This is a genomic window from Myxococcus sp. AS-1-15 (assembly GCF_020037055.1).
In the GTDB taxonomy this organism is placed as follows: domain Bacteria; phylum Myxococcota; class Myxococcia; order Myxococcales; family Myxococcaceae; genus Myxococcus; species Myxococcus fulvus.
Genome location: NZ_JAIQDF010000001.1, coordinates 686,421 through 742,505, shown reverse-complemented (window position 1 = coordinate 742,505; position 56,085 = coordinate 686,421). Strand labels below are relative to the sequence as shown.

Annotated in this window: 50 protein-coding genes and 1 other RNA gene (2 of these 51 running past the window's edge); 22 read left to right on the top strand and 29 right to left on the bottom strand. The window is 70.8% G+C overall.

The features are described from left to right. Both K8625_RS03075 and K8625_RS03070 read left to right on the top strand, forming a co-directional pair. Nucleotides 1–450 carry the 3' portion of an ABC transporter permease gene (locus tag K8625_RS03075; RefSeq protein ID WP_046715597.1) on the top strand. It extends 480 nt beyond the left edge of the window, so only the last 450 of its 930 coding nucleotides appear in the window; its start codon lies beyond the left edge, outside the window; its stop codon occupies nt 448–450. A 348-nt stretch (nt 451–798) separates the two neighbouring features. After that, entirely contained in the window at nt 799–1,953 is a 1,155-nt protein-coding gene (locus tag K8625_RS03070; RefSeq protein WP_141328122.1) for a sensor histidine kinase, read from the top strand. 6 nt (nt 1,954–1,959) lie between these two features. Here K8625_RS03070 and K8625_RS03065 read toward each other — a convergent pair whose 3' ends face one another. From K8625_RS03065 to deoC, 4 genes are all read right to left on the bottom strand, one after another. Further along, a complete protein-coding gene (locus K8625_RS03065; protein ID WP_223748177.1) occupies nt 1,960–2,598 on the bottom strand; it encodes a hypothetical protein in 639 nt (212 codons plus the stop codon). Nucleotides 2,599–2,671: 73 nt separating this feature from the next. Beyond that, the gene (locus K8625_RS03060) at nt 2,672–4,399 is read right to left on the bottom strand and encodes a phospho-sugar mutase (RefSeq protein WP_223781780.1); all 1,728 of its coding nucleotides are present in this window, start codon (nt 4,397–4,399) and stop codon (nt 2,672–2,674) included. A 67-nt stretch (nt 4,400–4,466) separates the two neighbouring features. Next, nucleotides 4,467–4,859 (bottom strand): TraR/DksA family transcriptional regulator, encoded by a 393-nt coding sequence (locus tag K8625_RS03055; protein WP_046715601.1) that lies wholly within the window; start codon nt 4,857–4,859, stop codon nt 4,467–4,469. A 15-nt stretch (nt 4,860–4,874) separates the two neighbouring features. Then, nucleotides 4,875–5,705 carry a deoxyribose-phosphate aldolase gene (gene deoC / locus K8625_RS03050; RefSeq protein ID WP_223781779.1) on the bottom strand — a complete coding sequence of 277 codons (831 nt, stop codon included), beginning with the start codon at nt 5,703–5,705 and terminating at the stop codon, nt 4,875–4,877. Nucleotides 5,706–5,819: 114 nt separating this feature from the next. Between deoC and K8625_RS03045 the strand changes: the two genes are divergently transcribed. Genes K8625_RS03045 through K8625_RS03035 form a run of 3 tightly spaced genes read left to right on the top strand, consistent with a single transcriptional unit; the run spans nt 5,820 to nt 8,550 of the window. Next, a complete protein-coding gene (locus tag K8625_RS03045; RefSeq protein ID WP_223748290.1) occupies nt 5,820–7,031 on the top strand; it encodes a ComEC/Rec2 family competence protein in 1,212 nt (403 codons plus the stop codon). Beyond that, entirely contained in the window at nt 7,028–8,296 is a 1,269-nt protein-coding gene (locus K8625_RS03040) for a ComEC/Rec2 family competence protein (protein ID WP_223781778.1), read from the top strand. The genes K8625_RS03045 and K8625_RS03040 overlap by 4 nt, the downstream gene beginning before the upstream one ends. Further along, a complete protein-coding gene (locus tag K8625_RS03035) occupies nt 8,293–8,550 on the top strand; it encodes a DUF3006 domain-containing protein (RefSeq protein ID WP_223748173.1) in 258 nt (85 codons plus the stop codon). The genes K8625_RS03040 and K8625_RS03035 overlap by 4 nt, the downstream gene beginning before the upstream one ends. A gap of 185 nt (nt 8,551–8,735) precedes the next feature. On the opposite strand, the gene K8625_RS03030 is transcribed toward K8625_RS03035, so the two are convergent. Then, nucleotides 8,736–9,482 (bottom strand): transglutaminase-like domain-containing protein, encoded by a 747-nt coding sequence (locus tag K8625_RS03030; protein ID WP_223781777.1) that lies wholly within the window; start codon nt 9,480–9,482, stop codon nt 8,736–8,738. Nucleotides 9,483–9,805: 323 nt separating this feature from the next. Next, nucleotides 9,806–11,533, bottom strand: coding sequence for an AgmX/PglI C-terminal domain-containing protein (locus K8625_RS03025; protein WP_223748171.1), 1,728 nt, complete (start codon nt 11,531–11,533; stop codon nt 9,806–9,808). 152 nt (nt 11,534–11,685) lie between these two features. Here K8625_RS03025 and K8625_RS03020 point away from each other — a divergent pair, with 152 nt between their 5' ends. Then, nucleotides 11,686–11,976, top strand: coding sequence for an FYDLN acid domain-containing protein (locus tag K8625_RS03020; RefSeq protein WP_141333389.1), 291 nt, complete (start codon nt 11,686–11,688; stop codon nt 11,974–11,976). A 138-nt stretch (nt 11,977–12,114) separates the two neighbouring features. Here K8625_RS03020 and K8625_RS03015 read toward each other — a convergent pair whose 3' ends face one another. Both K8625_RS03015 and K8625_RS03010 read right to left on the bottom strand, forming a co-directional pair. Further along, nucleotides 12,115–12,279 carry a hypothetical protein gene (locus tag K8625_RS03015; protein WP_170300416.1) on the bottom strand — a complete coding sequence of 55 codons (165 nt, stop codon included), beginning with the start codon at nt 12,277–12,279 and terminating at the stop codon, nt 12,115–12,117. A gap of 153 nt (nt 12,280–12,432) precedes the next feature. Next, nucleotides 12,433–13,221: a hypothetical protein gene (locus tag K8625_RS03010; protein WP_223748170.1), complete on the bottom strand. Its 789-nt coding sequence runs from the start codon at nt 13,219–13,221 to the stop codon at nt 12,433–12,435. Between the two features lie 163 nt (nt 13,222–13,384). Here K8625_RS03010 and K8625_RS03005 point away from each other — a divergent pair, with 163 nt between their 5' ends. The 4 genes from K8625_RS03005 to rnpB all read left to right on the top strand — a co-directional run bounded on the left by K8625_RS03005 (nt 13,385) and on the right by rnpB (nt 15,682). Beyond that, a complete protein-coding gene (locus K8625_RS03005) occupies nt 13,385–14,116 on the top strand; it encodes a zinc ribbon domain-containing protein (protein WP_223748169.1) in 732 nt (243 codons plus the stop codon). Nucleotides 14,117–14,125: 9 nt separating this feature from the next. Next, complete coding sequence (locus tag K8625_RS03000; protein ID WP_223748168.1) at nt 14,126–14,743, top strand: ribonuclease HI family protein; 618 nt, start codon at nt 14,126–14,128, stop codon at nt 14,741–14,743. A 9-nt stretch (nt 14,744–14,752) separates the two neighbouring features. Continuing rightward, on the top strand, nt 14,753–15,232 hold the full coding sequence (locus K8625_RS02995) for a hypothetical protein (protein WP_223748167.1): 480 nt from the start codon (nt 14,753–14,755) through the stop codon (nt 15,230–15,232). Nucleotides 15,233–15,287: 55 nt separating this feature from the next. After that, nucleotides 15,288–15,682: RNase P RNA component class A (gene rnpB / locus K8625_RS02990), an RNA gene on the top strand. A gap of 8 nt (nt 15,683–15,690) precedes the next feature. On the opposite strand, the gene K8625_RS02985 is transcribed toward rnpB, so the two are convergent. Continuing rightward, entirely contained in the window at nt 15,691–16,248 is a 558-nt protein-coding gene (locus K8625_RS02985) for a hypothetical protein (protein WP_046715611.1), read from the bottom strand. A gap of 69 nt (nt 16,249–16,317) precedes the next feature. Here K8625_RS02985 and ftsY point away from each other — a divergent pair, with 69 nt between their 5' ends. Beyond that, a complete protein-coding gene (ftsY, locus tag K8625_RS02980; protein ID WP_223781776.1) occupies nt 16,318–17,883 on the top strand; it encodes a signal recognition particle-docking protein FtsY in 1,566 nt (521 codons plus the stop codon). A 12-nt stretch (nt 17,884–17,895) separates the two neighbouring features. Here ftsY and K8625_RS02975 read toward each other — a convergent pair whose 3' ends face one another. Continuing rightward, nucleotides 17,896–19,677: a M1 family aminopeptidase gene (locus tag K8625_RS02975; RefSeq protein ID WP_223781775.1), complete on the bottom strand. Its 1,782-nt coding sequence runs from the start codon at nt 19,675–19,677 to the stop codon at nt 17,896–17,898. A 53-nt stretch (nt 19,678–19,730) separates the two neighbouring features. On the opposite strand from K8625_RS02975, the gene K8625_RS02970 reads away from it, so the two are divergent. Then, on the top strand, nt 19,731–20,321 hold the full coding sequence (locus K8625_RS02970; RefSeq protein WP_141323768.1) for a hypothetical protein: 591 nt from the start codon (nt 19,731–19,733) through the stop codon (nt 20,319–20,321). Nucleotides 20,322–20,376: 55 nt separating this feature from the next. Here K8625_RS02970 and K8625_RS02965 read toward each other — a convergent pair whose 3' ends face one another. Then, a complete protein-coding gene (locus tag K8625_RS02965) occupies nt 20,377–21,465 on the bottom strand; it encodes a PEGA domain-containing protein (RefSeq protein WP_223781774.1) in 1,089 nt (362 codons plus the stop codon). An 83-nt stretch (nt 21,466–21,548) separates the two neighbouring features. Here K8625_RS02965 and K8625_RS02960 point away from each other — a divergent pair, with 83 nt between their 5' ends. After that, entirely contained in the window at nt 21,549–22,079 is a 531-nt protein-coding gene (locus K8625_RS02960) for a hypothetical protein (protein ID WP_223748162.1), read from the top strand. Between the two features lie 65 nt (nt 22,080–22,144). Here K8625_RS02960 and K8625_RS02955 read toward each other — a convergent pair whose 3' ends face one another. The 9 genes from K8625_RS02955 to ftsE form a co-directional block, all read right to left on the bottom strand. Next, complete coding sequence (locus K8625_RS02955; RefSeq protein ID WP_223748161.1) at nt 22,145–23,668, bottom strand: cellulose synthase family protein; 1,524 nt, start codon at nt 23,666–23,668, stop codon at nt 22,145–22,147. Between the two features lie 327 nt (nt 23,669–23,995). Beyond that, the gene (locus K8625_RS02950) at nt 23,996–24,976 is read right to left on the bottom strand and encodes a D-alanine--D-alanine ligase (protein ID WP_223781773.1); all 981 of its coding nucleotides are present in this window, start codon (nt 24,974–24,976) and stop codon (nt 23,996–23,998) included. Between the two features lie 218 nt (nt 24,977–25,194). Then, on the bottom strand, nt 25,195–25,503 hold the full coding sequence (locus K8625_RS02945; protein ID WP_223748159.1) for a hypothetical protein: 309 nt from the start codon (nt 25,501–25,503) through the stop codon (nt 25,195–25,197). A 2-nt stretch (nt 25,504–25,505) separates the two neighbouring features. After that, complete coding sequence (locus tag K8625_RS02940) at nt 25,506–27,365, bottom strand: PEGA domain-containing protein (protein ID WP_370641870.1); 1,860 nt, start codon at nt 27,363–27,365, stop codon at nt 25,506–25,508. A gap of 94 nt (nt 27,366–27,459) precedes the next feature. Next, on the bottom strand, nt 27,460–28,833 hold the full coding sequence (locus K8625_RS02935) for a S41 family peptidase (RefSeq protein WP_255665473.1): 1,374 nt from the start codon (nt 28,831–28,833) through the stop codon (nt 27,460–27,462). Between the two features lie 61 nt (nt 28,834–28,894). Then, nucleotides 28,895–29,755, bottom strand: a complete 861-nt coding sequence (locus K8625_RS02930; protein ID WP_223781770.1) for an alpha/beta fold hydrolase — start codon at nt 29,753–29,755, stop codon at nt 28,895–28,897. 75 nt (nt 29,756–29,830) lie between these two features. Beyond that, on the bottom strand, nt 29,831–30,955 hold the full coding sequence (locus K8625_RS02925) for a murein hydrolase activator EnvC (RefSeq protein ID WP_223748155.1): 1,125 nt from the start codon (nt 30,953–30,955) through the stop codon (nt 29,831–29,833). Beyond that, the gene (locus K8625_RS02920; RefSeq protein WP_223748154.1) at nt 30,952–31,854 is read right to left on the bottom strand and encodes an ABC transporter permease; all 903 of its coding nucleotides are present in this window, start codon (nt 31,852–31,854) and stop codon (nt 30,952–30,954) included. The genes K8625_RS02925 and K8625_RS02920 overlap by 4 nt, the downstream gene beginning before the upstream one ends. Continuing rightward, nucleotides 31,851–32,543, bottom strand: coding sequence for a cell division ATP-binding protein FtsE (gene ftsE, locus K8625_RS02915; protein WP_223748153.1), 693 nt, complete (start codon nt 32,541–32,543; stop codon nt 31,851–31,853). The genes K8625_RS02920 and ftsE overlap by 4 nt, the downstream gene beginning before the upstream one ends. A 122-nt stretch (nt 32,544–32,665) precedes the next feature. Between ftsE and K8625_RS02910 the strand changes: the two genes are divergently transcribed. After that, nucleotides 32,666–34,138, top strand: a complete 1,473-nt coding sequence (locus K8625_RS02910) for a DASS family sodium-coupled anion symporter (protein WP_223781769.1) — start codon at nt 32,666–32,668, stop codon at nt 34,136–34,138. A gap of 81 nt (nt 34,139–34,219) precedes the next feature. On the opposite strand, the gene K8625_RS02905 is transcribed toward K8625_RS02910, so the two are convergent. Next, nucleotides 34,220–34,777, bottom strand: a complete 558-nt coding sequence (locus K8625_RS02905) for a hypothetical protein (protein WP_046715624.1) — start codon at nt 34,775–34,777, stop codon at nt 34,220–34,222. 246 nt (nt 34,778–35,023) lie between these two features. On the opposite strand from K8625_RS02905, the gene carF reads away from it, so the two are divergent. Continuing rightward, complete coding sequence (carF, locus tag K8625_RS02900; protein WP_141323756.1) at nt 35,024–35,890, top strand: plasmanylethanolamine desaturase; 867 nt, start codon at nt 35,024–35,026, stop codon at nt 35,888–35,890. Between the two features lie 31 nt (nt 35,891–35,921). Here carF and murI read toward each other — a convergent pair whose 3' ends face one another. Next, on the bottom strand, nt 35,922–36,740 hold the full coding sequence (gene murI, locus K8625_RS02895) for a glutamate racemase (protein ID WP_223748151.1): 819 nt from the start codon (nt 36,738–36,740) through the stop codon (nt 35,922–35,924). Nucleotides 36,741–36,854: 114 nt separating this feature from the next. Next, the gene (locus K8625_RS02890) at nt 36,855–38,135 is read right to left on the bottom strand and encodes a hypothetical protein (protein ID WP_223748150.1); all 1,281 of its coding nucleotides are present in this window, start codon (nt 38,133–38,135) and stop codon (nt 36,855–36,857) included. Between the two features lie 163 nt (nt 38,136–38,298). Between K8625_RS02890 and K8625_RS02885 the strand changes: the two genes are divergently transcribed. From K8625_RS02885 to K8625_RS02855, 7 genes are read left to right on the top strand one after another with little or no spacing between them, the layout of a single operon-like run. Then, nucleotides 38,299–39,009, top strand: a complete 711-nt coding sequence (locus tag K8625_RS02885; RefSeq protein WP_046715628.1) for a MotA/TolQ/ExbB proton channel family protein — start codon at nt 38,299–38,301, stop codon at nt 39,007–39,009. 13 nt (nt 39,010–39,022) lie between these two features. After that, nucleotides 39,023–39,496 carry a protein TolR gene (gene tolR, locus K8625_RS02880; RefSeq protein WP_141323753.1) on the top strand — a complete coding sequence of 158 codons (474 nt, stop codon included), beginning with the start codon at nt 39,023–39,025 and terminating at the stop codon, nt 39,494–39,496. Between the two features lie 3 nt (nt 39,497–39,499). Further along, nucleotides 39,500–40,282 carry a TonB family protein gene (locus K8625_RS02875; RefSeq protein ID WP_141323752.1) on the top strand — a complete coding sequence of 261 codons (783 nt, stop codon included), beginning with the start codon at nt 39,500–39,502 and terminating at the stop codon, nt 40,280–40,282. After that, a complete protein-coding gene (locus K8625_RS02870) occupies nt 40,279–41,574 on the top strand; it encodes an LpqB family beta-propeller domain-containing protein (protein ID WP_223748148.1) in 1,296 nt (431 codons plus the stop codon). The genes K8625_RS02875 and K8625_RS02870 overlap by 4 nt, the downstream gene beginning before the upstream one ends. A 50-nt stretch (nt 41,575–41,624) precedes the next feature. Then, nucleotides 41,625–42,809 carry an aminotransferase class V-fold PLP-dependent enzyme gene (locus tag K8625_RS02865; protein WP_223781768.1) on the top strand — a complete coding sequence of 395 codons (1,185 nt, stop codon included), beginning with the start codon at nt 41,625–41,627 and terminating at the stop codon, nt 42,807–42,809. Nucleotides 42,810–42,826: 17 nt separating this feature from the next. Beyond that, the gene (locus tag K8625_RS02860) at nt 42,827–43,762 is read left to right on the top strand and encodes a Ppx/GppA phosphatase family protein (RefSeq protein WP_223781767.1); all 936 of its coding nucleotides are present in this window, start codon (nt 42,827–42,829) and stop codon (nt 43,760–43,762) included. Then, nucleotides 43,759–45,063 carry an MFS transporter gene (locus tag K8625_RS02855; RefSeq protein ID WP_223781766.1) on the top strand — a complete coding sequence of 435 codons (1,305 nt, stop codon included), beginning with the start codon at nt 43,759–43,761 and terminating at the stop codon, nt 45,061–45,063. The genes K8625_RS02860 and K8625_RS02855 overlap by 4 nt, the downstream gene beginning before the upstream one ends. On the opposite strand, the gene K8625_RS02850 is transcribed toward K8625_RS02855, so the two are convergent. The 6 genes in view from K8625_RS02850 to K8625_RS02825 are tightly spaced (at most 35 nt apart) and all read right to left on the bottom strand, a layout consistent with a single transcriptional unit that may run on beyond the window. Further along, nucleotides 45,053–46,372, bottom strand: coding sequence for a lysophospholipid acyltransferase family protein (locus K8625_RS02850; protein WP_223781765.1), 1,320 nt, complete (start codon nt 46,370–46,372; stop codon nt 45,053–45,055). The genes K8625_RS02855 and K8625_RS02850 overlap by 11 nt on opposite strands. A gap of 35 nt (nt 46,373–46,407) precedes the next feature. Continuing rightward, nucleotides 46,408–46,929, bottom strand: a complete 522-nt coding sequence (locus K8625_RS02845; RefSeq protein ID WP_223781764.1) for a hypothetical protein — start codon at nt 46,927–46,929, stop codon at nt 46,408–46,410. Then, nucleotides 46,929–50,009 carry a POTRA domain-containing protein gene (locus K8625_RS02840; protein WP_223782054.1) on the bottom strand — a complete coding sequence of 1,027 codons (3,081 nt, stop codon included), beginning with the start codon at nt 50,007–50,009 and terminating at the stop codon, nt 46,929–46,931. The genes K8625_RS02845 and K8625_RS02840 overlap by 1 nt, the downstream gene beginning before the upstream one ends. A 17-nt stretch (nt 50,010–50,026) precedes the next feature. Then, nucleotides 50,027–53,959 (bottom strand): translocation/assembly module TamB domain-containing protein, encoded by a 3,933-nt coding sequence (locus tag K8625_RS02835; protein WP_223781763.1) that lies wholly within the window; start codon nt 53,957–53,959, stop codon nt 50,027–50,029. A 5-nt stretch (nt 53,960–53,964) separates the two neighbouring features. Beyond that, nucleotides 53,965–54,909, bottom strand: a complete 945-nt coding sequence (locus K8625_RS02830; RefSeq protein WP_223748141.1) for an ExeA family protein — start codon at nt 54,907–54,909, stop codon at nt 53,965–53,967. A 24-nt stretch (nt 54,910–54,933) separates the two neighbouring features. Next, on the bottom strand, nt 54,934–56,085 hold the final stretch of the coding sequence (locus tag K8625_RS02825; RefSeq protein WP_223781762.1) for a tetratricopeptide repeat protein. It continues 2,022 nt past the right edge of the window; only the last 1,152 of its 3,174 coding nucleotides appear in the window; its start codon lies off the right edge, out of view; its stop codon occupies nt 54,934–54,936.

The window sequence follows — 56,085 nt, the reverse complement described above, 5'->3', positions numbered from 1 at the left end:
ACACGCACGCCGCTGGGCCTGCGCCTGCGCGCCGTGGGCGACAAGCCCCACGCGGTCGCCACGCTGGGCCTGTCCGTCCCCGCGCTCAGGTGGGGCGCGGTGCTGGGCGGCGGACTGCTCGCAGGCCTGGGCGGCGCGGTGCTCTCCACCACCGTGTTGGACCGCTTCGAGCAGCACACCCCCGCGGGCCTGGGCTTCATGGCCCTGGCCGCCATGGTCTTCGGACGCTGGACGCCGCTGGGCGCCTTCCTCGCCGCCGCCTTCTTCGCTTTCGGCAACGCGCTCCGGATCGGCCTCGCCTCCAGCGCCCCGGGCCTCCTGGACGTCGTGCCCCAGGGCGTCCTGCTCGCCCTGCCCTACGTCCTCACCCTCGTGGTCCTCACGCTCCAGGGACAGCGAAACAGCACCCCCGCCGCACTCGGCGTCCCATACGAGCAGGAGTCCCGCTGAGCCTCGAATACCCAGGCGGTGTCCTTCTGCACCCGGGTATGAAATGATTCTTGGTCATGGGTGACACCCAGGTGTCGGGTGGCTGACGTCGGCTCCTTCGGGCAATGGAGGAAGCCGACACTCCAACCCCCTGCCGTTACTGGGGTGATCTCCGGGTTTCTCCGGGATTGAGACACAGAGCGTCGACGCACGGTCCGGCACGCGACTGGCATGTAGCCCAGGTGTCGGGCCGCGCCGGGATGGAGGAGGCCACCGGGGGGAGGTTTCATCCATTCAGACGCAAGGTTCGTAGGGACTCCTTGTGAACCCCGGGCCCGGTCGGCCCGGTCAACACGGCGGGGGTGGGTGATGCTGGAGACGACGGGAACGACCGAGACGTATCGCCCCCGCGTGTTGGCGGTGGACGTGGAGTCAGAGGGCATGGAGCGGCTGTGCTCCATCCTGGCCCCGGCGGGCTATGACGTGCTGCCGGCGGGCGGGGCACAGGCCCATCAGCCCGCGGACCTGGTGCTCCTGGACGTGGAGCGGCCGGGGACGGACGGGCTCGCGGCCTATCGCCGGCTCCAGGCGGAGCTGGGCGGGCCGCCGGTGCCGGTGCTGATGCTGACGCGGCGGGCGGACCGCCAGACGCGGCGTCAGGTGCTGGAGGCCGGGGTGGATGATCTGCTCACCACCGAGCCGCTGGACCCGCTGGAGCTGAAGGTCCGCGTGCACACGCTCCTGGAGCTCAAGGCGCACCGCGAGCGCGGTGGCCAGCGGGCCGAGGAGCTGCTGGACCCGCGCACCCGCTGGGTGGAGATGGAGCGACTGGCGCGCGTGGGCACGCTGGCGGCGGACGTGGCGCAGAACCTGGGCCACATCGGCGAGGGCCTGCAGCGGGCGCTGGGGCACGTGCGCGAGCGCGCGGTGCAGGGCCTGCCGCCGGACGCCGAGGAGCTCAAGAAGCTGGGCGTGGCGGGCGAGCAGATGCGGCTGTACGGCCAGCACCTGCTGTCGCTGGGCCCCACCAACCCCAAGGACATCCAGCGCTTCGACCTGCGGGAGCTGGTCCCCGCGGTGGTGGAGCGCCTGCGGGACAACGGCCGGCTGCTCACCGCCGAGGTGACGGTGGTGCTGCCCGAGGACCCCATCGCGGTGGTGTTCAACCGCCGTCAGCTGGAGCAGGTGCTGGTGGAGCTGCTCGCCAACGCGGCCGAGGCGGTGGAGTGCGTGATGGACCGCCCGCGCCGCATCCACGTGGGCGTGGAGATGCCGGACATGTTCGGCGACTTCGGCCCGCGCCTCTTCGTGAAGGACACGGGCATCGGCATCTTCGAGGACGAGCTGCAGGCCGTCTTCGAGCCCTACTACACGACGAAGCCGCCGGAGAAGGGCGCCGGCCTGGGCCTCACCGTGGCGCGCGCCCTGGTGGAGTCCATGGGCGGCAAGCTCACGGTGCAGAGCCGGGTCAACTTGGGCAGCACCTTCACGGTGGAGCTGCCCGAGCAGACGTCCTCCTGGTAGCCGCGCCTAGAAGCGGTAGGCGATGCCGAAGAGGGCCTCCATGGCGAACTCGCTCTCGTCCCAGTCGGGGATGAGGGCGGGCCCCATGCGCAGGTTGAAGGACACGGCCAGCTTGCTGTCGATGAAGTACTCCAGGCCGCCGCCCACCAGGATGGGGATGACGGGGCCGATGCTCCGGCCGAAGTACACGTGGAAGGGCATGTCCAGGCCCACGTTCACCATCAGCGCGCTGCTGACGGGGATGCCCACCACGAAGGCCACCGGCAGCGCCAGGCCCACGTCCGTGTCGCCGTCATCGAAGTAGAACAGCGGCCCGGGCTGGAAGGTGAGCGCGAAGGAGACGTTGTTCGCCTTCGCCAGCTCCACGCGCAGCCAGCCCTGCAGCTTGATGCCGGGAGAGGTGTGGCGCACCCAGCCCTCACGGCCCCAGTTGAAGCTGAACTTGCCGCCGATATCGACCTTCTCCGACGTGCCGTGGAGCACGCCCAGGGTGAGGCCCGGCCAGCCAATCTGCCCCGAGAAGGCCGTGTTGCCCCGCCCCAGGGTGTCGGCGGCGAGGATGGACCAGCCCTGCCCACGCGCCAGCGCGGTGCCGGGGAGGGCCAGGAGACAAGCGAGGAGGAGTCCAGGGACGAGGCGCTTCACACGATGCCTTTCGGTGAGGGGCCGCGGCGACTGCGCGCGGCCAGGGGTGTGGAGTTGAGGAGTGATTCAGGACTCAGGTGGGTTGGCCCCGCTCACGGGCCAGGGCCACGAAGGCGTCGATGAAGGCGGTCAGCCGGGACTCGGCGCGCGCGCGGGCCTGGGCCAGGGGCTCGCCCGCGGCGGGCGTCTCCTTGCGCTCGAAGTAGTATTTGATTTTGGGCTCGGTGCCGGACGGACGCAGGGTGACGCGGCCGCCGCCCTCCAGCTCCAGCGCGAGCACATTGGACGGAGGCAGGCCGTTGACGCCGCGCTGGTAGTCGAGCACCGCGCGCACCGCCTCGCCACCGATGTGCGAGGGAGGCCGGGCCCGGAACGCGTCCATGATGCCGCGGATGGCCTGCGCGCCGGCAGCGCCCGGCAGCGTGACGTTGCGCTGGGCGCCGACGTAGAGGCCGTGCTTGCGCTGAATCTCCTCCAGGTACCCGAGCACCGTGGTGCCCCGGGCCTCGCACCACGCGGCCAGGTCCGCCATGACGAGCGCCGCGCCGACACCGTCCTTGTCGCGCGTCACGGTGCCGGCGGTGTAGCCGAGCGCCTCCTCGTAGCCGAAGACGAACTGCGTGCCCTCCGCATGCTCGCGCTCCAGGGCGCGGTTGGCGATCCACTTGAAGCCCGTGAGCACCTCGTCATAGGCCGCGTCCAGCGAGCGGGCGATGTCGCCCAGCTGCGTGGAGGAGACGATGGTGGTGACGACATGCGGCCGGGCGCGCTTGGTCCCCTGGGTCAGGAGATAATGCCCCAGCAGCACGCCCACCTCGTTGCCGGTGAGCATCCGCAGGCCGCCCGTGGACTCGCGCGCCATGACGGCCAGCCGGTCCGCGTCCGGGTCATTGGCGAGCACCAAGTCCGCCTTCACGCGCTCGGCGGTGGCGCGCGACAGGTCCATGGCGCCGGGCTCCTCCGGGTTGGGGAAGCGCACCGTGGGGAAGCGCCCGTCCGGCTGCTGCTGCTCGGCCACCGGGGTGAAGCGCGGGAAGCCCGCGTCGCGAAGGGCCCGCTCCGCCCAGACGCCGCCCACGCCGTGCATCGCCGTGTAGACGATGGACAGCGTCGACGAGCCCTTCTTGTGCACGCGCAGGCCCAGGATGGCACGCAGGTACTCATCCCCCATCGAGTCCGGCAGGTCGCGCCACAGGCCCTGCTTGCGCGCGGCGTCCGGCGCGAGCAGCGGCACCCGGTTGGCGGGCTCCACCTTCGCGATGGCCACGGCGATGCCCGTGTCGTGCGGGGGGATGATTTGAGCGCCGTTGCCCCAGTACACCTTGTAACCGTTGTACTCGGGTGGATTGTGGCTGGCCGTCACCATGATGGCGGCCGCGGCGTTGAGGTTCAGGCACGCGTACGCGGTGAGCGGCGTGGGCACGGGCTCGGGGAAGACGTGCGCGGGGATGCCCTCGGCGGCGAGCACGGAGGCGGTGTCCTCGGCCAGCTCCGCGCTCAGCCGGCGCGCGTCCCGTCCCACCACCACGCCCCGGGTGGCGACGTCCGGCACCTGCGCCTTGAGGTAGCGCGCCAAGCCCGCGGTGGTGCGGCGCACCACGGCGCGGTTCATCCGGTTGGGACCGGCGCCCAGCACGCCGCGCAGGCCCGCGGTGCCGAACTCCAGGTCCCCCACGAAGCGGTCCGCCAGCTCCGCCTCGTCATTGGCGGCGAGCAGCCGCGCCAGCTCCTCGGCGGTGGTGGGGTCCGGGTCCGCCAGGCGCCACGCCTCTGCCCGCTCTCTCAATCCGCTGTCGCTCATGGAGCCTCGTTGCCTCGTGTCTCGAAAGAGGGCGCACGCGACGTCGTGCCCGGGCGCCTGTGGGGTTTCAGGAGTAGTCGGTGAGCTTGCGGCGGGTGGCGCGGCCCTTGGGGCCGTCCTTGCCGCCCTGGCACGTGACGCACAGCTCGGCGTAGGGCATGGCCCTGAGGCGACCGAGCGGAATCTCGTCGCCGCACTCCTCGCAGTCCCCGAAGGAGTCCGGCTCGTCGCGCAGCTTGCCCAGCGCCTTGAGCACGCGGGCCAGCACGCCGTCCATGTTCCGGTTCCGGTTGGAGGCGATGGCCTGCATCATCTCGTTGAGGGGCTGCTCGTCCTCGTCGCCGCCGATGCGCGCATCGTCGGTGCGGTTGGGCTCTATCTTCGCCGGCACCTTCTCCGTCAGCTCGGAGTGCAGCGCCAGCAGCAGGGCCTTGAGTTCGTCTCGCTGTTTCGCGTTCATCGAGGGCCCGCCGGTTCAGTACTTCGCGGTGGAGACCTGCCCGTTGACGATGGCCACCGACGCGGACGCGCCCAGTCGGTTGGCGCCCGCGCGCAGCATCTTCAGCGCGTCCTCGGAGGAGCGGATGCCGCCGGAGGCCTTCACGCCGACGCCCTCGCCCACCGTCAGTCGCATCAGCGCCACGTCCTCCACCGTCGCCCCGCCCGAGCCGAAGCCGGTGGAGGTCTTCACGAAGGCGGCGCCCGCGGACTTCGACAGCAGGCAGCCGAAGACCTTCTCCTCGTCCGTGAGCAGCGACGTCTCGAGGATGACCTTCACCGGCACCGGACGGCACGCGTCCACCACCGCGCGGATGTCCTGGAACACGAGCGCGTGCTCGCGCGCCTTGAGCGCGCCGACGTTGAGCACCATGTCGATTTCACGCGCGCCGGCGCGGATGGCCTCGCGCGCCTCGAAGGCCTTGGCCGAGGAGAGGCTGGCGCCCAGAGGGAAGCCCACCACGGCGATGGGCACCGTCCTGGAGCCGGCGAGCACCTTCGCCGCGGTGGCCACCTGCGCGCTGTTCACGCACACCGTGGCGAAGCCGTGCTCACGCGCCTCGCGGGCCACCTTCGCCACGTCCTCGGCGCGGGCCTCGGGCTTGAGCAGCGTGTGGTCGATGTACGGCGCCAGGTCCGCGGCCGAGCGGATGGAGGCCGGGTCCACGGGGGCCGTGGCGGGCGGAGCGAGGTCGACAGGGAACTCGCCGGGCGAGTCCTCCCGGGTGGCCGTCCACTCGGACACGTGGCGGCGGACCTGGTCGGCGAGCTCCTCGACGAACTTGGAGAGGTCCTTGGAGTCGGACATGGCGGCCCCTTAGCCCACTTCGCGGTCCTCGGGAAGCGCTCGGGAGAGTCGTTCGTTTCCCGCGCACACCTGACGTGCCGAGGGTGGGAGCGTGGCGGTAGAGTCCCCTTCGTGATGTCCCGTCTCCGCTGGTTCCGTCTCCTCGCCCTCCTGCTCGCCGCGCTGCCAGGTCTCGCCGCGGGCCTGCCCTCCCCCTTCACCGCGACGTCCGACAAGCCGCTGACGGTCCACTTCCTCGACGTGGGCCAGGGCGACGCGGCCCTCGTCATCTCGCCCACGGGCAAGACGGTGCTCATCGACGGCGGCCCGCCCGAGGCGCGCGAGCGGCTCAACAAGCGCCTGCGCGAGCTGGTGAACGGGCCGCTGGACCTGGTCATCCTCACGCACCCGCACCTGGACCACCTGGGTGGGCTCGCGCAGACCTTGCGCACGATTGGGGCCCGGCGGTTCATGGACCCCGGCTTCGACCACCCCAGCGAGGCGTACCGCGACCTGCTGGAGGTCGTCGGGGACACGGTGGGCCAGGTGATGAACCCGGAGCCGGGCCCCTCGTCCCCCAACGGGCTGCTCACCATCGGCCTGGGCGAGGGCGTCTCGCTCACCGTGCTCTGGCCTCGCGCGCCGAAGGAGCCCTTCCTCGTCGGGACGCGTTCGGATGCGAACTCCAACTCCATCGTCGCGAAGCTGACGTATGGGAAGACGGCGTTCCTGCTCGTCGGCGACGCGGAGCCGGACACGGAGGGGATGCTGCTCAAGAAGGGGCTGGACCTGAGCACCACCGTGCTGAAGGTGGCGCACCACGGAGGCCGTCACTCCTCCACCGCCGCGTTCCTCGCCGCCGCGAAGCCCCAGGCCGCCGTCATCTCCTGCGGGGCGAAGAACGACTATGGCCACCCAGCATCGGAGACGCTGGAGCGCCTGGGCGCGGTGGGCGCGCACGTGCTGCGCACGGACCGGGACGGCGAGGTGGTGGCGGCCAGCGACGGCAACACCGTCACGCTGCGCACCCACGGAGGCGACGGCGCCATGGTGGTGGTGTCCGGCGGCCAGGGGCTCGCTCCCTCCGTCCCCGTCCTGGTGCCGCCCCCGGCGCCCGAGACGAAACGTCCGGGGGCCGGTGCGCGACAATCCCGCGACGACACAGGTGGAGCCTCGCCCCGAGGCGGCTCCGAGGGCCAGGAGCGCTACATCGGCCTCAAGGGCAGCAAGGTATTCCACCGCGAGACGTGCTCCACCCTGAAGCGTTCCAAGTCGGAGCGCACCGTGTACCCGAACCGCGAAGCCGCCCTGCGCGAGCGTCGCCCCTCCGAGGATTGCCATCCATGAGTTCGCGCCTACTCGCCCTGCTGGGCACCCTGCTCGTCCTGGGGGCCTGCAAGGAGCCCGCGCCGGACCCCGCCGCCCGAGCCCCGGAGGCCCGGCGCTACTTCGGCGCGGCCCCGGACGGGAAGCTGCGCGTCTACTTCTTCGACGTGGGCCAGGGGGACGCGGCGCTCATCGTGGCGCCCAACGGCACCACGGTGCTGGTGGACTCGGGTCCTGAGAGCGCCTCCCGGCACCTGGTGAACCGCCTGCCGGAGCTGCTCACCAAGCCCCTGGACCTGGTGGTCCTCACGCATCCCCACGTGGACCACCACGGCGCGCTGGACGCGGTGCTGCGCCGGGTGGGGGCCCGCCAGTTGATGGAGCCGCAGCTGCCCACCGCGCCGCCGGACTACGACGCGCTGCTCACGAAGCTCGGTGAGCGCCGGGTGCAGGTCGTCTCCCCCGCGCCGCCCACGTCCACGCCCAACGCGCCCCAGCGCATCAACCTGGGGGACGGCGTGTCGCTGACCATCCTGTGGCCGCGCGCGCCCAGCGAGCCGCTGCTGGACGCGCCCTCGGCCGCGCTGGAGGTCAACTCCATCGTCATGCGCCTGTCGTACGGCGAGACGTCGGTGCTGTTCACCGGTGACGCGCTCGCGCAGACGGAGGAGTATCTGCTCGCGCGCGAGGTGCCAGTGCAGTCCACGCTGCTCAAGGTGGGGGCGCACGGGCTCGACACCGCCACCACGGCGGCGTTCCTCACGCGCGTGGGGGCTCGCGCCGCCGTCATCTCCGTGGGCGCGGGCAATGCGTTCAAGGCGCCGGCGCCCGCGACGTTGGAGCGCCTCAAGGCCGCGCACCTGGAGGTGTTCCGCACCGACGAGCACGGCGAGGTGCAGGTGGTCAGCGACGGCAAGTCGTTGGTCATCTCTCCGCAGCGGCTCAAGCAGGGCACGCCCAGCGACATGCGCTACACGCTGGTGGGCCAGGGCCCCACGCCGCTCCCGGACTTCTGGGCCGGCAAGCCCCTGTTCGAGAAGAAGCCCGTCGTCGAAGCGGCGCCCGTCGAGCCGGTGAAGGCGACCGAGGCTCCAGCGGCTCCGCCCAAGGAGGAGCGCAACAACAAGAAGTACAAGGGGCCGTACCACGCGAGCCGCAAGCGCGACAAATTCCACATCCCCGACTGCGACGGCGCGCGGAAGATCCACGCCGAGAACCTCATCATCTACAAGACGCGCGAGGAGGCCATTCGTGAGCGGCGGCCCGCGCAGGACTGCAACCCGTGAAGAAGAAACCCACCCAGTCGCGGGCCACCCTGGACCGCATCGAAGATGAGGTCGCAGTGCTCATCGTGGACGGGCAAGAGGTGACCAGGCCCCTCGCCTCGCTCCCCGAGGGCGCGCGTGAAGGCGACGTCATCCACCTGGAGACAATGACGGTGGACCCGGAGGCCACCGAGGCGCTGCGCGAGGAGGTGCGCGCGGCGCGCGAGCGGGCGAAGAAGGGCAAGACGCCGCCACCGGGCGACTTCGACCTCTGAGCGGGGCGTGGCGCGCCTCAGCGCCCGCGGCGCGCTGGGCCTCGGCATCACCGAGGTCCACCCTCCAGCGAGCGCCTGAGCCTCGCACGCGGGGCGACGCGAGGCTCGCAGGTGGACTCCCCCGCGCCGCCGCCGAGCACCCCTCTCCAGGGTCGCTTTGGAGGGCGACGGGCCCGGCGGAGACCTCAGGTGACGGCTTCGTGCCGCTCGGTGACCCCCTGGTACTGATAGGCGCCGCCGTCATACGGAGTGACGGCGTCGTCGGCCTTCTTGGTGCAAGCCGCGGCGGTGGGGTCGAAGGCCTGGTACTGCCCCTTGTCGTCCTTGAACTCCACCCACGCATGGTCGCCCTGGGCCGTCTTGCCGAAGACGACGCGCGCATCCACGCCGGCCTTCTCGAAGCGCTGCTCGGCCTCGATGGCCATGTCCACGCAGACCCCGGACTTGCTCGCGTCGAAGTTGCTGGCGTTCTTCATGGCGGCGTCCCACGTCTTGCCACCCGAGTAGTCGTACTTCCAGGACGTGGCCTCCTTCGCGATGTCCTGGGCCACCGCGTCCGCGCTCTTGCCCGAGGATGGACGCTTCGCGTCCTGAGCCTGCACGGGAGCCGGAGCCGGCGCGGGCTGGGGCGGCCTGGCCTTGGCCGGCTCGAAGCTGTCGCGGCTCCAGTTCTGCTGGAAGCTCCGCGACTCGGTGGGCTTCGGGCACGAGCCCTTCCCACCGTCGCCCTTCAGCAGGGACTCCTTCGTCAGGCCCAGCTTCTTCAGCAGCGCGGCGAACTCCTGGGGTTGCTTCGCGGAGTCCACCGTCTTCACCGCCGAGCCATCCGGGTTGACGACCTTCACCACGACACTTTGCGGAGCCTGAGCGGCCTCGGGCAGGCGCTTCGCACAGGAGGGGGAGGTCGGACGCGACAGGGAGGAGATCGCCATGGGACAGGGCCTCTCGGAGCCAAGGGGATGCCCGTCCCCTAAGCACCGCGTGTGCCAGTCCCCGTGCGACCTGGTATGGGCGCCAAGCTCCCGTACTTCCTGGGCCCATGGACAGGCCTTCGGTCCGTGGAGGCCCGCGTTGCTGGTGACAGCCGTTGGCGGGGTGATGTCCGGAGGCATCACCCCGCGCGCTCGTCACCGGCCTTGGCCAGGAGTGCGCGCACCCAAGGGGCGAGGACGCCCGTGCTCCCGTTCGACGACTGCGGCTCGAAGCCCGTGGCCTCCTCCGACACGAGGAGGCCACCCAGGCCGAGCCGGACGCGCTACCGACCGGAGAGGACCAGCGGAATCTCCAGCTCGATGTCCTCGCCGGAGAAGCTGGAGAACGTCATGCGCCGGGCGCGCTCACGGATGCACGAGCCCACCGCGTTCGCGTTGGCGTTGAGCTCCTTGCGGTCGAACTTCGCCTCCTTCACCGCGCCGGACGTGCCCACCGTGGCGGTGAGCGTCGCCTTGCCGCCCTTGTAGGACGGGTTGCGCTTGAGCTCCTGCTCCACGCAGTCGCGGAACGAGGTCTGCGCCTGCTCCACAACGCGCTCCACCTCTTCGTCCGACGGCCCACCGACGTCCTCCGAGTCCGCCGCCGCGACCTCCGCCCCCTCGCGAACCTCCGGGGCGACGTCCTTCTTCTCCGCGTCGTTGTAGACGGCCTGCACCTGCTCCTGCGTCGGAGCCGCAGCCGCTCCTTCCGCGCCCGGCGTGGGCTCGGCGGCCTTCGGCTCCGCCGCCTTGGGCTCGGTGGGGACCGGCGCGGCCTGAGGCGGCGCCTTCGGAATCGGAGCGACCGGAGGCGGCGTGTTGCCCAGGAGCTTGTCGCGCAGCGCGCCCACACCCGCGCCGGTGAAGACGGACTGCTCCACCGCCTGCCCCTGCGCATCCACCGTGGTGACCTTCAGCGGCATCACCCCGAGCGCCTCCGACAACACGTAGGCGACGACCAGCGGCAGCAGGAGCACCAGCAGCACGACGGCGACGTACTTCATCGGCGAGTTGCGCCGCGTCACCCCTGCCTTCTTGGCCACCTGGCGCGTGTTCTCGCGAGGATCACGCTTCGCGGGCGCCTGGGTCTCCTCACCGCCTTCCTCGCCCTGCGAGTCGTCGTACGGATTGCCGCCCTGCGCCTCGTCCTGCTCTCCACCCTTCTCGGGCAGATCCAGGTCGGAGAACAGCTCGTTGAGCGGCGCGGCGGTCGCGGCTGGCGCGGCGCCCTTGCGACCCACGGGCTGCGGCTGGTTCCGGGGGTCCGGCTCGCCGAAGTACGTCGTGTCCGGATCCTCCTCCGGCACCCACTGGCGCGCCGACTGAGGCTCCTCCGGCTCGGGCTGCTGGAAGGCCTGCGGCTCCGGCTCCTGAGGGAACTGGGGCTCCGGCTCGGAGAAGACCGGATGCTGCGGCTCCGGCTCGCGGCGAGCGGGCGCGGGCTTCGCGGCGGCGCGCGCGGGCGGCTCCGCCACGGGAGGCGGCGGGGGCGGCGGAGGAGGCTCCGGCGCGGGCGGGGGAACGAACAGACCGGCGAGCTCCGGCACGTCCGCGCCGCGCTTCCAGTCCGCCATGCCCTGCTGCCAGAAGAAGCTCCGGCCGCTGATGGTGCCCGTGGCGATGAGCTCGCGCAGGGCACCCTCGTCCAGCGGGCCCTCCTGCTTGTTCTTCACCATCACGAACCAGGGCGAGCCCGTGGCGCGCAAGGGCGCGGCCCTGGTGGGCTCATCGTCCCAGGGCGTCTGGAGCGCCGCGGGCGGCGCCTTGGCCACCGGTGGCGCGGAGGCCACCGGCGCGGGGACGCTGACGGACGGGTCGGCCAGGGAGCGCTCTTGCGCCCTGAGCCGCTCCACGTCCGCGAGCGACACCACGCGGGTGCTCTCTTCTTCGGCGGGTCCTTCGACGGTGATGACGTTCTGGCAGTTCTTGCAACGGACCTTGACCGTCTTGCCGCGGACTTTTTCGTCCGCAATGGAGTACCGCTTCTGGCAATTGTCGCAGGTGAAGTTCAAGGGGAGCGTCCGGCTCGCGGGGGGAAAACGAGGTCCCGGATGCTACCGCTAGAAATCTCCCGCGCAAACCAATCGGTTGACTCCGCCGTGCGGCCCAACTATGGAGCCCGCCTCTGCCCCTGTCTTCTCTCGCCTTATTCAGAAGGTGGCGAATGCCGGCGAAGGACCTCGGTTCAAAGTTCGTTTGCTTCAAGTGTCAGACGAAGTTCTACGACATGAAGAAGCCTGACCCGCTGTGCCCGAAGTGCGGCGCGGACCAACGGGAAAGCCCCGCACTGAAGCCTCAGCCCGAGGGACGCCGTGGCCGCCTGGCCGCCGCTCCCAAGGTCATCGAGCCCGAGCCCGAGGAGCCAGCAGCCGCGAGCGAGGAAGAGGAGGAGGATCTCGACTCGTTCGACGACGACGAGAGCGCGGCCGCCGAGCCCGACGACGACGACACCTGATTCAGGGGTGTGCGGGCTTCCTGGCGAGCGCCAGGAGGCCTGCGAGCCTCGGACGTCCTCACGAGGCGGCTTGTGTCCACCCGGTGCGCCCTTCGCGGGGCGCGTGCCGGGCCTGCTTCACGACCGACGTGCTTCCGCTCAGGTCCCCGATGCCAGCGCCAGCTCCGTGAGCGCGCGGCGGATCTGCTCGTAGAGGCCGGGTCCCATCTCCTGCATCCCCACCGGCCGCGGCTCCTTGCGGGGCGCTTCCAGGGTCTGCATCGGGCTCGTCAGTGTGGTGCGCTTCTTGGGCTGCATCGTCATGCCCCCCTCTCGTGTTGAAACCCAGCAGCAGCGTAGCAATTTTCCCGTCGCAGCGGAAATGAAATCCGGACGCACACGCCGCACCTCCTAGTACGTGCTGGGGCGAAAACCTTCCGCCCTTTCGCCAAGAAAGTTGGAAACGGCCGGCGCGGGCTACTGCTGGAGGTCCGTGACGGCCCAGTCCTGCTCCACCTGGACGCGCTCGCCCGCGCGGACATTCACGGTCTTCTCGGCCTGGGGCAGCCGCTCGTGCCAGAAGACGAGGGTGTGGGCGCCCTCGGGGACCTCCAGCCGGAAGCGGCCGTCCGGGGAGGTGGTGGCGAAGTACGGGTGGTCGAACGTCCGCACCACGGCCCGCATCCACGGGTGGATGTCGCAGCGGATGGGGACGACGCCGGGCTCCTCGGGCAGCGGCTTGCGCGTGCTCATCCCCTCCAGGGGCATGGCCACGTTGAAGAAGGAGCGCTTGGTGCTGGAGGACGCGCGCACGTTGTGGACGAGCGGATCCGAGTTGCGCAGGGTGAGCTGGCCGCCAGCGCGCGCGGCGAGGACGGGTGGCTCATAGATGCACTTCTTCTGGTCCAGCACGGGCTCGGCGGGCGGCTGGGCCGGTGCGGGCAAAGCGCTCGCCGACTTCAGGGACACCACCGTGTAGGCCAGCGCTCCCTCGCTCCCCACGACGAGGGAGCGGTCCTCCGTCTGCTCGCCGCACACGGACACCACGGTGCCGCTGGTGGGCGACGAGGTGGGAGGCGGCGGGGTGCCGGTGAGCCGGACGCGCCCCTCGATGACGCCCCACTTCACGTCGGCCGCGGGGCGCGCGGGCGCGGGGGCCTGCGCCTGAGGGGCCGCGGGCACGGACGGGGGCGGCGAGGAGGACTCGCGGCAGGCGAAGGCGAGCGCGAACAGGGGCAGCGAGCGGAGAAAGATGGCGCGGAGCACGTGTTCCCGTCTAACGGGTGCGTGAAGCTCTTTCAAATGGTGGATGGCGCCCCGAGCGCCCGGGGGATGACTCTGGGTCGATTTGGGCGTTGGACCCCCATCATCCTTGTTGGTACAAGAGCGCGCGGCCGTACACGGTGCGGCTCTGTGGGAGGCAGCAACTTTGCGGGAGAAATTGAAGGCGCTGGCGGAGCTTCAGAATGTGGACCTGGAGGTCGCATCGCTCCGGAAGGCCGCGGACATCCACCCCCGTCAGATTGCCGAGTTGGAGCGGGAGCTGGGGGTGGCTCGCAGCGCCATCGAGGCCGAGCGCGCACGGGTCGCCGACATGGAGCGGCAGAAGACCCAGGTCGAGCAGAACATCACGGACGAGAAGGACAAGGTGAAGAAGTGGGAGGCGCGCCTGGCAGAACAGCGCTCCACCCGCGAGTACTCCGCCCTGGCCCGTGAAATCGACATCGCCAAGAAGGCCAATCTGACGATGGCCGAGGAGCAGGTGGAGCTGACGAAGCAGCTCGGCCAGGCTCGCGAGGCGCTCAAGGGCAAGGAGGCGGAGTTCGCTACGAAGCAGCAGGGCCTGTCCGCGAGGATGGGTGAGCTGCGCGGCAAGCTGGGCGAGTCCGAGGCGCAGGTGAAGGCGCTCGAGGGCCGCCGCGCGGGTGTCGCGGAGGGCGTCGACTCGACGCTGCTGCGGCGCTACGAGGTGGTGCGCAAGAAGAAGCTGCCCGCGCTGGTCGGCGTGGTGGCCGGCACCTGCCAGGGCTGCAACATGAACGTGCCCCCGCAGCTCTACAACCAGCTGCGCACCTCGCTCGGCACGGACATCTGCCCGTCCTGCAACCGCATCATCTACGCGGTGGAAGCGCTCCAGGAAACGCCCGCGGCGGCGAAGTAGGCCGCACGGATGCCCGCGCCGTCGCTGGTCGACATCCTCCGCCACATCGCGCGCGAGGAGCCGCTCTCGTCGACGGTGCGCGCCTTCCGCGGCCTCACGCGGGAGCACCTGGGTCAGCTCCTCGACGAGGCCGCCACCCGCCTGGACCCGTCCCCGCCGCTCGGGGACGAGGTGGCGCGGGCGCCCGCCGAGGCGCTGTCCCCTCCCCCACCCTCCGAGCCCTTGCCCCGCGTGCGCGTCTATTCGGACGGCGCCGCCAGGGGCAACCCGGGGCCCGCGGGCGCGGGGGCGGTGGTGACGGACGCCGAGGGACACGTGGTCGCCCGGCTGGGCCGATTCCTCGGCACGCAGACGAACAACCACGCCGAGTACATGGGGCTGCTGCTGGGCCTGAAGCACGCGAAGGCGCTGGGCGCGCGCGAGGTGGACGTCTACGCGGACAGCGAGCTGCTCATCCGGCAGTTGGGCGGGCAGTACCAGGTGAAGAGCGCCACGCTGCGGCCGCTGTTCGACGAGGCCAAGAAGCTCCTGTCGGGCTTCACCCGCGTGAAGCTGCACCACATCCCGCGCGCGAAGAACGCGGACGCGGACGCCATGAGCAACCGGGCCATCGACGAGCGGATGTAGACTCTTCGGATGGCGCTCGAGCTACGGGCCTCCCACGGCCACTCGCTTCGGCTGGACATCGTCGGCTACCAGTTCCCGGATGGAACCGTCGACAGCCTGAACTGGCTGCTCATCCGCTTCACCGTCCAGGTGCCAGGACAGGAGCCCTGGACCAAGGTGGACCCCAGTCTGGAGACAGGGGAACTGCTCTCACTGGCGCGCTGGTTCGAGAACATGGGCACCGTCGACATGCGGGGCCCTCGGCCCGCCTATCACTTCCTCGAGCCCAACCTCTCCTTCTCCCTCGTGCCGGTGAAGGGCGGGAAGCGGCGGCTGCGCGTCCACTTCGATGCCGAGTCACGGCCGCCCTGGGCGCCCCCACGTGGCCAGGGCGCGCACAGCACGGCCTGGGTCGAGTTCCCCCTCGAGGAGGTGGACCCGAAGGCCATGGCACGGTGGGCCCACGAGGAGCACGCCCGCTTCCCTGCCCGGGAGCCCCCCTGGGATTGAGCCTCGCGGCCCGGAGTGGACCGCCCTCCCGGGCCTGTTGTAAGGGGCAGGAGTCGGAGTGGTCCAGATGAACGCCGGCCACTGCAATCCTGGGTGGCGGGAGGAAAGTCCGGGCTCCAGAGGGCAGGGTGCTGGCTAACGGCCAGTCGAGGCGACTCGCAGGAAAGTGCCACAGAAAACAGACCGCCCGCTCCGCGAGGGGCGGGTAAGGGTGAAACGGTGCGGTAAGAGCGCACCGCGTCCGGGGTGACTCGGACGGCTCGGTAAACCCCACCTGGAGCAAGAGCCAATAGGAGCGCGTCCCCGCTGTCCGGGGGACAGGGGTTGCCCGCCCCATGCGTTCGGGTTGCTCGCTGATGAGGCCCCTGGGCAACCAGGGCCCTAGATGAATGTTCATCGCCCGTCCCGAAAGGGGCGGGAACAGAACCCGGCTTACGGCCCACTCCGACGCTTTTCCCTCACCGCGCCACGGGCACCTGCGCGACCAGCAGGCGGTTCTTCCCGTCGTTGCGCACCGCGTCCGGGTTGGTCAGCGTCAGGCGCGTGTCCGTGCGGGGGTCCCACAGCCCCAGCCAGATGTTGAGCGCCTTCGGGTTGGCGTCCGCGGGGAGGTAGATGGAGAACTCGTCCTTCACCGTCTCGCCCGGCTTCCACTGGGACGTGGGCAGCATGCCGTTGGCCGGCTTGTGGTCCAGGTTCATCCGCTCCATGCGGCCGCCCGCGTCCTCGACGTGGACGAAGATGAGGTAGTCCTCATCGATGGCCTGGAGCACCTTGAAGTAGAGGGTGACCTGGGCGCGCTCGCCGGGCGTCAGCCGCCCGGGTTGCACGGTGGCCGCCACCAGCTCCACCTTGCCTCCCAGGTTCGCGCCGTTGCGCACGGAGAGCGCCGGAACCTGCGTCACCGTGGCGGCCTTGCGCTGCTCGGCGCTGGCGCCACCGGGAGCCTCGACGATGCAGGCGCTGGCCAGCAGGAGAACCGACGGGAGCACGACAGTGGGGAGCTTGAGGCGCATGGCCCGCTGTTTCTACTCGGCCGGGGGCGCTGCATCCACCGGCGTGTTGGTGTATGCGGAGCCGCGCACATGAAGACCCCCAATGCCCTCGACGCCCTGACCGCGCAGGTGCCGCCCGCCCCCTCCCCCGCCCCCACCCCGGGCGGGGAAACCACCCAGCCCGGGACGGGCGTGCCCCCCTCGGACGGCCTCACCACGGGCGACGTGGTGGGCATCAGCGGGGCGGCCCTCTTCGCCCTGCTGATGGTGCTGGCGGCCCGCAAGCTCTTCTTCAAGAAGCGCGCGCCCGAGCCGGGCAAGAAGCCCGGCGTCCCCGTCCCGGAGAAGCCCGCGCTTCCCGCCGAGCGGCCGGAGCTGCGCGTCGAGCTGCCCCCCTCGGAGAAGGAGGCCGCCCGGCTGCGCGAGGTGGACGAGGCCCACGCCCGCGCCCAGGAGCTGGCCCGCCAGCGCGAGGAGCTGAGCCGCGCGGCCCGGACCACCACGGACGCCGGCGAGCGCGCCCGCCTGGAGGAGCAGGCCCGCGCCCTCAAGGAGCGAGAGGAGGAGGAGAAGCGCGTCGAGTACCGCGCGAAGAAGTCCGCCGACGACGAGGCCCGCGAGCGGCGCAAGCGTGAGCAGGCCGAGGCCCAGCGACTCCTGGAGGAGGAGCGGGCCCGCGAGGCCGCCGCCGTCGAGGAGGCCCGCCGCGCCGAGGAGGCCGCCGCCCGCGCCAAGGTGGACGCGGAGGCCGGCCGCACGCTGGCCCAGGGCCTGGACAAGACCAAGAGCCAGGGCTTCATGGCCCGCCTCAACGGGCTGTTCGGCTCGCAGCGCCAGGTGGACGAGTCCGTGCTGGCGGAGCTGGAGGAGATTCTCTTCACCGCGGACATCGGCGTGCGCACCGCGAGCACGCTGGTGGACGTGGCGCGCGAGAAGCTCAAGCGCAGCGAGCTGAAGGACTCCGAGCGCATCAAGGACCTCATCCGCACGGAGGTGGCGCGCATCGTCGACCTGCCGGTGCCGCGCTCGCTGGAGGGCGGCGGTCCGCCTCACGTCGTCATGGTGGTGGGCGTCAACGGCGCGGGGAAGACGACGACCATCGGCAAGCTGGCCGCGAAGCTCACCGGCGAGGGCAAGAAGGTGGTGCTGGCCGCGGGCGACACGTTCCGCGCGGCGGCCACCGAGCAGCTCGACGTGTGGGCCGAGCGCGCCAAGGCGCAGCTGGTGAAGGGCGCCGAGGGCGGAGACCCGGGCTCGGTCATCTTCGACGCCATCAAGAAGGCCCAGGCCGAGGGCGCCGACGTCGTCATCGCCGACACGGCGGGCCGGCTCCACACCAAGGCGCCGCTCATGGAGGAGCTCAAGAAGGTCAAGCGCGTGATGGACAAGGCCATGCCCGGCACGCCGCACGAGGTGCTGCTGGTGCTCGACTCCACCAACGGCCAGAACGCCATCCAGCAGGCCAAGCAGTTCCACGAGGCCGTGGGCGTCACAGCCATCGCCCTGACGAAGCTCGACGGCACCGCCAAGGGCGGCGTCATCATCGGCATCTGCGACGAGCTGAAGCTGCCCGTGGTCTGGGTGGGCGTGGGCGAGAAGGTCGCCGACCTGCGCCGCTTCGAGCCGCGCGAGTTCGTCCAGGCGCTCTTCGACTGAAGCGCCCTGCCCTCACTGTCCCAACAGTGAGGGCAGCAGTTGCTCAAGCAGCTCCTTGGCCTGGGCGTCCAGCGCATCCGCGTCCAGGCCGCTGCCCGCCCCCAGCGTGTCCATCACCGAGTCCAGGTTGGGCAGGCCCAGGTCATCGTCACCGCGGGCCTCCTGCCACCATCGCACGCGCAGCCGCTCGAGCGCCTTGCCGTTGCCGGGGCTCGCCTTGGCGAGCTCCTTGGTGAAGCACTCCTTGCACGTCCACTTGAAGCGGTACGTGTCCACGTAGGAGCGCAGGCCCTGGAAGAAGGCCGCGTCGCCCACCAGCTTGCGCGACGCGTGGTGCAGCAGCGGTGCCTTGCCGTACACCAGCGCGCCGTACTCCATCTCCCCATCGAACGCGCCCGTGGGCCGGTCCGCCCGCGCGTCCTCGCCGCCCGACATCCGGTACATGTGGTACGGCGCCACCAGCGCTTCCTTGCGCATCGACTCGGCGGCCTTCTTGCCGTGCTTCCACTCGATGTAGAGCAGCGCCGCGTACTGCGCCAGGGACTCGTCCACCACGGGCGCGTTGATGGGGTCCGAGCCCACCAGCCCCGCGAAGTACTGGTGCGCCACCTCGTGCGCGACGGTGAACTCCAGCGTGCGCTCCAGCGTCTCGCCCATCTGCGCCATCGGTGCCCCCGCGCCCAACGGGCCCAGCGCCTCCATCACTTCCTTCAGTTGCTCCAGATCCACGTGGCCCGCCACCATCTCGAGCGGGTCCACCACGCCGCGGTACAGCGACGTCGCCACGGTGATGAGGCCGGGGAACTCCATCCCGCCCGCCCCTCCGGACAACGGCGCCTCCACCACCCGGAAGTGCGTGTACGGCAAGGGCCCCAGGCGCTTCTCGAACTCCGCCAGCGCGGACGTGGCGTACTTGAGCACGCGCTCGCCCACGTCCTGGTTGCGCGCGGCGTAGTGGCTCTCCACCGTGACGCCGTTCACCGTGGCCGTGGACACCGCGTAGCCCTTCGACACGAGGATGGGGAAGTCGCGCACCGCGCCCGCGGCGAAGGCGTAGCGCACCCGGCCGTCACGCTCCGGCACCTCGCCCATGGCCGCGCCGGTGGCGTGCACCACCCAGCCCGACGGCACGGTGATGGACGCGAGCACATGCGCCGGCGCGTACAGCGCCAGATCTCCAATGCCCTGCGGCCCCGCCCACGGCTGCCCCTTGTCGTCCAGCGGCGGCACCTGGGGCACCACACCCACCAGGCTGACGAAGTCCTCCGTGATGGAGAAGGCGCCATGGTCTCCAGGGCCCTTCTTCCCGCCACCGGCGCCGGCCAGCAGCCCGCCCCCGCCCTTCTCCCCCCGAGGCACCACCGCGCGCACGGCGACGTCCAGCACCACCGCCATGCCCACGGGCATGGGCTCCGCGAGGCGGTGGCGATACAGCGTGGGCTCCGGCTGCTCCAGGACGATGGGCGCGGTGTTCATCCGCGCGTCGGACAACACCACCCGCTTGCCACCCAGGGCGTTGGGCGTCAGCCGCAGGTAGAGTTCCTTGATGGGCTGCTCACGCGCCAGCACCTCCACCTGCACCCGCCCGGTGGCTTCGCGCGTCTCGGGGTTCACGTCGAGTTGCACCCGGTAGCGCGGCAGTTCCTCCAGGGGGCCCAGCGCCTTCGCGGCGCGCTCGCGCTCGGCGGGCTTGAGGTGCTGGAGGCTCAGCGCCACCTCCGGAGGGATGTCCGCCCGGGCCGGCTGTCCGAGGAGCAGGCACCACGACAGCAGGCTGAGCAGGGCTGGGCGCATGAAGCGCATGCTAATTGACCCGGGCCACCACGGCTCGTCTAGCCTTGCGGGACATGCACTCTCGAACGCTCCTGCTGGCCGCCACCCTGGGGTGGATGGCGTGCGCGCGCAACGTCCCCGCGCCCACCGCCGCCCCGACGACTCCCCGCTCCGTCCGCCTGGTCGTGGACACGCCGCCCCAGGAGACGGAGACCCTGGACAAGGTGCGCGAGGACGTGGAGGTGGACACGGACGAGGGCGAGCGCACGCCCCGCGTCGTCACCTTCGGCGAGACGCCCGTGCTCCAGCGCGACGGCATGCGCGCGCGGCTATACGGGGACGCGAAGGGCACGCTCGGCATCAGCGTGGACAACTTCCTGCTGTTCGAGGTGACCGACGCCAAGGGACAGGTGAAGCGCCGCGCCGTCGTGGGCTTCACCGAGAGCGTCCACCTGGGCAACGAGCAGGTGGACAACGTGGGGCGCCGCGCCTTCACCTTCGAGCCGGGAGAGGTGGACCTCACGGAGTTCCTGCCGGAGTCCGAGCCCTTCAAGGTGCGCACCACCGTGCTGGACACCTGGGGCGTGGGACGCGTGTCGGACGTGTACCTGGTCCTCTCCGCGCCCGAGCCCCGCGCCGTCGAGGACGACCTGCGCGGGGAGTGAGACGGAACCTCCGGGGCCGCGCCACCCATCCGAGGGGACCCGGCCTTTCGGGAGGCTAGAAGCGCAGCCCGCCCACGGGCGCCAGCTTCTGCGCGCCACCGTTGCCGCGCACCGGGCGGATGCCGCCCCCCAGCACGATGTCGCAGGGGCCGTTGTTGCAGGCCGTCCCGAGGTTGGGGGGCTTGATGCCCGGCTCCTTCGTCGCCATCACCGCGCCCACGGTGCCCGCGGCCACGACGGCGCCCACGCCGGCCCAGACGTACCAACGGCCGTACCAGGGCTTGCTGGAGCCCTCCAGCTCGGCGTCCGGCGACTTCTCGTTGAAGGCCAGGGCCGGGTTGTAGTCATCCCCCTGCGACGTGGAGGACGGGTCCAGCACGGGGTTGGCGGGCACGTCCTCGCGCGGCGTGTTGCTCGCCACCGCGGTGTCCACCAGGGGCCGCATCTTGCCCACCAGCTCGTAGTTGGTGCCGGCCAGCACGTTGATGCGCTGGATGTCGGGGCGGAAGCCCTCCGCGCGGAACTCGATTTCGCGCGAGCCGGGCTTGAGCAGGATGTCGCTCAGAGGCACCGTGCCCACCTCGACGTCGTCCACCAGGACCTTGGTGCCGGCCACATCGGAGATGGCCCGCGCGAAGCCCATGGTGGCCACCAGCGCGACCTTCACGTCCTGCGTCGAGCCCTCCTTGACGGTGAACCGGCGCGAGTAGTCCTCGTAGCCGGCCTTGCGCACCACGAGCAGGTGGTCGCCGGGCGCCACGGGCACCGTCATGGGCGTGGCCGACAGCGCGCCCGCGTCGCGGCCATCCAGCGTCAGCCGCGCGCCCCGGACACCCCCGGCGATGACGACGGCGAGCTCCGTCTTCACCGGCGCCAGGGGCGCCAGCAGGCTGTCATCCGGTGGCGGGAGGTTCTTCTTCTTCGAGCCCTTCGCGGTGGCGGCGGGCCTGGCGGCCTTCGGCGGCTTCTTCGCCGTCGCCTTCTCCGCCTTCTTCTTCTTCACCACCTTCGGCTTGGCCGGCTTCTTCGTCGCCGACTTCGACGGCGTGAGTGGAGCGAGCAGGTCGTCGGCCTGAGCGAGCGCGGAGGACGGTGCCGCCAGGACGGCCACCAGCGAAAAGAGGACGAGGCGTCGAATGCTCATGACGGTCCGAAGGTTAGAGAGTCGTCCAAGGGGAATCAAACGAAGTCCCGCTCGCACGTCCATTCAGCCAATATCCGCGCCCCATGCACCGCGCCCTGCCATCGCTGGCCCTCGGCTTCAGTGTCCTCTGCCTCACGGCGTGCCCCGCCAAGGCGCCTCCCACCCTGGAGACGCGCTCCCCACCTCCACCGCCCATCCGTGTGCCGCCCGGCTGTGAGAGCAGCCAGGCGGGCGAGTACCGCCACGAGGAGAACCCCGCGTTCCGCTACCGGGGCGAGGAGGACGCGGGCACGCTGACGCTGGCCGTGGTGCGCGCGCTCGCGGACACGGATGCGGGCACCCCGGGCGCCGACTCGAGCGGGGCGACCATCGTCCTGCAGCGCACACCGGGCGGCTTCGTCGGGGAGACGCGCGCCACGGGCTTCACGGGCTCGGGCGCTCCCTGCCCCGTCGTGTTCCCCACGGAGCTGGTGGCATGCGACGACGCGGGCCTCACGCTGCGCGCGGTGGCCAGCACGTCCATCGACGAGGGCTGCCAGCCCTCCCGCACCGGACCTCCGCCGGTGCGCCTCAAGCAGGTGCTGCTGCGGGAGACGCCGGACGCGGGTCCCTGAAGGTCCCCGGCGCCCGGCTTCGCGTCACGCCCCGGAAGACCTCCCGGGGCGCGCACGGCTTGACCTCAGGCGGCGCGGCGCGCCTGCTCCTCGGCCGCGTTGACGGCGGGAGCGGCGTCGCTGAGCTTCACGCGGCCCGCGAACCCCTGCATCAGGCTGGAGACGCCCACGTACAGGAAGCCCGCCTGGAACAGGATGATGAAGGGCAGCGACGTGTAGATGCGCGCGTCGATGGCGAACCACAGCGCCCCGGTGAAGTACGCCGCGAAGAGCAGCTCCACCACCGGCATCAGCGTCTTGCTGCCGCGGTACGCCTTCTTCACCGCGACGACCTTCTTGCCCTCGGCGCCCGTCTTCGGCGTGCGGGCGAAGCCCGACTGCTGGTTGAGCAGCGCCTCCGCCACGGCCTTGGCGTTGTTGATGGCCAGGCCGATGCCCAGGCTCATCAGGAACGGCAGGTACTTCACCCGCTCCCAGCCCTTCACGCCCCGCTCGCGCTGCGCGGCCACGTAGAAGAAGCACACGCTCGCCGTGGCGGACACGAAGAAGGGCAGGTCCAGGAACAGCGTGCCGTACAGGCCGTGCTGGAAGCGCACCACCATGCTGATGGGCATCAGCACCGACAGCAGCACCATCAACAGATAAGCCATGTTGTTGGTGAGGTGGAAGAACGCCTCGCGCTTGACCACCAGCGGCAGGTCGCTCTTGAGGATGGTGGGCAGGAGCTTCTTCGCCGTCTGGATGGAGCCCTTGGCCCAGCGGTGCTGCTGGCTCTTGAAGGCGTTCATGTCCACCGGCACCTCGGCCGGGGAGATGACCTCCGGGAGGAACACGAACTGCCAGCCCTTGAGCTGGGCGCGGTAGCTCAGGTCCAGGTCCTCGGTCAGCGTGTCGTGCTGCCAGCCGCCCGCGTCCGCGATGGTGCCCCGGCGCCAGATGCCGGCGGTGCCGTTGAAGTTGAAGAAGCAGCCGGAGCGGTTGCGCGCCGTGTGCTCGATGATGAAGTGGCCGTCCAGGAAGATGCTCTGGGCCTGCGTGAGGATGGAGAACTCACGGTTGAGGTGGCCCCAGCGCACCTGCACCATGCCCACCTTCGCGTCGGAGAAGAACGGCACCGTGCGCAGCAGGAAGTCGGGGCTCGGCACGAAGTCGGCGTCGAACACGGCGACGAACTCGCCGCGCGCGGACTTCAGGCCGTTCTCCAGCGCGCCCGCCTTGAAGCCCTCGCGGTTGACGCGGTGGATGTAGACGATGTCATGGCCCTTCTGGCGGTGACGCTCCACGCACGCCCGGGCGATGCCACACGTCTCGTCCGTCGAGTCGTCGAGGACCTGGATCTCCAGGAGGTCGCGCGGGTAGTCGATGCGGCACACCGACTCCACCAGGCGCTCCACCACGTACATCTCGTTGAAGATGGGCAGCTGGATGGTGACGCGAGGCAGCTCCTTCAAGGAGCCCTTGGGCGTCGGCAGCTTGAACTTGTGCCGGTAGTACAGGAACGCCATCCGGTACCTGTGCGAGCCGTAGACCGCCAGCACGCACAGGACGCTGAAATAGACGCCCAGGAAGATGATCTCGACGGTGGTCATCGGTGACGCTCAGCCCCTCCCGCACGGCCCCCGTGGCCCGCGGTCCTTCCATACGCGGCGGCTCCGGAATCCCGTCCTCACGCCGACCGCCGCCTCCTGGGTCCGCTGAGCCCCCGCCCCGTATGTGCCCGAAAAGACAAGGGTTTGACCTTCCGGGACTGATCGCGCCGGACAATAGGGAGGCGTCAAGGACGTGTCAAATTATTCCCCGAATTTGAACGTTCTGTTCAGGTCCATCGTGACCCACCGCGTCGGAGCGGGTCACGAGGGCCTGGAGGAACGCCCTGGGGAGCCGGGCAGGCGGCCTGGGGCTGTCGGGGCGTCGCTTCAGCTGACGGCGCGGCGGGGCTCGTCGACGACGGGAGCGGGGGTGACTTCGGGCGCGTCCAGGATACCCGCCTCGTCGCGCGTCGCGAGCGCCAGGATGCGCTCGACGAGCTCCGGGAAGTCCAGGCCCGCGTGGCCGGCAATCTTGGACAGGAGGCTGGTGGGGGTGAAGCCGGGCAGCGTGTTGACCTCCAGCACCACGTCGTTGTCGGTGTCCGAGCACAGCAGGTCCACCCGCGCGTAGCCCCGGCAGCCCAGGGCGCGGTACGCGGCGAGCGCCAGCGCCTCCACGTTGGCCACCCGCGTGGCGGACAGCCGGGGCGGCAGGAAGTAGCGGGCGCCCCCCTTGTACTTGGCCTCGAAGTCGAAGCCCTCGCGCGGCGTGGCCACCTCGCAGCTGCCCAGCACCGCGTCACCGAGGATGCCCACCGTCACCTCGCGCCCGGACACGAAGCGCTCCACCAGCGCCTCGCCCCCGAAGCGGCACGCCTGCGCCACCGCCTGGGCGAGCTCCTGGGGCTCGCGCACCACGCCCAGGCCCACCGAGGAGCCGCCACAGGCGGGCTTCACCACGCAGGGGAAGCCCAAATCACCATGCAGCTCCGGGGCGCGCGCAGCGTCGTCGCGGCCCACGCGGTACCCCTGGGGCGTGGGGAGGTTGTGCAGCCGGAAGAGCTTCTTGGCGAAGGGCTTGTTCATCGCCAGCGCGGACGCCAGGACGCCCGAGCCCGTGTACGGCAGCTCCAGCAGCTCCAGCAGGCCCTGCACGCGGCCGTCCTCGCCCATGCGCCCGTGCAGCGCGATGAAGGCCACGTCCAGCTCGGCGGCCCGCAGCGCGCGGTCCAGGCCCGGCCCCGCGAATATCCGGGTGACGTGGTGGCCGCGGGACTCGAGCGCCGCCACCACGGCCTCCCCGCTCTTGAGCGAAATCTCCCGCTCCTCACCCCACCCGCCCATCAGCACTCCGACGCGCTTGCCCATGTCGATGAAACCCTCCGTGGGTTCACGACAGAGCACGGCGGATGCCAACCCCACCCCGAGGGGTGGGACACAGGCGGCCAGGCCACGCTTCCCGAGTGGAGACGCGGGGTTGCGAGGACCAGGGGGCGGCCAGGCGGGCGTGTCCGCGGGGACGCGGCGCGGCAGCCCGGCCACGGGGCGCCAGGAGCTGTAGGAACTACCGCCCCTCGCGCCCGCGACTACAAGCCGCCGTCACCGGTTCCCGCGTCCACGGGGCCGGGGCCCGGGACAGGGCCGGCGTCACCACCCGCGTCCGGGGTGCCTGAGTCGGTGCCGGCATCCGTGGTGCCCGCGTCGGTGCCACCATCGGAGGGCCGAGGGGTGTCGTCCGCGGTGCAACTGCCGTCCTTGCAGACGTAGTTCTCCAGGCACTGGTTGCGGTCATCGCAGGGCTGACCCTCCTCGTCGAAGTCGACCAGGAGGCTGCACGCGGACAGGCCCAGGGAGAGGGCCGCCATGGGGATGAGCAAACGAAGGGGACGTCGCATGGCTAGTAATTCCGGAGATCGTCTTCGTCGATGGACGGCCGCTTCTTCTTCTCTTCTTCCTCGCGCTTGCGCTTCTCCTCTTCGTCGCGCTTGCGCTTGGCCTCCGCATCGGCCTCCTCCTGCTTGCGGCGTTCCTCCAGCTCACGGCGCTGGCGCTCGACCTCCTCGCGGCGCTTCTTGAGCTCCTCCTCGCGCTGGGCGGCGTCCTCGTCGCGCGAGCGCTTCGTGTCGCGCGCGGGGGGCGGCGCCGGAGCCGGCTCGGTGGCCTGGGGCGCGGGCGTCGTCTTGGCCGGCGCGGGCGTCGTCGTCTTCGACGGGGGCGGAGGCATGGGGAGCGGCTCGCTCACGGGCCGGGTGCCCTTGGGCGGAGGCGGCATGTCCAGGGACTCGCTCTTGGAGGGCGCGGCCTTGGACGGCGGAGGCGTGGCCCGCGAACGGGAGGGCGTGGCCGCGGCCTTGGAGGAGGAGGAGGACGAAGAGCTGCTTCCACCGCCGGCGAAGGCGAAGTAGCTGCCCAGACCCGCGGAGACCAGACCCGTCACCAGGCCGATGTCGGCCACCAGTGCGTACGTCTTGCCCGTGTCCTTGAAGTCCTTGGCGCGGGGGCTCGTCTGGGGCGCGCGGCGGAAGTCATCCTCCTTCGAGGAGGCCTCCATGCCGAAGTAGATGCCGCCCGCCAACAGCGCGACACCCGTGGCCATCAGCACGTAGCCCATCGTCTTGCGGTTGCTGCTGCCGCCGCTCGAGAAGTGCGTCACCGGCTTGTTGCCCGCGAGCCTCGCCGTGTCCGCGCCCACCAGCGAGGACAGGAACGTGTCGGAGCCCGTCGCCATGGCCTCGCCCACGGGCACCGAGCCCACGGCGTAGCCCAGGTTGTGGCCGTCCGTGACGTCCAGCCGCAGGCCCGTCACCTGCACGGGCGCCGTGCCCGTGCCGCCCTGGACCAGCAGCGCCAGCACCTGGGACACACCGGCCAGCGCGCCCAGCTCGCGCAGGGCCATGTCCCGCTCGACACCGTCGGGCTTGCGCACGACGCGCTCGGTGATGGCCTGCAGCGCGCGCTGCGAAGCCGAGGGCCGCAGCGTGAGCGACGTCTCCCCTTCGCGGGCGCGGCGCTGCTCGAGCTCGTAGCCCGGCGCCATCACCGTCACGAAGTGGTCCGCCGCCGTCAGGCCCTGGAGCGACACGGGCGACACGCCCCGGAACTGGCCGTCCACGTACACCTGCGCGGGCACGGGCTCGGTGCGCACCGTCAGCGCGACGGTGGAGCCGGCGAGCGCCGCCTTGCGCTCCTTGTCCACGAAGGCCATCTCGTCGGGCGGGAAGAAGTTGGACGAGAACTGCGCCCGCGGGTCCACCGCGAGCACCGCGCGAATCTCCAGCTGCGCGGCGGCGTTCTCGCCGTTGGCCACCTGCGAGGCAGCCTTCATCACCCGGGCGCGGACGAAGTCGCCGAAGCCGCGCGACAGGTCTCCCGCCTCGAACGCCTTGGCGGCCACGTCGAAGCGCTCGAGCGCCTTCTGCGTGTCCAGTTCGTCGTACGCCGCCTGGCCGTCCTTCATGGCCTGGGTGCCCTCGGCGGCCTTCGCCTCGCGCTCGGCCCTGCCCTGCGCGTCCAGCGCCTCCGACAGGCGCACCAGCTCCAGCCGGCCCGAGCGCGCCACGGACTGCTCGGCCCAGTACGCCAGCCGCGCCGCCTCCGTGCGCGCCGTGGCATCGAGCGGGATGGCCACCACCGTCACCGAGGACGGAGAGGCGGAGGGGACTGCTCGGGGCGTCAGCCTGAGGGGGAGGCTCGACTGCGCGGCGGCGGGGCCCACTGCCAGCATGCCCACCAACCACCCGCTGAGGGCCGCGTGCATCGCGCGATTGCTCGAAGGTCGCATCACTCGTTCACCTTTGTCCGCCCGCCATCAAACGGAGGTCGCGGCGAAAAGCAAGGGGGAAGCAGTGTCTTCAGCGACCCTCGGCGCGCGCCGGAGGCCGTCCACCAGGGGCCGCAAGCCCGTTGAGGTACTCGAGCGCGACCTTCAGCGGCGGGTCCTTCAGCGGCGCGGCGACGTCCCAGGGCACCAGGTTCTCCGGAGGGCCCTTGAGCGTGGACGGCTGGGACGAGGCCTCCTCCGAGCCCTCCGCGCGGAAGTGACGCTGCAGGTCCTTCTCGCGCGGCGCCTCGCGTCCGGGCTTTCCACCCGCCTCGTCCGGGACGACGTAGTCGGGGGTGATGCCGCGCTCCTGGATGCTGCGGCCCTTGGGTGTGTAGTAGCGGGCAATCGTCAGCTTCAGGCCGGAGCCGTCCTCCAGCTCGATGACCGTCTGCACGCTGCCCTTGCCGAACGTCGGCGTGCCGATGAGCGTGGCGCGGCCATGGTCCTGGAGCGCGCCGGCGACGATTTCCGACGCGGACGCGCTGCCCGCGTTGACCAGCACGACGACGGGGTAGTTCTTCTCCGTGTCGCGGTCCTTGCTGCGCTCCTCGGTGGAGTTGCGCCCGTCGCGCCCCCGGGTGGAGACGATGGGCAGGTTGCCCGGCAGGAAGCGGTCGCTCACCGCCACCGCCTGGTCCAACAGGCCCCCGGGGTTGTTGCGCAGGTCCAGCACCAGCCCGCGCAGCTCCTTGCCGCCGTTGAGGCCGCGCAGCCGGTCCAGCTCCTTGCGCAGGTACTGGTCCGTGCGCTCCTGGAAGTTCTTCACCTTGACGTGGCCGATGCCTCCGTAGAGCGCGCCCTCCACCGACACGATGCGGATGTGGTCCCGGATGATGGCGATCTCTCGCGGCGCGGTGAAACCCTGACGCTGGATGGTGAGCAGGACGCGGCCACCGGCGGGCCCTCGCATCTTCTGCATCGCGCGGCCCACGTCCATGCCCCGCGTGCTCTCACCATCGATGCCCACCAGCTCGTCGCCCGCCTTGAGGCCCGCGCGCGCCGCCGGCGTGTCGTCGATGGGCGCCACGACGATGATGCGGTCGTTCTTGCGCGCGATTTCGATGCCCAGGCCGCCCCACTCGCCCGAGGTGTCGATCTTCATCTCCCGGAACACGTCGGGCGGCATGAAGACGGTGTGCGGGTCCAGCGTGTCGAGCATCCCCTGGATGGCGCCGTAGACCAGCCGCTCGCGGTCGGGCGGCTCCACGTAGTTGTTCTCCACGTAGGAGAGCACGCGCGCGAAGGTCTCCAGTTGGCGATAGGTGGCGTCGTCCTTCTCCGCCCGCTCCGCCTTCCCCGGAGGTCTGCTCCCGCCCGCGTCCTTCTTCTCCTGTGCGGCCGAGGGCTCGGACACGAGGAGGAGCGCGGCCAGCGCCGCGCGCCATGGCTGGGAGAGACGCATCACGACGGTACGTCCTTTCGCGGAAGACAGCTCGAAGGGCGTCCCAGTCTATACCCGGCCCTCAGAGGCCCGACGCATCCGCGAAGCGCACCAGGTGCGACACCAGCTCGTCCGGACGCTCCATCTGCGGCACGTGGCCGAAGCCCTGCACCACCTTCACCTGCGCGTGGGCCGGCAGGTGGGAGCGGAACCAGTCCAGCGAGCGCGAGGGCAACAGCCGCTCGCTGCCGCCCCACAGGAACAGCACCGGCATGGACAGCTTGCCCACCGCCTCCGGCGAGAGGCTCAGCCGCGACTCGAGCGCCTCGGCGGTGAGGGCCTTCACCGTGGGCGTGTCGTAGAAGCGCCGCAGCTCGGTGGCCAGGAGCAGCGCCGGCAGCGGGGCCTGATGGAACAGGCGCCGGGTGAAGGCGCGCGCCTCCGCGGGCGTGCCCACCTTGAACGCGTTGAGCAGCGCGGTGCTCTCCTCCAGCGGCAGTTCCGCGCCCGCCGGGGCCACCAGCGCCAGCGCGCGCACCCACTGGGGAGACTCGGCCGCCAGGTTCACCGACATGGCGCCGCCCAGCGAGTTGCCCACCACGTACGCGGGCGCCTTCACCTCCTGCTCGACGAAGGCGCGCAGCACCTCGAACTGGTTGCGCACGCACACCTGGCCGCCGCAGTACTGCACGGAGAAGCCATGGCCCGGCAGGTCCGGCGCCACCACGCGCGAGAAGCGCTTCGACAGGCCGAAGAACGTGCGCCCGAAGCCGTTCGCCGAGCCGCCCAGCCCGTGCACCAGCACCACCGGCGGCCCCTTCCCCTGCCCCTTCAGCGAGTAGAAGTGCACCGACTGTCCGCCGACGTCGACTGTCGAGGACTGGACACCCCGGGCCACCAGCACCCGTCGCACCGCCTTCTGCATTCCGCCCATGAGGTCCATGCGCCTGCTCGCTCCTCTCGTGCCGAAATCCCTTCACCCAGGATAACAAGCCCGCCTCAAGCGTGCCGCAATGCGTCAGGGCGTCGGGGCCAGCCAGGGTGCGGGGTCGACGGCCTGCCCGGCCTTGCGGACCTCGAAGTAGAGGTACGAGCCCTTGAGCGAGCCGGTGTCCCCCACCTCGCCCACCGGCTCACCGGCGACGACGGGGGCGCCCACCTCCGGGGTGACGGAGGACAGGTGGGCCATGAGGGTGTGGTAGCCGTCCCCGTGGTCGAGGATGAGCAGGTTGCCGTAGCCGCGCAGCGAGCCGGCATAGACGACGGTGCCATCGGCCACGGCGATGACGGGCGTGCCGGAGGCGGCGCGGATGTCGAGCCCCTTCTGCACGGTGACGGTGTTGAAGCGCGGGTTGACGACCTTGCCGAAGCCCACCTCGACGATGCCTCGCGTGGGCGAGGGCAGCTTGCCCTTGAGCGCGCCGAAGCCGTGCGTGGCGGGCGCCTCCTTCAGCTCGCGCACCACCTGGGAGAGCTCCGCGTCCGCCTGCTCCAGCTCCTTCACCGCGCGGCGCGCCAGCTCCGCCTCACCCGCGAGCGAGCCCACCACCTCCTCGAGCGCCTCGTGCTGCGCGCGCGCCAGCCGCTCCTGCTCCTGGAGGAAGGCCACGCGCGCGGCGAGCGAGGTCTGCAGCCGCTTGAGCTCCAGCGTGGACTGGCGCTGCAGGTGAGCCACGCGCTGCACGCCGCGCAGCAGGTCCAGGTCTCCGGCCATGCTCGCCTCCAACGCGCGGGCGCGCCACACCAGCGCGGAGAAGTCCTCGGCGGACAGCAGCACCTCCAGCGGGCGGCGGCGCATGACGCGGTAGAGGGTGCGCAGCCGCGGGGACAGCCGGCGCAGTTGCACGCGCAGGGCCTCGCGCAGCAACACCTCTTCACGCTCGGCCAGGATGACGCGCTTGCGGAACACGGCCAGGTCCGCCTCCAGCGCGCGCACGCGGCGCCGCGAGAAGGCGACCATCTCCTCCATCAGCTCCAGGCCCTCGAGCACGGTGAGCTTCTTGGCCTCCACCAGCGCCAGCGTCGCGCGCTGCGCGGCCAGCTTCTCGCGCAGCGCGGACTGCTCCGCCTCCTCCAGCTTCTGTGCGCGCGCGGGGAGGCCGAGGAGCGCCAGGCCGAGCGCGAGGACGAGGACGCGGCTCATACGCGCAGGAAGCGGCCCACCGCCACGAAGCTGCCGCCCAGCCCCAGGCCACAGCCCGCGCCCACCAGCTCCAGCACCAGGCGCGGCTCCACCCACGGCGCCGCCACGCCCGGCCCCAGCAGGAAGGCGAACAGCGAGCCCAGCGTGGGCCCCACCAGCTTGCCGAAGGCCCACAGCCCCAACAGCGCCACGCCCGCGCCGAGCAGCCCCTGCAGCAGCCCCTCCAGCAGGAAGGGCGCCTTGACGAAGCGGTCCGTGGCGCCGACCAGCTTCTGGATTTCAATCTCCTCGCGCCGCGAATAGATGGCGAGCTGGAGCGTGGCCGCGACGATGACGACGGTGGCGCCCAGCACCACCACGAAGGCCACCATCGCCCCGAAGCTCAGCGCGCGCGCAATCGCCGTGAGCCGCTCCACGGCCTGCTCGCCGTAGTCCACGCCGGACACGCCGGGCAGCTGTCGCAGCTCCTTCGCCAGGGCCTGGAGCGCCTCGGGCGTGCGCTGCGCGGGCGGCACGCGCAGCTCCAGCGCCGCGGGCAGCGGGTTCTCCGGCAGCTCCGACAAGGCCTCGCCCAAATCACCCAGCTCGGTGCGCAGCCTCGCCAGCGCCGCGTCCGGCGGCACCAGCGTCACCTGCCCCTGGCTGAGCGCCTCCACGCGGGCGCGCACGCCGTGCGCCTCGTCCTGGCCCAGCTCCGGCGCCAGGTACACCGTCACCTCCACCTCGCCGCCCAGGGACGCCAGGAGGTTGTCGAGCACCCGGGCGCCGCCGCGCGCCAGCCCCGCGGAGAACAGGGCAATCGCGATGGTCGTCACGGCGATGAAGTGCACGAAGGGCGAGTGCTTGAGCCCCACCGCCGCCGAGCGCCAGAAGTACCGCGTCTTCGCCAGCGCGCTCATACCACCATCCGCCGCGCCGCCTTGACGCCGTCCTCGTCGGAGACAATCTGCCCGCGCTCCAGGCGCACGGTGCGCTTCTGGTAGCGCGCGAGCAGCGTGGCGTCGTGCGTGGCCACCACCACCGTGGTGCCCCGGATGTTCACCTGCGTGAGCAGGTCCATGATTTCGACGGTGAGCGCCGGGTCCAGGTTGCCGGTGGGCTCGTCCGCCAGGAGGATGGTCGGGTCGTTCACGAGCGCGCGCGCGATGACCACGCGCTGCTGCTCTCCACCCGACAGGCGCAGGGGGAACGAGTCCGCCTTGTGCTCCAGCCCCACCAGCTTGAGCATCCGCCGCACCTTGTCGCGCGCCTGCGCGCGCGGCACGCCCAGCACGTCCAGCGTGAAGGACACGTTGTCCTCCACGGTGCGGTGCGGCAGCAGCTTGAAGTCCTGGAACACCACGCCGATGTTGCGGCGCAGGTAGGGGACGGCGGACTCGCGGATGCGGGCGATGTTGCGGCCGCCCACCAGAATCTGCCCCTTGGTGGCCTTCTCCGCGCAGAAGATGAGCTTGAGCAGCGTCGTCTTGCCCGCGCCCGAGGGGCCCGTGAGGAAGAGGAACTCGCCCTTCTCCACGCTGAGGTTGATGTCCGAGAGCACCGGCGGATCGCCGGGATACGCCTTGTAGACGTGGAAGAATTGAATCATGGCGCGGCGCGGGAGGACGCCAACCTACCACGGCCGGGCGCGGGCGACCCACGCACGCCCGGCGGGAGGACCGGCTTTCCCCTCCCACCCCCGGCACCACCTGTGCGACGGTCCCACGCCATATGGGTGAGCAGGCCGCGCGCGGCGCGACGACGGGACAGTGGGTGGGACGTGTCGCGGGCCCCCTGGCCGCTGGCCTCATCTACGGGGTTCCCTCCGGTCTGCACACCCTGCCCGGCCTGGACCACCGCCCCGCCGCCGCCGCCGCCGTGGCCGCGTGGATGGCCCTCTGGTGGTTCACCGAGGCCGTCCCCATGGCCTGGACGGCCGTGCTCCCGGTGGTGCTCTTCCCGGTGCTCGGCGTGTTCGACACGGACAGCGTCGCGGTGGCTGCGGGCCGCTCCGTGCTGCCCTTCCTGGACCCGTACATCTTCCTCTTCATGGGCGGCATGGCGCTGGGCGCCGGCATGGAGCAGTGGGGCCTGCACCGCAGAATCGCCCTGCTCATCATGCGCGCGGTGGGCACCGGCCCCCAGCGGCTCTTGTTCGGCATGCTCGCGGCCACCGCCGCCGTGTCGCTCTGGATTTCCAACACCGCCACCGCGGTGATGATGGTGCCCATCGGCATGGCGCTGCTCGCCCAGCTGCGCGCGTCGGAGGGCCGCCCGCTGGAGCACTTCGGCGCGGCGCTGATGCTCGCGGTGGCCTACGGCTCCAACCTCGGCGGCATCGGCACCAAGATTGGCAGCCCCACCAACTCCGTCTTCGCCGGCGTGGTGTCGCGGCGGCTGGGCACGGACGTGGGCTTCGTCGAGTACATGGTCGCCGCCCTCCCCTTCGTCCTCCTCTTCCTGCCCGTGGCGTGGGCGGTCTTGTGGAGATGGGCCCGGCAGGACAGGATGGGCCCGGGCCAGGGCGGAGACGTCATCGCCCGGGAGCTCGAGCAGCTGGGCCCCATGTCCCGCGGGGAGCGCACCGTGGGCGTCGTCTTCCTCGTGGCCGCGGTGCTGTGGATTTTCGGCGACCCGCTGCGCGCGCTGCTCGCGCCGGGGGTGGCCCGCGCCTTCGACGGCTTCAAGCTGGGCGGCAAGCACTACGAGGCCGCGGTGGCCATCGTGGGCGCCGTGACGCTGGTGGTGCTGGGCCGGCTGTCGGTGGCCGCGCTGCGCCGGGTGCCCTGGGACACGCTGCTCCTGCTCGGCGGAGGCTTCGCGCTGGCGGCGGGCATCGAGGCCAGCGGGCTTGCCTCGTGGATGACCTCGCGCCTGTCGGAGCTGGAGTCACTGCCGGGGCTGGTCCAATACGGCACGGTGGCCAGCGCCACCATCCTGCTGTCGGCCATCGCCTCCAACACCGCCACGACGAACGTCATGCTGAACGTGCTGCCCGCCTCGCGGCCCTTGTTGGCGGTGAGCACCTTCGCGGCCTCGTGCGACTTCGCCCTGCCCGCGGGCACGCCGCCCAACGCCATCGTCTTCGGCAGCGGCGTGGTGCGCCTGCCGGTGATGATGCGCACGGGCATCCTGCTGGACGTCCTCGCCGCGCTGCTGCTCACGGTCTACGGCGCCACCTGGGTCCGGTGGGTGCTGCCCTAGCGATGCGGGAGGAGGTGTCGACTGGAGGACAGTCGACGCGCCCGGGGCCACGAGGCCACCGGGGCGACGAACGGCGGGGGGCTACTGCTCGCCCTCTCCCGCCAGGTAGCTGAGGATGACCTCGTCGAGGCTCTTCTCGGAGATGAGGTCCTCGCCGAAGAGGGTCTCCACGCCGACCTCGTTGATCTTCGGCTTCTCCTTGAGGGCCCGAGCGGCGGCGACCTCCGGAGGCAACACGGGCGCGACAGGCGCGACGGGCACCACCACCGGCTTGGGGGCCATCGGCTGGCCGGTCTGCAGCTTCGCCTGGGCCTGGTCGGCCTCGGAGGCGAGCTGACCGGGCTGGTACGACCGGACGGCGGACTCGTAGTTGTCGTACACGCCGTTGATGAGGTTTCGCAGCATCTCCTTGTGCTGCTCCTCCATCAACTCGCGGACGACCTCCGCCAGGCTCTCCGCGTTGAGGATGTCCGAGTAGGACGTCTTCTTCGACGCGAGGATGTTCCCGCCCACGAACAGGTGGGTGATGATGTGGGGATTGTTGACGCCCGAGTCCTCGGTCTGGACGTGGTAGACCTTCCCCTTGTGCTTGATGTTGTGGTTGAAGCCGGTGACGGCCTTCTCGAAGGTTTTCGTCATTGCCGAGTGGGCGGACCGTACCAGCCGCTTCCCCACGTCGCAAGGTAAGCCTCGCCCCCGCATGTCCGTCCCGCGCGCCTGCCCGCCGGGCATGACGCAAAAGCTGCGGCGGGAGCCCGCCTGCCTTGCGACCCGGCCTTCGAGTGCGCCCGAGACTCCGGTCCGTTGAAAAGCCAAAAGCGGCTGGGGTACGTACAGGCTATGGGTGTGGTGCTCCACGACACCCCCGGCCCAGGGACGCCACGGATGAAGAAGACGAACGAGATCAAGAACAAGGTCCGCCTGCAGGACGCCCAGGTCCTGGCCGAGGGCTACTCCCCCGCCATCCGCGCCATGGAGATTGGCGCCATCGTCAGCTTCGTGGCGCTGGAGCTCCTCCTGGTCTACCGGCTCTACAACAACCCGCACGGTGGACCGTGGCTGCTGCTCGGCGCGGTGCTGCTGGGCTACCTGGCCGCGGACTTCGTCTCCGGCTTCGTGCACTGGATGGGGGACACGTGGGGCTCCACGGAGATGCCCATCCTCGGCAAGGCGCTCATCCGCCCCTTCCGCGAGCACCACGTCGACGAGAAGGCCATCACCCGCCACGACTTCGTGGAGACCAACGGCAACAACTGCCTCATCTCGCTGCCGGTGGCCGTGGCCGCGGTGAGCATGCCGCTGTCCAGCTCCGGCTGGGTGTTCGTGTCCAGCTTCCTGGGCGCGATGATCTTCTGGGTGATGGCGACCAACCAGTTCCACAAGTGGTCGCACATGGACGCGCCGCCGGCCCTCATCGGCTTCCTGCAGCGCATCCACCTCATCCTGCCGCCGGCCCACCACCAGATCCACCACACGGCGCCCTTCAACAAGTACTACTGCATCACCGTGGGCTGGCTGAACTGGCCGCTCAACCTGGTGTCCTTCTTCCCGCTGATGGAGCGGCTCATCACCCGCGTCACCGGGCTGGTGCCGCGCGAGGACGACATCGGCGACGAGGCCGCCCGCGCGCTCGTGGAGGCCGAGGGCGCCGCCGAGCCCCCCGTCGTCCAGGCCGCCAAGGAGCTGCTCACCAAGGCCACCACGACGGAGGAGGCCGCGCCCGCCACCGTCACCACCCGCCCCTCCGCCTGAGCACGCTGGGCCCGGAGCCGGGCCCACGCCGTCAGAACTTCAGGTCCACCTGCTCGGCGTGGGTGATGGGGCGGCCCAAGAAGCGCGCCCCCACCTCCATGAAGCGCTCGGGCACGTCGGTGACGAAGTAGTCGTGAGAAGGCGGCTTCTCCCCCGTCGCGGGCGCCAGCAGCCCCTTCTGCTCCAGCAGCGCCGCGACGGCCTGTGCGGTGGCCTCCGCCGAGTCCACCAGCGCGACGTCCGGGCCCACCACCTCCGCGATGACGCCCTTGAGCAGCGGATAGTGCGTGCAGCCCAGCACCAGCGTGTCCACGCCGTCCCGGGCGAAGTCCCCCAGGTACTCGCGCGCCGTCAGCAGCGGCACGTCCCCGGTGGTCCACCCCTCCTCCGCCAGCGGCACGAAGAGCGGACAGGCGCGGGCCTTCACCCGCACCCGCGGCCCACCGGCCTCCAGGGCCCGCTGGTAGGCGCCGGAGCGGATGGTGCCCGGCGTGCCGATGACGCCCACCCCACCGCCCCGCGTGCGCGCCAGGGCCGTGGAGGCGCCCGGCTGGATGACGCCCACCACCGGCACCGGCAGCGAGGCCTCCAGCGCGGGCAGCGCGGCGGCGGAGGCCGTGTTGCAGGCCACCACCAGCAGCTTGATGCCGCGCTCCAGCAGGAACTCCGCGTTCTTCAGCGAGTAGCGCGTCACCACCTCGCCGGACTTGGTGCCGTAGGGCACGCGCGCGGTGTCGCCCAGGTACACCGTGCTCTCGTGGGGGAGGCGGGCCATCAGGGCCTTGAGGACCGTGAGCCCGCCGATGCCGGAGTCGAATACGCCGATGGGATTGTGGCTGCCTTGCCGCATGTCCCGTGTCCCTATCACGTTTGATGCCAGCGACAGGGCCCACCCCCGCAAGCACGAAGGGCCGAGGCACCTGGCCCCGGCCCTTCTGTTCACCCCGCGAACGGGTGGGTTCGACTAGTTGGGGAACAGCGACACCAGCAGGGCATTGTTCGGGCCCGGGAAGGAGTGGCCCACCACGTCCACGGTGACGCTGTTGGCGACCGAGCGGTACTCGACGCCGTTGTTGGCCCGGGCGAACATCTCCACCTGGTAGCGGCCCGGACGCAGGAACTCGAAGACCACCGGCGCGTCGTTGCAGCCGTGCACGTCACCGACGATGCCGTACACCAGCTCTCCGGTGAAGACGTCGCGGAAGTTGATGGCCACGTCGTTGATGCCCGCCTGAGAGCAGCTCAGCGCGGAGCCACCGGCGCGCAGCTCCCACTTGATGGACGCGCCGCCAATCACCCACAGCGAGGCCAGCACGTTCGCCGAGCCACCCGACGGCACCGAGAACGAACCGGTGTAGTAGTACCAGGGGTTGTTCTGGGCATCGACCGCCACCAGCTGCAGGTCGTGGTTGCCCGCGCCCAGGTTGGTGTTGGTGATGGTGGCCCCCGCGCTGCCCGCCGAGCAGGAGAAGCGCTCCCACGGCCCGCCGTCGATGCGGATCTCCACGTGCGTCACCCCCGCCTGGCTGCAGTTGAAGCGGCTCGGCCCGTCCTGGAACTCCCAGCCCAGCGTCACGCCGGTGGCGGTGGAGCGCATGGAGCCGATGTACGAGGTCGGCGCGCCATAGTGCGTGGTCAGCCGGCCGTTGTGCTCGTAGACGGCGCGCAGCCGGGAGTCGAGCGCGACCATGATGACGTTGTGCTCCCCCGGGTCCACGTACAGCGACTTGATGGCGTTGCCGTTGCTGCCGGCCTCACAGTCGAAGCGGCCCCACTCGCTGTTGTCGATGCGCACGTCCACGTAGCGCACGCCGGCCGAGTTGCAGCTCGCGTTCCCCGGGAACTGCCACTCGAGGTACGCGTAGGACGGCGGGACGCCCGGCGGCAGCAAGTCGATCTCCACCGTCTGGTCGCCGTTGATGCGGAAGGTGCCGCTGCCCTCGTACAGCACCTCGTTGACGTAGCTGACCGCCTCCAACTGGAAGCTGTAGGTGCCCGGCTGGAAGCGGTGCAGGACGATGCCGTCGAAGCCATTGGCGCGGCACGGGTAGCGGCCATCGTTCTCCAGGCGCTCGCCCGGGATGTAGATGTTCACGCCCCGGACATCCGGGTCCTCGTCGCAGCGCAGGCCCGCGAGGGTCCAACGGAACGTCACGTCACCTTCGTAGGCGGGCTCGTCGTGGATGATACAGCCGGAGGAGACCGCCGCCAGGCAGAGGAATGCAACCAGCAGTCGGGAGTTCATGGGGGGCAACCTGTCTTGGGGTGATGAGGTGTTCGGCCCGTTTCAGTCACCTCGGACGACCCCTCCCGGGAATTATTCACCGGCACGGCCAATCCACTTCAAGCAGCCGGGCTTGCCCCGTTTGTTTGACCCAGTTGTAGCGGAGTGTTACGCGCTCCACCCCATGACGCCCCACCTGCCCCTGGCGCTCGGCGCCATGAACTACGTGGAGATCATCCGCGACGCGTCCTTCATCGAGCTGGCCGTGCTGCTGCTCCTGATGGGCGTCTCCGTGGCCTCCTGGGCCCTCATCGCGATGAAGGCCACCCAGCTCGCCAAGGCTCGCGCACAGTCTCTCACCTTCCTCGACACCTTCTGGAAGGCCTCCCGGCTGGAGGCCATCTACCAGACAGCCCAGAAGCTGGACGCCTCGCCGCTCTCCAAGGTCTTCTGTGCGGGCTACGAGGAGCTGACCAAGCTGGCGCAGGCCAAGGAAGGCGGCGCCGAGGGCGCCATGGCGGAGCGGCTGGGCGGAATCGAGAACGTGGAGCGCGCGCTGATGCGGGCGTCCACGTCGCAAATCACCGAGCTGGAAGCGCGCGTGTCGTTCCTGGGCACGGTGGGCGCGGCGTCGCCCTTCGTCGGCCTGTTCGGCACGGTCATCGGCATCCTGAGCGCGTTCAACCAGATTGCCGAGCAGGGCAACGCGACCTTGGCCACGGTGGCGGCGCCGGTGGGCAACGCGCTGTTCGCCACGGCGGCGGGCCTGTTCGCGGCGATTCCGGCCGTGGTCGCCTACAACTCGTTCGTCAGCCGCATCAAGGTGTTCGACACGGAGATGTCCAACTTCTCCGCGGACTTCCTCAACATCATCAAGCGTCACTTCTTCCGGTAGGCGGACCTCGACCATGGGCATGGGCGGAGGCAATCGCGGCGGTGGCCGCACCACGATGAGCGAGATCAACGTCACGCCCATGGTGGACGTGATGCTGGTGCTGCTCATCATCTTCATGGTGACCGCGCCCCTCATCCAGCAGGGCGTGAAGGTGAACCTGCCGGAGACCAAGGCGGCCCCGGTGGAGGCGACCGAGAAGAAGGTCGTGCTCTCCATCGACGCGGGCAAGAAGGTCTACATCGGCGACGCGGAGGTGGCGCTCGAGGAGCTGGAGGCGAAGCTTGCCGCCAACGCCAAGGTGCAGGCCGACAAGGAGGTCTTCCTCCACGCCGACCGGGACGTGCCCTACGGCACCGTCGTGGAGGTGATGGCGGCCGCCCAGCGCGCGGGCATCAACAACGTGGGGATGATCACGGACCCTTCCACGGGCTCCAAGACGTCCAACACGCAGTCGACCTCGAAGAAGCCCAAGGAGGCGAAGCGCTAGCCCATGCACTCCGCGGTGAGCCACAGCCTGCTCCTCAGCAAGAGCTCACGGGTGTCGCCGTTCATCATCGCGTCGGTGGTGGGGCACGTGGCCCTGCTGTTGGCGGGGATGCTGTACGCCCACCTCAACGCCGGGCCCAAGGTGGACCTCACCGCGCAGCCCATCCGCGCCACGCTGGTGCGCCAGGGCAAGCCGCGCGACTCCAAGCTGCTGCCGCGCAAGGAAGCCCTGCCGCCGCCGCCCAAGCAGGTGGACGCGCCCAAGCCCGCGCCCGAGGCGCCGCCCGCGCCCTCCTCCGCCGCCGTCGCGGTGCCCATCCCCGGCGTCAAGCCGGAGCCCTCGTCCGCGCCGAAGCCCACGCCGGTGAAGGGTGAGAAGGACGGCGAGGACCGGCGCAAGCGGCTGTTCGGCGCGTTCGACAAGACGGCCAAGGCGTCCGAGGAGGAGCCCGAGGGCGCCGAGGACGGCGACCCGGACGGCGACTCGGCCACCGCCGAGGGCGAGCGCTACTTCGGCCTCCTGCAGGCGCAGGTGCGCCGCAACTACAGCGTCGCGGACACGATTCCGGAGTCCGAGCGACTGCACCTCAAGGCCCTCGTGGCGCTGCGGCTGGGGCGCGCGGGCGAGGTGCTGGACGTGAGCCTCACCAAGCCCAGCGGCAATGATTTGTTCGACTCGGCGGTCGTCGCCGCCGTGCGCAAGGCCTCACCCTTCTCGCCTCCTCCCGACCACCTCCGAGACGCGCTGCAGAAGAACGGCGTCAACCTGATGTTCAACGCCCTATGAAAGCCCTGCTCCTCTCCCTCCTCCTCGTCCCGCTGGCGGCCTTCGCCCAGACGCCGACCATCGAAATCTCCGGCGCCAACTTCCGCCCGCTGCCGGTGGCGGTGGCCGCGCCCCTCACCCAGAACGAGGGCGCCAAGGGCGCGGCGAACGCCTTCGACACCGCCTTCACCTTCGACCTCACCGCGTCCGGCATCCTCCAGGTGCTGGACCGCAAGAGCTTCACGGCCGACCCCAAGGAGGGCATGGCCGCGGGCACCATCACCTTCAGCCGCTGGGCGGACGTGGGCGCCGAGGCGCTGGTGAAGGTCTCGCTGGCGGACGACGCCGGCACGCTGCGCGGAGAGCTGCGCCTGTACAACGTGGGCACCGGCCGCGAGGACCTCAAGGTGACCAAGGACGCGCCGGTGAAGAACCCGTCGCTCTTGGCCCACCGGCTGGCGGACGCGCTCTACCGGCACTTCACCCGCGAGCCCAGCCCCTTCCTGTCGCGCATCACCTACGTGAAGAAGGCCGGCAACAACCGCGACATCGCCGTGGCGGACTGGGACGGCGGCAACGCCGTGACGCTCACCAAGGGCGGCATCAACATCCTGCCCTCGCTGAGCCAGGACGGCGCGCAGGTGGCCTATACGTCGTACCGCAAGAACCGGCCGGACCTCTGGGTGCAGCGCCCGGGTGGCGATGCGCGCATGGTGGTCTCCGACGGACAGATGATCACCGGCGGCGCGTTCTCCCCGGACGGCAAGCGCCTGGCGTACTCGCAGGCCGAGGGTGAGAGCGCTCAAATCTACGTGGCCAACGCGGACGGCTCCGGCGCCAAGGCCGTCACCGACACGCCCTACGGCCTGAACACCAGCCCCACCTGGTCTCCCGACGGCAAGCGCATCGCCTTCGTGTCCAACCGCGGTGGCAGTCCGCAGATCTACATCATGGGCGCGGACGGCTCGGGCGTGCGGCGGCTCACCTTCCAGGGCAACTACAACCAGACGCCGGACTGGTCTCCTCGCGGCGACCTCATCGTCTTCACCGCGCGCGACGAGCGCAACGCGTTCGACCTGTTCACCATCCACGTCGAGACGGGCAAGGTCACGCGCCTGACGCAGGACCAGGGCAACAACGAGGAGCCCGCGTTCTCCCCCAACGGCCGGCTGGTGCTGTTCTCCTCCACGCGCGCGGGCGGCACGCAGCTGTTCGTGATGACGGCGGACGGCAACAACCAGCTGCCCCTGCGGGCGGAGAAGGGCACGCTGTTGACGCCCGACTGGGCGCCGCTCGCGGACAGCCAGCCGTAGGACTCGCGGAGCGTTGACAGGGGGCGCGTGCTCGGGTGCAGTCCCCGCGCATGAGCGCCTCCCTCCGTTCCCACTGGGGATTGGATCCCCAGGTCCGCTTCCTCAATCACGGTTCCTACGGTGCGTGCCCCACCGCCGTGCTCCAGAAGCAGTCGGAGCTGCGCGCGCGGATGGAGGCGGAGCCCGTCCGCTTCCTGCACCGTGAAATCGAGCCCCTGCTGGACGAGGCCCGCGGCGTGCTCGCGGACTTCCTCGACGCGGACACCGAGGACGTGTCCTTCGTCACCAACGCCACCAGCGGTGTCACCACGGTGCTGCGCTCGCTGCGCTTCCAGCCCGGCGACGAGCTGCTCACCACGGACCACGAATACAACGCGAGCCGCAACGCGCTGGACTTCGTCGCCGAGCACGGCGGCGCCAAGGTGGTGGTCGCGAAGCTGCCGTGGCCGGTGACGTCCGCTCGGTCCATCGTGGACACGGTGCTCGCGCACGTGACGCCACGCACGCGGCTGTTCCTCGTGGACCATGTCTCCAGCCAGACGGCGCTGGTGATGCCGCTGGCGAGGCTCGTCTCGGAGCTGCGCGCGCGCGGCGTGGAGACGCTGGTCGACGGCGCGCATGGGCCGGGACAGGTGCCGCTGTCGCTGCGCTCGCTGGGCGCTGGCTACTACACGGGCAACTGCCACAAGTGGCTGTGCGCGCCCAAGGGCGCCGCGTTCCTGCACGTGCGCAGGGATTTGCAGCAGGGCCTGACGCCGCTGGCGGTGAGCCATGGGCGCAACTCGCCCCGCACGGACCGCTCCCGCTACCGGCTGTTGTTCGACTGGACGGGGACGCATGACCCGTCCGCCGTGCTCTGCGTCCCGGAGGCACTGCGCGTGGTGGGTGGCCTGCTACCCGGCGGCTGGCCCGAGGTGATGGCGGCCAACCGGAGCAAGGCCCTGGCCGCGCGGGCCCTCCTGTGCGAGCGGCTGAAGGTCTCCCCCGCCTGCCCCGAGGACATGGTGGGCAGCATGGCGGTGGTGACGCTGCCACCGGGCTACCCGTTGGAGCCCGAAGCTCCGCTCTACCTGGACCCGCTCCACCTGCGCCTGTTCGACGAGCACCGCATCGAGGTGCCCATCGTCGCGTGGCCCCGGCCGCCCGAGCGGCACGTGCGACTGTCCGCGCAGCTCTACAACACCCCGGACGAGTACGCCGCGCTGGCAGACGCTTTGGAAGCGCTGCCGCGTTGAGTAGGCTGGATACACATATGCCGCGATTCGCCACCATCGACATCGGTACCAACTCCGTGCTGTTGCTGGTCGCGGAGCGCACCGGGGACGGCCGCTTCGAAGCCGTCCTCGAGCGCGCTGAAATCACCCGCCTGGGACGCGGCGTGGACGCCACCCGCCGCCTGTCTGCCGAGGGCATGGAGGCCACGCTGTCGGTGCTCGAGGCCTTCGCGCGCGAGGCGCGTGAGCAGGGCGCGCAGGACATCGCGGTGTCGGCCACCAGCGCCGCGCGCGACGCGGTGAACGGCGCGGAGTTCCTCGAGGCCGCGAAGACGCGCGCGGGCGTCACGGTGGAGATCATCTCAGGGCAGCTCGAAGCGGAGCTGTCGTTCGCCGCGGTGAGCTCGGACTTCTCGGGCGAGGCGGCCGGGCCCTTGCTGGTGTTGGACATCGGCGGAGGCTCCACCGAGTTCATCTACGGCAACCCCGCGGGCCACGTGGACTTCCGTCACAGCTTCGACGTGGGCGCGGTGCGGCTCACCGAGCGCTTCGTGCGTTCGGACCCGATGTCCGCCGAGGACCGCGCGCGCATCCAGGCGCACCTGCGCGACACGTTCAAGGCGCTGCCGCCTCCACCTCCCGCCTCGGTGCTGGTGGGCGTGGCGGGCACGGTGACCACGGTGTACGCGGTGAAGCACGCCATCGACCCGTACGACGCGGCGCGGGTGCACGGCGGCACGCTGTCGGTGGGCGAATTGAGCGCGCTGGTGGACCAGCTGTGCCAGCAGCCTCTCGAGGAGCGGCGCACGCTGCCGGGCATGCAGCCCAAGCGCGCGGACGTCATCCCCGCGGGTGCGCTCATCCTGCTGGAGGCGGTGAAGGCGCTGGGGCTGGATGGCTGCCGGGTGAGTGACCGGGGCTTGAGGTGGGGACTGCTCGCGCACCGCTTCGGCGCGGGGGCCTCCCGTTCATGAGCGCGCCCTCCGTGAGCGTCTCTCCTCCCCCGTCTCCGTCGTCCCCCTCGCCCGCCACCACGCCCGTGGCCCCGGCGGCGAACGCCGGCTACGCGCTGCTCATCCTCACGCTCATCAACCTGGTCAACTACCTCGACCGATACATCGTCGCGGTGGCGCTGCCGGGCATCCAGCAGGAGTTCGGCATCAACGACACCCAGTCGGGCCTGCTGGGCACCATGTTCATCGTGGTGTTCATGCTGGCCTCGCCGCTGGGCGGCTTCCTCGGTGACCGGTATCCCCGCAAGTTCCTGGTGGCAGGTGGCGTGTTGTTGTGGAGCCTCGCCACGGGGGCCAGCGGGCTCGCGACGTCGTTCATCGCGCTGCTCGTCGCGCGGGCGGTGATTGGCATCGGCGAGGCGGGCTATGGCGCGGTGGCACCGAGCATCATCTCGGACCTGTACCCTCGCGACCGGCGCACGCGGATGCTGGCGCTCTTCTACATCGCCATCCCCGTGGGCGCGGCCGCGGGCTACGGCCTGGGCGGGTGGCTGACGCAGAAGTACTCGTGGCACGTGGCCTTCTTCGCCGGAGGCGTGCCGGGCCTGATTCTGGGCGCGATGGCTTTCTTCATGCCGGAGCCGAAGCGCGGCGCCATGGACGGCCCGGACGCGGAGGTGAAGCTGCCCTTCATGGTGGGTTTGAAGGGGCTGGGACGCAACGCGGCCTTCTGGGCGGTGACGGCGGGCTACACGCTGATGACGTTCTCCATCGGCGGCCTGGGCTTCTGGATGCCGACGTACCTGGTGCGCGAGCGCGCGATGTCGGCGGACAGCTCCGGGTTCCTCTTCGGCGCGATTACGGCGGTGGCGGGCCTGTTGGGCACCGTGGCCGGCGGGTGGCTGGGCGACAAGCTGGACCGCAAGCGCGAGGGCGGTGGCCTGTGGATGTCGGGCATCGGCCTCCTGCTCGCGGCGCCGTGCATGTACCTGGCCGTGCACCTGAAGGACGTGGGGCCCACGTTCGCGGCCATCGGCGCCGCGCAGTTCCTCATCTTCCTCAACAGCGGTCCCATCAACGCGGCCATCGTCAACTGCGTGCCGCCCGCGTTCCGCGCCTTCGCCATGGGGCTCAACGTGCTGTGCATCCACCTGCTCGGGGATGCGATTTCGCCCACGCTCATCGGCAACATCGCCGACGCGTCCAACCTGCGCACCGCCATCGCGGTGAATGCCCTGCCCGTGCTGCTCGGCGGACTGGCGCTGCTCGTCGGCGCGAGGTTGTTCCGGGACGCCGTTCCCCGGGAGCGCGCTACCGCCTGACGGCGGCGTCCACCTTCGGCCGGTATTCGTCCGCCAGTCGCTCCACCTCGGTCGCCAGCCGCTCGCCATCCGCGAGCAGCAGCGCCTTGAGGCGCGCGCGGTTGCCCAGCATGAAGAACACGTCCACGTCCCGGCGCAGCACATCCGAGCGCTCGGAGAAGTAGAGCGTGAAGAGGGCCAGCGGCGGTACCGCGACGAAGGTGAAGAGCGCGAGGAGCGCGCCCCCCAGCACGCCCGCCGTCACGGTGAGCCCTGCCCACCAGACGAGCATCACGACGAAGCCCGTGAGGAACTTCACCGTGGCCTGCACGTCGAGCTCCGCCTTGCGGCTGGCGGCCCGAGGCACCTGGTACGGCAGCCAGAACAGCACGAGCCCCAGCACGAACAGCGGCAGCCCGAACACCAGCGCGAGCAGGTTCTTCACGATGAACGACGTGACGTTGCCCGGCCGGTAGACGAGCGCCAGGTCCGACGGCCCCGTCGCGTGCACCAGGTCCAGCCGGCGCTTGAAGGACGTGAGCTGCGCGCGCAGGTCCTCGAAGCGCTCCGGCTCCTGCGTGCGGAAGAGCTGCACGCCACGAGCCCACAGACGCAGTCGCTCCGCATCCAGCGCCCCGCCCTGCTTGAAGGCGAAGAGCTGCTCGGCCAGCTGAATCAACGGCAGGTCCGCCCACTGCTCCAGGTTGAGTGTCACCGCGCGCAGCCCCTCGGCGATGCGCTCCGTCAGCGCGCGCACCGAGTCCTGCTCCGAAGCGGCGTCCGCGGGCTGGAACGCCGTGGCGTCGATGGCGGGCCCCACGTCGATGAGGACCTCGCTGCGGAACACATGCTTCTCCGCGTACGTCAGCCCCACGGGGACGATGCGCACGGGCGCCCCCTCTCGGACGGCGCTCAGCGCGATGCGCGAGGCGCCCGTCTTCAGCTCAGCGAGCCCCGGCTCCGAGTGGCTCTTTCCCTCCGGAAAGATGGTGATGGCGCGCCCCTGCACGAGCGCGCCCTTGGCCGCGTCGAGCGTGCCCTCGTTGCCGCCCATCTTCGTCGGGTCGTCCTGCTTGCGATACACCGGCAGCGCATCGAGCCCCTTCAGCAGCCAGCCGATGACGGGCATGCGGAAAAGCGGCGCCTTCGCGAGGAACGTCACCTTGCGGCGCGTGAGGATGAAGACGAGCCCGGGGTCGATGAGTCCATTGGGGTGGTTGCCCACGAAGAGCACGGGCCCCTCGGGCTCGGCGCCGGAGGCATTCACCCTCACCCGGTAGAACAGGCGCAGACACACCGCCACCACGGCACGGACACAGGCGTAGAACACGCCGGGGACTGTACCTCACGCGGCGCGGACGGCGCTCACGGGTACTTGTCCACCACCAGGATGACGCCCGTGTTGTCCTGCACCACGGAGAACCCCTTCATAGGGCTCGGGTAGGCAATCAACCCCTCGCCATCGCGGTCCCACCTCGCGTCGAGCAGGATTCCGCAGAACGGCACGGACATGGCGCCGCTCTCCGGCAGGAAGACGCGGTCATAGCGGCCGAACACGCGGTGCTTCGTCACATAGAGCCGCCCGCCAATGCGAGCGCCGGGAAGCACCTTCTCCCCTTCGTCCCGGGGCAGCGCGATGACGAAGCTGTAGTTGTAACGCGCCGGTCCCGGGTGGTCCTGGATGGCATCCACGATGACGGGGAGCTTGTCGCCAGGCTTGAGCCCCAGCCGCTCCATCTGCACCAGCGCGCCCTTCGGACACGTCCCCTCCGGCGGCATCCACTTGGGGCGCTCCGGCGCGTCGGTGACGTCCTGCGCGTGGCGGCACCCCGCGCCCCAGAGGCCCGTCAGCAGCAGCGCCATCCACCCCGTGGACCTGAGCCTCATCAGAACGTCCCGATGCTGAAGTGGAACTGCGTGCGCGCCTCGTTCACTTCCTCGTCCGGGTCCAGGTTGAAGCCCACGTCGAACGCGAGGGGGCCCACCGGCGTCATGTACCGCAGGCCCATGCCCGCCGCGTAGCGCAGCCGCTCCAAATCCAGCCGAGTCCTGTCCAGCCACAGGTTGCCCGCCTCGAAGAACAGGCCCAGGTCCAACGACGTCAGCGCAGGCAGCCGCAGCTCCGCCTTGCCCAAGGTGAAGAGCTCACCGCCCTGGCTCGCCGGCACCTGCCCCGCGAGCACCGCCTTCAGCTCGCCCGAGCACCCCGTCGGGCTGATGAGCGAGCGACAGTCGCGCAGCCGCTGATGCAGCGCCTCACGCACGTCCTCGGGCAGAACGCCGTCCTCGCGGAAGCCGCGCAGGCTCGACGAGCCGCCCAGGTAGAACAGCTTCGAGCCGATGGGCTGTGCGCCCATCTCCATCGGGACGATGGTGCCCGCGCGCGCCGACAGCGCGAGGCTCGCTCGACGCCCGAGCGGGATGTAGCCACTCAAGCTGCTCGCCAGCTTCAGACCGTTGATGGGGAACGCAGGCACGGCGTTGCCCGCGACATCCGTGGGGCTCACGCTGATGCCACGCGTGAGCTCCGCGCTGCTGATGAGCACCAGCCCACGCCGGGGGTTCGTCGCGTCGTCACGGAAGTCGAGCGTGATTGCGGGCCGCAGCGAGTGCAGCACGAAGTCGCCGAACGGATAGCGCAGCCGCTCCTGGTCCGCGCGGTTGAGCAGCTCCAGCACGCCGGCGCGCGAGCGCAGCCGGTTGTTCTCCACTTCGTACGACAGCGAGACGTTGAACCAGGACGCCACCGCCCAGTCCAACGCCGCCGCCGCCGCGAGCCGCGAGGACACGTACGAGGGCCGGTGCACACGCTCGGCGATCAGGTCCAGTCGCGCGCCCACCTCGAACGGCAGCAGGAAGTACAGCCGAGGCTGCGAGAGCGCGAGGTTGCCACGGCCACCCAGTCCGCTCAGTCCCTGGAGCTCCACGTCACAGCCCGCCGAGGCCGCGCCGCCCGACTGCTCACACGCAATCCGCCGGTCCGCCGACAATGCCTCCGCGCTCCAGCCCGCGTAGTTCACCTTGCCGCGCGCCAGCAGGCTCAGGCCCAGTCCATCCAGGTTGCGGTACGCCGTGTCCAAGGTGATTCGAGGACCGTCGACCAGGAAGTAGCCGCCGGACACCTGGCCATCGAGGCGAGGGCGCTCGTGCACCGTCACCACCACGTCCTTGGACGCCTCGCGCCGCGTGGGGTCCGCGAGCGTCACGTCCACCTGACGGAACAAGCCCAGCCGCGCGAGCCTGCGCTGACCCTCGGTGAGCGAGTCCATGGCCAGCGGCTGCCCCTCCTCCAGGTTCAGGTTGGCCATGATGAGGTCCGGGTCCGTGCGCGTCAGGCCCTGCACCAGCACCTTGCCCACCTTCACCTGCGGCCCCGTGTCCGCGTTGAACACCACCGTCGCGACCTGGTCGCCCTCCTCCAGCGAGGACTTCGTCGTGACGCGGGCGAAGAGGTAGCCCTGCGTGCCCAGCCCGCGCTCCAGCGCCACGCGCGCCGCCTCCACCGCCTCGAAGCTCAGCGGTAGGCCCTCGTGCACCCCCATGCCCGAGGCCGTCGCGCGCGCGGCCTTTGTGTCCGGGAACCCGTCGGGGACGACCTGCTTCACGCGCGTCTGGGGCCCCTCCACCACGTCGAAGTCCGCCGCCGCCGTGCGCGTGCGAGCATCCACCGTCAGCCCCCGGAGCGTCACCACCACCGACAAGAAGCCCCGCTCACGGTACTGCTCCATCATCGACTCCGTGGCCTCCAGCCACGCGTCCTCGACGTACACCGTGGCCGGGTCCGGCACCGGCTCCGTGGCGCCAGGCCCGCGGCCGTGACGACCCTCGACGTCCAGCGGGTCGTCCTGGAGCCGCAGGTCCAGCTCCGGCTGGAGCTCCCCGGCGCGGATGCGCTCCGCCAGCACCTCTCTCAGAGTGCCCGAGCCCAGCGACGCGTTGCCATGGAAGCGGACCTCGCTGACGCGCAGGGGCTGGCCCTCGTCCACGTCGAAGGCCAGCACCGCCACCTCACCATCCGGCCGCAGCACCTCGCGCGGACGCACGCGCGCGTCGTGGAACCCCCGGTGCCGGTAGAACGACTCCACCCGCCGCGCCAGCCGTCCGGCCACCACCTCGTCGAGCGGCTCGGCCACGTCGTACGCCAGCACCCGCTCCAGCACCTCGGCCGTGAAGCGGTGGTTGCCATGGAAGCGCACGCTGTAGCGAGGCCCCGCCGACAGCGGCACCGACACCGACGCGGCGCTCCCCTCCACCAGCACCGCGGGCGCGCCCACCTGCGCGCGCCAGTGCCCCGCCTCGCGCAACACCGTGCGCAGCTGGTCCAACCCCGCGTCCAGCCGCACGCGGTCGAACACCTCACCGGGGCGCATCGCGAGCGCCGCCAGCAAGCGGGGCAGCGGCAGGCCCGGGCTGCCGGAGAAGTTCACCTGTCGAACCAGCGTCGGCTGCCCCTCGGTGACGTGCAGCGACACCTGGATGCCCAGGGGCAGCGGCTCCTGCGTGGCCGTCACGCGCACGGAGTCGTAGCCCTTGCGCTGATATGCCTGGAGCACACCGGACACGGCGCCCTCCAGTTCCTCCTGGTCCAGCGGGCCGCCCTCCAGCAGGCCGCTGGCGTCGAGCAGCTCCCCGTCCGTCAGCACCTGGTTCCCGTCGAAGCGAAGCCGCGCCAACCGCGACACGGGCGTGAGCTGGAACACCAGTCGCACCCCGCCGCGCACCTCCTCCGCGCGCGCCACCACGTCCGAGAACCGCCCCGTGGCCCACAGTCGCTCCACCGAGCGGCGCACCAACGAGGGCATCAGCGACTGGCCCTTGCGCACCGCCACCAGTCCGCTGAGCCCCTCGGCGTCCTCGCCTCCGCGCAGGTGCAGCTCCACGGCCACCACGTTCTGACCGGCGGCGCGAGCCTCGGGCGCCTGGGCGCGCGCGGAGGCCGAGGCCAGGACGCACAGCCAGAGCCCCATCGCCACCGCGGCGCGGGTTACTCGACCTCCCAGCTGAGCTTCAGCTCGAGCCCGAGGTTGCCAAACGAGGCTTCGCTGTTCTCGTTGTCCCACTGGGCCTGCGCGGAAAGTCTGTCGTCGAAGCGGTACTCGGCACGCGCCCGCGTTCCGCGCCCACTCACCGGTTGAGTCATCCCGATTTTAAGCTGCTCGCTGAGGAACTTCGACTCCAGTTGCGCGGTGGGCTCCGCTTGTCGGGTGGCGTCATTGTAGGTGGTGGATATCTGGAGGGACAAATCCCTCAGCACCGGATTGCTGGGGAGAAACCGCTGGACCTGCCGGTCCAGACCCGACGCGTTGAAGAGGGCCTCGGCCGCCAGCCCGGCTCCGGCCGACGCCGCGGTGTCCCGGTCCGACGAGGTGAACCCCAGGGTGAGCAGGGAGACGATGTCCCCTTCCACCAGCGCGGGCTCCGACGAGAGGAGGATCTGCGGGTCCGTGGGCTTGCCGAAGGCGTGCAGCTTCACCAGGAACTCACGCACCTGCGTCTGGGCCTGGACCTCGAAGACGGGCTCCAGGCTGTTGGCGTCCTGGAACTCCAGCTGCCCCTGGCTGATGGTGAACGGGTTGTTGCGGAAGAACGCCTGGCTGCCCTCGGCCAGCTCCACCCGCCCCAAGAGGCCCGGCCGCAGGTCCGTCCCCGTCAGCCGCACGTCCCCGAGCATCCGCGCCTTGGCCAGGTTGTTGTCCACGCGCACGTCCCCGAAGTGGACGTTCACATCCCAGATGACCCACGGCTTCAACGCCTCGCCCAGGGCCGCCGACGGCGAGGGCGCCTGCACCGGGGCGCGCTTCTGCATCGACTTCAGCAGCGCCTCCACGTCCAGCGCCTTCTGGTAGCGCATCTTGACGATGTCGATGCCGCCCGTGACGGTGAAGCCCTTGGGCGGCCCCACCACCTGGAGCAGCCCGGAGAACGTCGCCGGCAGGTCCTCGGTGAGCCGGTAGGGCACCTCGTCCAGTTGCACCGTGAGTCCCAACCGCTGAGGCAGGAAGCGCGACAGCCGCACGTCACCGCGCGCGGACACCTTGCCCTCGTTGACCAGGCCCCGCAGGTGTTCCAGCAACATGCGCTGGCCCGTCAGCTCCACGCGCCCGGACATGCCCCGGACGTTGATGGGCAGATCCCGCATCGCCACGCGCAGGTCCAACAGCTCCGCGCTGCCCACCACCGAGGGTGCCTCCAGCGTCCCCGTGGCCTCCGCGTCCACGGTGAGCCGCCCCATGGAGCGCTCCACCATCGACGGCAGCAGTGACTCCAACAGGCGCAGGTCCCCACCTCCGCGCAGCGTCAGGCCGATGCCGCCGCGCGTGGTCATCCAGCCGCCCATGTTCAGGTCCACGTACGGCCCGAGGAAGCGGAACGGCTGCACCTCCAGCCGCCCCTTCTCGAAGGCGAGCGAGATGGGGGCCGTGTTCTCCGCGCGCACGTCGTCACGCGACAGCACCAGACGGTCCACCGTCGCGCGCACCTGCGCGGCCTGGGGCTCCATCAGCGGCCCCTTCGCCGTGAGCGAGCCGGACACCTGGCCGGACACGCCCGCCCACAGCGGCTCCGCCGGCAGCAGCGTGCGAATCTCCGGCAGCGCCAGCGTGAGCGAGGCGTCGTAGGGCCACGTGTCCTGCACCTTCATCTTCACGCGGCCGCTGGCGTCCTGGAAGGGCCGGCCCCAGACCTCGAAGTCCTTGCCCACCAGTCGCCCGGTGAGGTCCATGGCGCCCAGGTTGCGACCATCCAGCGCGATGTGCGGCGACTTCAGCGTGACGTCCACCACGGGGATGTCGGACGTGCCGGAAACGACGCCGTCCATCACCATCGTCCCCGTGAGCCCCATGCGCCCGGCCAGCTCCGGCCCCACCGTCTCCCCGAGCGACAGCCCGTCCCCGCCGAAGCGATAGTCCAGCCCGCCCGCGAACAGCAGCGTGCCCTCCGCCCAGGTGCGGCCCAGCGGGCCCTTGAGCTCCGTGCGCTCGAGCACCATGGCCTTGCCGTCCACGAAGCGCAGCCGCGCCGAGCCGTCCCCCAGGCGCCGCCCGTAGTACGCGGTGTCCTTCACGTCGAAGGCCACCAGCCCCTCCAGCTTCTCGATGGGGCTGTCCACCTCCACGCGCCCGGACGCCGTGCCGCCCAGCGTGCCCTGCATCACCGCCAGCGACGGCGTCAGGCCCGCCACCACGTCGACCAGGTCCTCGGTGCGCCCCTGCGGGACGTTCACCTCGAGCTTCAGGTTGAGCAGCCGACCGAAGCCCACCGCCGCCTTGCCGTAGTACTGCGTGCGCCCCTTCTGTCCCGTGAACGAGGGGAAGGCCAGCACCCCATCCGAGTAGCCCAGCTTCCCCTGCAGCACGCCCAGGTTGAAGCCCCAGAAGACGAAGTCGCGGAACGACAGGCCCGACTCCACCTTCACCTCGGAGACCGGCCCCGTAATCGAGTACGTCGCGTTGCCGCGCCCCGCCCACTTCAGTCCGGCGATGTGGCCGAAGTCCGACAGGTCCACCTCGCCCTGACCGTGGATATCCAACCCCAGGCCATTGCCGATGAGCAGCCCCACGTCGGCCTGCACGCGCGAGCGGCCCACCTCCGCCTGGACGTGGTTGAAGGACACGCGGTCGGTCTGCAGCCGCACCTGCGCTTGCGCCCGCCCCTTGTCGAACTCCAGGATGTGGATGCCCTCGCTGGCGGGGGCGTCATAGGCGCGCGTGGCCAGCCGGAAGCGGCCCGTGCGCAAGTCCAGCGGCCCGGACAGCGAGAAGCGCGGCAGCAGGTTGCCGGAGAGCTGCGCCTCGAGCGACGCGGGGAAGTCCACCCACGAGCCCTTCACCCCCGCCTTGTCGAGGATGCGCGCCAGCGACGCATCCTCCGTCTTCAGGCTCACCTCCAGCGGCAGCAGCGGCGTCAGCAGCAGCTTGCCCGTGGCGCGCACCCGCCCCATCCCCACCGGCACCACCACCTCCTCCAGCCGCACCTCGTCGCCCGCGTAGGACAGCCGCGCGGAGATGTTGGCGGGTCCGAAGCGCTCGTAGCCCAGCCCATTGCCGGACAGCTCCAGCGACACCGCGGGAGACTCGGGCTTGCCGGCGATGGACACGCGGCTCCACAGGTGGCCCGTCGCCGGCTTCGGCAACAGCTTCGCCTGCGACAGCGTGCGCAGCGGCAGGAAGATCTGCGCGTCCAGCGCCAGGTGCGGCTGGCAGAGCGAATCCACCCGTCCGGACACCGTGGTGCTGATGTCATCCAGTGACACCTCCGCGCGCTCCAGCTCCAGCAGTGCCTCGTCCGGGTCCACCGCACCGGCGATGGCCAGCCGCTGCAGCGCCAGCTCCTGGCCTCCGGGCCCCAGGCGCACGAGTCCCCGGCGTGCCTCCACGTCCAGCTCGATGACGCCCCAGCGCTCCGCCCAGCGAACATCCAGGTCCGCCACCTCCACGCGGCGCCCCTCGGGCAGCGCCACGCGCACCTCGGCGCCGACGATGTCCAGCTTCGCCACCCGCACCCGCTCCAGCGGGTCCAGGAAGCAGCCCTCCGACTTCGTCTCGGGGCGCTCGCGAGGCTGGGACACGTCCAGCGACAGCCGCGGACGCACCGCGCGCACCGAGGCGAACGTCAGCCTGCCGGAGAGGGGGCGCAAAAAGCCGAACTGCACCTCCGCCAGGTCCGCCGCCAACAGCGGCGTGTCCGCGCCCGGCAGGAAGAGCGAGAAGCCGTGCACCAGCACGCGCGAGCCGAGCGGGTCCAACTCACAGCGGCCGATGCCCACGTCCAGGCCGAGCACGTCCGGCAGGTGTCGCCGCGCCACCGTGCAGGCCACCTCCCACGTGGCGGGCATGCGCAACGCGAGGACACTCCCCGAGATGACGAGGAGCACGAGCAGCAGCGCTCGAAGCGCACCGTTGCGGCTCTGTGTGGCCAAAGCCCCTAGAGCTTACCCAGCCCTTCGAGGTAGCGGTCTATCTCCGCGAGGTCGAGCTTGTTGTTGGCCGCTCGGGGCAGGTTCGTGGCGGGCACGCTCGCCCGCTCGGCTGCTCCAGGAGCGGCCGAGTTGATGCCCTGCAGGCCCAGGTTCTTCCCGATGCGGTTCACCAGGTCCGCGGACACGGTGTCCGCCCGGGCCAGGAAGGCCTCGAAGAGCGCGTTGTCGCACAGCGTGTTGATGACACGCGGCGAGCCGGACGAGTGCTCGTGCACGGCCAGCAGCGCCTCGGGCGAGAACGGCATGCGCGGGCAGCCGGCGAGCCGCAGGCGGTGCTTGATGTACGCCTCGGTGGACTCCGCCGTGAAGGGCTCGAGCTTGTAGCGCATGGCCACGCGCTGCGCGAGCGGCGGGTCCAGCTTCAGGTTCTTCTCGATCTCCGGCAGGCCGAAGAACACGAAGGAGATGAGCTTGCGCTCCGGCACTTCCAGGTTGAGCAGCCCGCGGAACTCCTCCATCAGCTCCCGCGTCTCCAGCATCTGCGCCTCGTCGATGAGGACGACGGCCTTCTTGCCGGACTCGTAGATCTGCAGGAGCCGCTGGTAGAGCTGCGACAGGAGCGCGAGCTTCTCCTGCGCGGGGTTCTCCACGCCCAGCTGCAGCGCGATTCGGCGCAACAGCCAGTTGGCGGTGATGCCCGAGTGGATGATGACGAGCAGCGCGGCCTCGTACTCGGACTCGGGAAGCGAGTCGAGCATGCGGCGCGCCAGCGTCGTCTTCCCCGCGCCGATGTCGCCGACGAGGATGGACAGGCCCTTCATGTAGCTGACGGCATGCATCAGCCGGGTGAGCGCCTGCGAGTGCTGAGCCGAGTTGTAATAGAAGCGGCTCACCGGAGCGTTGGAGAAGGGCTCCTGGGTGAGGTCGAAGAAATCGAGGTAGGTCGTCATGGGCTCGCCGGACCTCGGGGGCAACTACACGTAACCGACCTTGCGCGCCTTGGGCGCGCCGGCGGCCGGCACGGGGGGATTGGCCACGGCCGCGGCTGCACCGCCGCCAGGGCTCTTCGTGCCGTTGGTGGTGGCGACGGGCGCGGGCATGGGGAGGGGGTCGTCTTCCGGTGACGTGCTGGCGGACAGTCGGGACACCTGCGAGCTCACGTCGCGGTACTTCGCGTCCATCGCCGCCACGCGCTGGTAGTGGTGCAGCGCCTTGCCCGGCTCGCCGCTCGCCTCCCAGGCCTGGGCCAGCTCGAAGCCCAGCGCCTTGGCGGCCTCGCCCGTGGCGTGGGGACTGGCGAGCCCCTCGCGGAAGGTGGCCACCGCGGACGCGCCGTCACCGCGCAGCAGGTGCAGCATGCCCATCATCGTGAGGCAGTCGAGCTCGCGCTTGGAGCCCATGGAGCCCTGACGCGCCACCTCGAACTCGTGGAGCGCGTCGTCCAGCAGGCCCATCTCCTTGTAGGCGATGCCCAGGTCGTAGTGCGTGTCCACGTCCTCGGGCTTCACCACCTTGGCCAGGCCCTTCTTGAACTCGGAGAACACCTCCTCCACCGAGTACTGGAAGTCCTCTTCCGCCGCGGGCGCCGCCGCCGTGTCGTCGCCCAGGTTGTCGATTTCGCCGGCCAGCTCCGCCGCCAGGTCGAACGCGTCGCGCTCCCCCGCCGGCTCCGTCACCGGAAGCACGGTGGGCACCGACACGGGCTCGGGCGGCTCCTCTTCCGGCGGCACGCCGCCGCTGGCCTCGAGCGCCTCCAGGCGCTCCATCAGCTCCGTGGCGCGCGCGTGGCCCGGGAAGGCGATGCTCACCGTCTCGAGGATTTCACGCGCCTCTTCCAGCAGGCCCTGGTCCAGGAAGAACGCGGCCTCGTCGCACTCCTCCGCGGCGGGCTCCTCCTCCGGCTCGCTGACGCTGTCGTCGGCGAGCTCGGCTGCGGCCTCCTCCTGAGGCTCCTCCACGGGCGAGCCGAAGTCCTGGGGCTCCTCCTCCACCGAGCCGAAGTCGGTCTCCGGCAGGGACTCGGGTTCGTCGAGGGGCGCGTCGTCCATCGCCACGATGGCGTGCGAGGCGGTGGGCTCCTCCTCCTCGAAGTCGCCCAGCGACGGCATGTCGGAGCCCGCGGGCTC

Bases quoted from the DNA above. Each gene is read 5' to 3' on its own strand.
- K8625_RS03070 (WP_141328122.1), top strand. From the start codon at position 799: ATGCTGGAGACGACGGGAACGACCGAGACGTATCGCCCCCGCGTGTTG.
- K8625_RS03060 (WP_223781780.1), bottom strand. From the start codon at position 4,399: ATGAGCGACAGCGGATTGAGAGAGCGGGCAGAGGCGTGGCGCCTGGCG.
- K8625_RS03055 (WP_046715601.1), bottom strand. From the start codon at position 4,859: ATGAACGCGAAACAGCGAGACGAACTCAAGGCCCTGCTGCTGGCGCTG.
- deoC (WP_223781779.1), bottom strand. From the start codon at position 5,705: ATGTCCGACTCCAAGGACCTCTCCAAGTTCGTCGAGGAGCTCGCCGAC.
- K8625_RS03045 (WP_223748290.1), top strand. From the start codon at position 5,820: ATGTCCCGTCTCCGCTGGTTCCGTCTCCTCGCCCTCCTGCTCGCCGCG.
- K8625_RS03040 (WP_223781778.1), top strand. From the start codon at position 7,028: ATGAGTTCGCGCCTACTCGCCCTGCTGGGCACCCTGCTCGTCCTGGGG.
- K8625_RS03030 (WP_223781777.1), bottom strand. From the start codon at position 9,482: ATGGCGATCTCCTCCCTGTCGCGTCCGACCTCCCCCTCCTGTGCGAAG.
- K8625_RS03020 (WP_141333389.1), top strand. From the start codon at position 11,686: ATGCCGGCGAAGGACCTCGGTTCAAAGTTCGTTTGCTTCAAGTGTCAG.
- K8625_RS03015 (WP_170300416.1), bottom strand. From the start codon at position 12,279: ATGACGATGCAGCCCAAGAAGCGCACCACACTGACGAGCCCGATGCAG.
- K8625_RS03000 (WP_223748168.1), top strand. From the start codon at position 14,126: ATGCCCGCGCCGTCGCTGGTCGACATCCTCCGCCACATCGCGCGCGAG.
- K8625_RS02995 (WP_223748167.1), top strand. From the start codon at position 14,753: ATGGCGCTCGAGCTACGGGCCTCCCACGGCCACTCGCTTCGGCTGGAC.
- K8625_RS02985 (WP_046715611.1), bottom strand. From the start codon at position 16,248: ATGCGCCTCAAGCTCCCCACTGTCGTGCTCCCGTCGGTTCTCCTGCTG.
- ftsY (WP_223781776.1), top strand. From the start codon at position 16,318: ATGAAGACCCCCAATGCCCTCGACGCCCTGACCGCGCAGGTGCCGCCC.
- K8625_RS02975 (WP_223781775.1), bottom strand. From the start codon at position 19,677: ATGCGCCCAGCCCTGCTCAGCCTGCTGTCGTGGTGCCTGCTCCTCGGA.
- K8625_RS02970 (WP_141323768.1), top strand. From the start codon at position 19,731: ATGCACTCTCGAACGCTCCTGCTGGCCGCCACCCTGGGGTGGATGGCG.
- K8625_RS02965 (WP_223781774.1), bottom strand. From the start codon at position 21,465: ATGAGCATTCGACGCCTCGTCCTCTTTTCGCTGGTGGCCGTCCTGGCG.
- K8625_RS02960 (WP_223748162.1), top strand. From the start codon at position 21,549: ATGCACCGCGCCCTGCCATCGCTGGCCCTCGGCTTCAGTGTCCTCTGC.
- K8625_RS02955 (WP_223748161.1), bottom strand. From the start codon at position 23,668: ATGACCACCGTCGAGATCATCTTCCTGGGCGTCTATTTCAGCGTCCTG.
- K8625_RS02950 (WP_223781773.1), bottom strand. From the start codon at position 24,976: ATGGGCAAGCGCGTCGGAGTGCTGATGGGCGGGTGGGGTGAGGAGCGG.
- K8625_RS02945 (WP_223748159.1), bottom strand. From the start codon at position 25,503: ATGCGACGTCCCCTTCGTTTGCTCATCCCCATGGCGGCCCTCTCCCTG.
- K8625_RS02940 (WP_370641870.1), bottom strand. From the start codon at position 27,365: ATGCACGCGGCCCTCAGCGGGTGGTTGGTGGGCATGCTGGCAGTGGGC.
- K8625_RS02935 (WP_255665473.1), bottom strand. From the start codon at position 28,833: ATGCGTCTCTCCCAGCCATGGCGCGCGGCGCTGGCCGCGCTCCTCCTC.
- K8625_RS02930 (WP_223781770.1), bottom strand. From the start codon at position 29,755: ATGGACCTCATGGGCGGAATGCAGAAGGCGGTGCGACGGGTGCTGGTG.
- K8625_RS02925 (WP_223748155.1), bottom strand. From the start codon at position 30,955: ATGAGCCGCGTCCTCGTCCTCGCGCTCGGCCTGGCGCTCCTCGGCCTC.
- K8625_RS02920 (WP_223748154.1), bottom strand. From the start codon at position 31,854: ATGAGCGCGCTGGCGAAGACGCGGTACTTCTGGCGCTCGGCGGCGGTG.
- ftsE (WP_223748153.1), bottom strand. From the start codon at position 32,543: ATGATTCAATTCTTCCACGTCTACAAGGCGTATCCCGGCGATCCGCCG.
- K8625_RS02910 (WP_223781769.1), top strand. From the start codon at position 32,666: ATGGGTGAGCAGGCCGCGCGCGGCGCGACGACGGGACAGTGGGTGGGA.
- K8625_RS02905 (WP_046715624.1), bottom strand. From the start codon at position 34,777: ATGACGAAAACCTTCGAGAAGGCCGTCACCGGCTTCAACCACAACATC.
- carF (WP_141323756.1), top strand. From the start codon at position 35,024: ATGAAGAAGACGAACGAGATCAAGAACAAGGTCCGCCTGCAGGACGCC.
- murI (WP_223748151.1), bottom strand. From the start codon at position 36,740: ATGCGGCAAGGCAGCCACAATCCCATCGGCGTATTCGACTCCGGCATC.
- K8625_RS02890 (WP_223748150.1), bottom strand. From the start codon at position 38,135: ATGAACTCCCGACTGCTGGTTGCATTCCTCTGCCTGGCGGCGGTCTCC.
- K8625_RS02885 (WP_046715628.1), top strand. From the start codon at position 38,299: ATGACGCCCCACCTGCCCCTGGCGCTCGGCGCCATGAACTACGTGGAG.
- tolR (WP_141323753.1), top strand. From the start codon at position 39,023: ATGGGCATGGGCGGAGGCAATCGCGGCGGTGGCCGCACCACGATGAGC.
- K8625_RS02875 (WP_141323752.1), top strand. From the start codon at position 39,500: ATGCACTCCGCGGTGAGCCACAGCCTGCTCCTCAGCAAGAGCTCACGG.
- K8625_RS02870 (WP_223748148.1), top strand. From the start codon at position 40,279: ATGAAAGCCCTGCTCCTCTCCCTCCTCCTCGTCCCGCTGGCGGCCTTC.
- K8625_RS02865 (WP_223781768.1), top strand. From the start codon at position 41,625: ATGAGCGCCTCCCTCCGTTCCCACTGGGGATTGGATCCCCAGGTCCGC.
- K8625_RS02860 (WP_223781767.1), top strand. From the start codon at position 42,827: ATGCCGCGATTCGCCACCATCGACATCGGTACCAACTCCGTGCTGTTG.
- K8625_RS02855 (WP_223781766.1), top strand. From the start codon at position 43,759: ATGAGCGCGCCCTCCGTGAGCGTCTCTCCTCCCCCGTCTCCGTCGTCC.
- K8625_RS02845 (WP_223781764.1), bottom strand. From the start codon at position 46,929: ATGAGGCTCAGGTCCACGGGGTGGATGGCGCTGCTGCTGACGGGCCTC.
- K8625_RS02840 (WP_223782054.1), bottom strand. From the start codon at position 50,009: ATGGGGCTCTGGCTGTGCGTCCTGGCCTCGGCCTCCGCGCGCGCCCAG.
- K8625_RS02830 (WP_223748141.1), bottom strand. From the start codon at position 54,909: ATGACGACCTACCTCGATTTCTTCGACCTCACCCAGGAGCCCTTCTCC.